Raw genomic sequence first — 41,786 nt, 5'->3', positions numbered from 1 at the left:
GGGAACGGGTTTCTGTCTCATCTTTGCGTCCTTTGATAAAGCTATGATGAGCCGAAAATCCTCTCTTCTTAATTAAACCAGTTTTGTCTCAAAGGCGCTGAGGTCGGACAGTACTTCCACTCGTTGCCGGTCAGATTAGGATGGGAGGCATTTACGACCTCGTATACAGTTCGAGTTTGGGCGATGGATCAGGCGGCTGGTTTCTGCTCAACCCAACCGATCAGCAATATGTTCCTACAGGTGCTGTAATTTGCCTTGCAGCGCCAATAATCCCCAACGGGTATTTGTATTGTAATGGTCAAACTGTCTCACGAACGACCCATGCGGCGCTGTTTTCTGCCATTGGAACGCGATATGGGGCAGGGGATGGATCAACAACATTCGCACTTCCAGATTATCGAGGCGTGTTTATTCGCGGATGGGATGACGGGCGGGGCGTGGATGGGGGTCGAGCATTTGCAAGCTGGCAAGATAATCAAAATCAGTCACACAGTCATTCAGTATCTGGAACGACAGCATCTGGCGGGAATCATCGCCATGAATATCTTGACGCTAATGTGGGCGGGCAGAGCATCGGAACCGGTATCACACACAGCAATGGAACTGCGCGCGCATCTTTAAACGCGCAAACGTCCTACTCTGGCGATCATTCTCATTCGTTCAGTGGCACATCTTCCTCGTCGGGCGGCAATGAATCGCGCCCTGTGAACCTATCCGCATTCTACGCGATTAAGACGTGACACCATGGCTGACACAGTTCTTCCATTCTCGGTATCTGGTTCAGTCGATCCCAGCAAAATCCGCGTTGTTTTGTTTGCCAATAATCGGTTTGTCCATATCGCACTCGCTGATCTCGTCAAGCCTTTGACTGATGAAATAGCGTCTCTCAAAACCCGTATTGAAACGTTGGAGGGCTAAGAATGGCCGTTCCTTATCATACCCATACTTTTGAAATCCCGCAGGCGACCAAAGATGATGTTTTGGCCGGAGTTTCAACGGATAAAGCCGTAGTTCCTGCTGCACTTGGCACGGCATCGACAAAAAACATTGAAGATTTTGCAACCGCCTCTCAGGGTCAAAACGCTGATAATGCAGTACAGCCTAGCGACCTAGCTCCAGTTGCCATTTCCGGGAGCTATCCTGACTTGATCAATCGTCCGACACTTGGAACGGCAGCTGCGCAAGATTCAACGGCATTCGCAACAGCTTTGCAGGGCGGTAAAGCTGATACAGCGGTACAGCCAGCAGATTTAGGCACTGCCGCATATCAAAATTCGACTGCATTTGCCACGGCAGCACAAGGCACAAAATCAGACACCGCTGTTCAATCGGTGAATGGCAAGGCGGGTAATGCTGTCACTCTTGCTAAGACTGATGTAGGGCTAGGCAATGTCGATAACACCTCCGACGCTAACAAGCCTATCAGTTCCGCGACACAGGCCGCGCTAAACGGAAAGGCTACGATCGCACAGGGTGAGAAGGCCGACACAGCCATACAGCCCGGAGATAATCGACTTATGCCATCCGGTGGGGCGGTAGGACAAGTTCTGGTCAAGAAAAGCAACACTGCCTATGATGTTGATTTCGAAACGGTAGCCGCAGCAACTGCTGTTTCTTACGCTCCGCAAACTTTGACAACAGCCCAGAAGGCGCAGGCAATAGCCAATATAGGCGCAGATGCGTTAGCCGGTTTTCGTAACAAACTTATAAACGGAGGATTTGACATTAATCAGCGAGGCGGTAGAGCGCCTTCGGTATCTGCCTCGGGGTATTTTGTTGACAGATGGTATTTCACTAACGCGCAAGCAGTGTCGACGCTGACGCTGCCAGACTTTAGACGTGCTCTTAACGTTAGATTGGGTGGATCGTCAGAGCGCTTATATATGGCCCAATATATTGAGAACTTATCTTCTATTAAAGCTGGCAAAATCACTGTTACATTTGATGTCATGTCATCTATAGCCGGGAGAGTATTAGACGTTTATATTGGTCACAGATACGGGGTAGGCGGGTCCCCGGACTTCAGCTCACCTATTCAATCAGTCGTCTTAACCAAATCTATGGACAGATACAGATTGGTTTTTGATAACCCATCTATCGTCGGAAAAACTCTGGGCGCTTCAAATTCTCTCGCTCTTATTTTTGGCAAACCCGTTGGAGATACTAATTCTCAAGATTTAACCTTCAGCAGAATTTCTCTAGTTGAGGGTGACGCTTCTTTTGAGGAAGACCCTTTCTCACCTCGCCACTACGCTCAAGAGTTGGCGTTGTGCCAAAGATATTTTGAAATAGGTCAAGCTTCATTTAAAGGACAAAGCCAGTACGGTACAGGAGCTTATCAGCCTTTTGTTGTAGAAAAAAGAGTTACACCAAGTATGAGCGTTTCAAGTGTGGTCGTTTCCGGTGTCGTTACTGAGGGATCAGTAAATACAGTTGATAAGAGAGGGATGCGTACAGAAGCAAATTGGGGTGCAACTCCAGGTTATGGAACTTATTCTTTCTACTGGTCAGCCGACGCGGAGATTTAACATGGTCGAAAGTGCGAAATTCACAAGTACAGGTTTGATTCTTGCTATAATCGACGGCCTGGAGATGACCGTTCCTGACGATATGAATAATCGTTTTCGGGTTATGATCGCCGCTTGGGAGGCGGAAGGGAATACAATAAACCCATATGTAGCGCCTCCCATTCCGCTGCCGAACCTTTCAGCAAGGCAGTTGCGACTTGGATTATTGAGCCTCAGCAAACTTGCCGCTGTCGATACAGCGATAAACCAGCTTCCAGAACCCGCCAAAAGTGAAGCAAAAATTGAATGGGAATTCGCCAGCACATTCCGGCGTGACCATCCTCTGATTATTCAACTTATCCCAATCCTTGGTTTGAACGATGGGCAGGTAGATGCCGTGTGGATGGAATATTCCACTGTCTGACACCACCACCAACCCACCCGACCGCACCGCCCTTGAGGCGGTTTTTTATTGCCGAAAGGAAATAAAGAAAAGCCCCGGCAGCACGGGGGTACATACCGAGGCCGCGCTTTGCATGATGCGGGGGCATCAAAGCGCAATCCATCATCTCACAAAAATAGGAAAACACAATGACACGACGCATTAACGCGGCGGGGCTTTCGCTCATCAAACAGTGGGAAGGCCTCAGAACAACGGCTTATCGTGATGTAGCTTCAGTTCTAACGATTGGCTACGGCCACACAAGCGCGGCAGGCGCTCCAAAGGTCACGCCGGGAATGGCAATAGGCGATAAAGAAGCCGAGCGCATTCTGAAAGCCGATCTTGCAAAGTTCGAAGCGCGTGTTGAGCGTCTGGTCAAGGTGCCTCTGACTGACAATCAGTTTGCGGTCCTTGTGTCGTTCGACTTCAACACTGGTGCGCTGCACAAATCCACGCTGCTCAAAAAGCTCAACAAAGGTGATTATGATGCGGTGCCGGGTGAACTGGCAAAGTGGGTTAATGCTGGCGGCAAGAAGGTGCAGGGCCTTGTCAACCGCCGTGCTGCCGAAGCTGGTTTATGGGCTAAGGGTGCTTTCGTATCGTCAAACACGGTCACAGCCACCACAAAGGCGAATAAAACTGATGTGGCGACTATAGGCGGCGCTGGCGCTGCTGGTGCGGCCGCAACCGTTGGCCCTGTCATCCCTGAGATTGTCAGCACCATTTCCAACCAGCAGGACGAGCTATCAAGCGGTCAGTGGGTTCGCGTTGCGATAGCAGCTGTCATCGTTGGTTTAGCTCTCTGGGGCATTTATAGGAAAACCCGGTCATGATCTGGGCCTTAATCCCGAACTGGTTGAAGATGACCGCCGCCGCTGTTCTGGCGGTTTTTTTGTGTCTGGCCGCTGGGTATGTGGCCGGCAAGCGTGACGGCAAGTCAATCACCGAAACCAAAATCGAAAGACAGAACAATGAAGCGACTGAGAAAGCCCTTGGTGCTGTGCTCAATTATGATGAGTGCATTGACGCTGGCGGGGTGTGGACATTCAGGACCGGCAAATGTGAGCGGCGTCCGTAGCGTTCTTGGAACTGATTTGCTCGGCGCGCGCGGCGCAACTGACGCGGATCAGCGAAAGATCGACCGCACAATCGTCCGAGGCTGCGCCGGTGGCGTCTGGTCGAAAGACGAATGCGCAAAGCATGATGCGAAATAAGAGGGGCAAGGGTCAGTGAGTTCACCAATGCCAGAGACAGAAGCAGACCTTCGCGCCCGCGTCGTCGGGCTGGAACAAGCGACACAGACCACTAATCAGCGGCTTGCCACGCTAGAGACTTGGCAGCGTCAGCGAGAGATAGAAAGCGCTCGTAATGATGAAAGATGGGTGGCGATGGAAGCGCGCATTGATACGCGCTTTTCGGGGCTGGAAGGCTCGGTAAAAAGCATCTTGTCTTCGCTATCTCGCATCAACTGGATGATTATTGGCGGACTAGTCGCAGCCTTTGTTGCCTTCGTCGTCGGTGGTGGTTTGAAGTCTTTTTGAATGCAGTCAACAAAAAAAGCCGCCCGAATGGACTGGGCGGCTTCTGATGTTTTTCTAAAAATGTTTAGAACTTGTAGTTCACACCAACACGAATTTCACTAACATCTGTTTTGAACCGGCGTTCACCCGATGCATTCGGAAAGTTCGGGTCAGTAATAGTGACGGTCTTCTTGCCATAGTTGGAATACAGATATTCCGTCTTAAGTGTCCAGTTGTTTGTCACAGCATATTCGACGCCAGCGCCGATGCTATAACCAACCGAAACCTTTGATGACGAATTTTCGAAGTTAGGACGAGCGGTTCCAGAACGGCAAGAAGTGCTACCCGCAGGGAATAGGATCGGGTCTAAACCGTTCTTATCAGAACAGCCGACTGAATGTTTCAGATCAGCCCATGCGACACCACCTGTGACATATGGCAAGAAGCGGTCCGCTGCGTAGCCGAGGCGGGCGCGAACGGTACCGTGCGTACCAATCTTATCCTTGGTGTAATAAGTGCTGTACTGCGCGTTGTCGTACCAGTTTCTTTTAATAGAGCCGAAAGATACATCAGCTTCAGCGCCAAGCACTACGTTGTTATCAAGCTGCCAATTATAGCCAGCCTGAACACCACCAAATCCACCATGCAGTTTCTTTTCAGGCGCTACAGGATTGTAAACATCCTCAGTTTTACCCCAGCCATAACCGGCGTGTGCACCGACGTATACGCCGCTCCAGCTGAAAGTTGGTTCAGCAACGACAACAGCAGCTGGCTCTTCATATACAATAGCATCGGCTGCAAAAGCAGCTGATGAAAGCATTGCGCTGGCTGCAACTGCTAGTATGATACGCATTTTATACCCCTTAGCCTAAATTTTAGTCAGTCTGCAATCAAGCGTTTTAGCCATGAGAATGCTAGTGCAATTGTGCAACACTGGATTGCTAAGGGCGAAAGCGCCGTTGATAGTTAACGAAATGCCACCGGATTACTTTCCACATCATGTACAGAAGTGAAGATTTCCGCGATATCCTTCAAAGGATAGACTCAGGGCAGAAGAAGGGGAGTTGAGGCCCCTTTTTGGTTTACAGCTTGACACGTAACATATTGATTGTTTTAGGCCGTGATATTACGAAAAAGTAAACTGGGTCTGTGTAATTAATTGTTTTTATTTATTTATTTGAAACGCCTACCCGACTGGGGGTCAAGGGGTCGTGGGTTCGAATCCCGCCGCTCCGACCATTTTCCTTTAATAATGCAAGTATGTCTTAGTCTGATCTTCGGTCGGGTTGAATAAAAATGCCCCTGTCGTAACAGGGGCAGTTTAACTTTTATGCAATTGATGAGGATCGTGCAAAGGGGGTGTTTAACGATCCTTTTGATGAAGTATATTTGGCTTTCTTTTTAAAGACTGACTTTAAAAATTTCCTGCTTTTTGAAACAACGTAATTAGAACTTATTTTCATGTGTGTTTCAATCATACTTGTGTGCTCACAATAAAATCGAAAAATGGCGGATGTCATTGATGGCTATCTTGTTATAAAAATTCATCAATTCGCTGTTCAATAAACGGTTTATATGTAAGGCTTCTTAAATGAGCTTATTGGTTGAAATCATAAAATATGTATCGATTGTCGTGATTGGCTTGCTGCCTATTATGAATCCTCTGACGACAATTCCGATATATATGTCGCTGACAAAGCGAATGAGTGCAGAGAATAAGCGAGCGCAAGCACGAAAAGCCTGCATTTATGCATTTTCGATCCTTATCGTGTTCATGCTGCTGGGGAACGGAATTATCTCGCTTTTTAGCATATCTATGCCGGGGATTCGTGTCGCGGGTGGCATTATCATCATGATCCTGGCGCTTCGCATGATTTTTTCAGGCGAGGACACATCATCCGAAGTGGATGCGGCTCCGGTCGATATTAAGAAAGCTGATCTGGATTACTCGTTTTCACCTCTGGCAATGCCGAGCCTTGCAGGTCCGGGCTCAATTGCTGTCGTGATGAGTTTTTCATCTCAGGTTCCGACGGATCATAACGTTCTGGGATACATTATCATCGCCATTGGCATCGCTATTGTCGTTGGCATTGCATATGTCGCCCTCTCATCTGCAAGCTGGATTGAGAAAGCGTTAGGTGAGCATGGGATGCAGGCTGTAACGAAAATTATGGGCTTTCTGCTGACTTGTGTAGCCGTGCAGTTTCTGGCCTCCGGTGTTCGTGATTTCGTTATAGAATTCAGTAAGTTTTCCTGATTTGCCCATGATATAGCGCGCCCACGGCGCCGGTAATAGAGCATTTCCAGCAAAAGTGCGAAGCGGTTTTGCGCGGGATAATGCGTGAAAACAGACAAATAATTAGAGCATTTCCAATGGCTTAATCCAAACAGGAAATGCTCTAATTGCCGCGCTCAATAGGCATTTTCCGTATTGAGAAGTCTGACCGGTGTGAGAAACAGGATTTTCAGATCGAACCAGAGGGACCAGTTTTCGATGTAGTAGAGATCAAATTCTGTGCGCATCCTGATCTTGTCTTCATTGTCGATTTCACCGCGCCAGCCATTGATCTGTGCCCAGCCTGTTACGCCCGGTTTCACACGATGACGGGCGAAATACCCATCGACAACTTCATTAAAAAGCACATTGTGCGAATGCGCTGCGACCGCATGCGGACGCGGGCCGACAAGTGATAGCGAACCGGACAGTGAATTGAAGAACTGCGGTAATTCATCAATGGATGCCTTGCGAATAAATCTACCCACCCGCGTTACGCGCGGATCGTTTCTGCTCACAGCATTGCGTGCAGTCGCATCGGTTTGCTCAGTATACATTGAGCGGAATTTCCAGACATTGATAATTTCATTGTTAAAGCCATGGCGCTTTTGCTTGAAAAGCACGGGGCCTTTGCTGTCCAGCTTGATGGAAATCGCTGTTGCAAGCATGATGGGAGAAAGAAAGATAATGCCAAGCAGGCTGAATACGATATCAAAAATGCGCTTGGCGACCGAATCCCAGTCATTGATCGGCTTGTCGAAAATATCGAGCATCGGCACGGTGCCAATATAGGAATAGGCGCGCGGTCGAAACCGGATGTGACTGTTGAGCGCCGACAAGCGTATATCGACGGGCAGAACCCAGAGCTTGTTCAGGATCGTAAGAATGCGCTCTTCAGCGCTGATAGGCAGCGACACAATAAGCATGTCGATATGAGCTATACGTGCAAATTCGATTAATTCCTTGATATTGCCAAGCTTGGGATAGCCTGCAACCACCGGCGGGGATCGCTTGTCATCGCGGTCATCAAAAATGCCGCAAATACGGATATCATTATCGGCTTGTTGTTCCAGCGAACGGATCAGCGCTTCGGCATTGGGGCCACCACCGACAATGACTGCGCGCCGCTCCATAATGCCGTTGCGCGCCCAGCGGCGAATACGCCATGAGACGAACAGGCGCGAGATCATGAGGATAATCAGCCCACTCAGCGCCCAGATCAGGAACCACGCACGCGAGAAGTCGGAAGAAACCTTGAACAGGAAGCCCGTAACGGCCACAAGCCCCAATATTGTCGCCCATGTCATGAAAACCCGTTTCAGATGGCGGCTTGGACTACGCAGAATATGGATCTGGTATCCATTGTTCATTTCCATAAGCAGCACAAACAGTGCGCCGCTGACGATCATAACGAGGAAATAATAGGCGATATGCGGCGTGCTGAAGCTGACATAGGAAGCAAGACTGACGATACCTGTTATAAGAATGATCGCGAATTCAATAAGACGTATGACACCGCTGAACATGCTCGGAGACAGTGGGTCACGCGCATATTGCTCAGCCATCTGGCGCGCCATAGGATTGAGCTCGACCTGTTCCTGCGACCCGGAACGGTCCTGCTGATCGGGCTTGTTTTTTTCCGGATCAACTGGAGAAGTCATATCAGTATTCCGCAAAGTTTTGCTCCCACGGTCCCAAGCGCCTGCGCATATTTAGCCGTAAATCCTAAGGAAATACTGATTAAAAATGCACGATCGCTCTGAGAGTGTCAGGATCGTGCCAGACGGTAAACCAATTCTATAGAATGGGCGACCACATGGCGATGCCAGCAATTTTTCGATTAAAAACGCAGCTGGGCTACGGCGTTTTTTGTCGAAGTGCAGGCGACCGCCTAGCGGTGAATGGATACGGGCTACGCGAGACTTAAAAACCCGTAGAGCTGAGCCGGACAGGCAGGTAAAAACGCCGCCTTGGGCGCCTCGTCCGTGCAGGGTGTCCGACTGCAATTTCTTGATGATGCGATGGGCTTTGTCGGCGGCTCTAACGTCACCGATGCCGATATATTGCTGTTTGTCGATGAGATCGCAGCCACGGCGGAGCAAGCGACCCGCGGATTTGCGAAAACAGTGGGTGATCGGCAAACGTGCGTCATCAGACATTGATCGCCATCAGAACAGACGCTCGCGCACATAAATTGTGTCGCCGGGCAGGACCGGATCAGTGATCAACACGCGCCCCGTAATAACCTTTTCGTTGATTGTGCGGGTGATATCGACATTTTCCTGATTGGCGCGTGGCGAAAAACCGCCCGCCGCCGCAATTGCCTTTTGCACCGTCATCCCCGGGACGTAGGAATATTGGCCCGAGCCGCCCACTTCACCCATGATGAAGATCGGACGATAGCGGTCAACTTCAACGCTCACATCAGGATCGCGCAAATAACCACCGCGCAGTTTTGACGCGATAATTCCTTCAAGCTGCTTGACGGTCTTGCCGCTCGCCGGAATGCTGCCAACAAGCGGAAATGCGATATAACCGGACTGATCGACACTGTAATTATTGGTCAGGCTTGCTTGTTCAAACACTGTAATGCGCACACGATCACCGGCATTGAGCAGATAGGGTTCGGTTAGCGCGGCATGAAAGGCGGGCGGGGCAGGGCGATAGCTTGAACATGCGGAAAGCATCATTGCCGCAAGGCCGAGCGCAACAAGAGCCATTTGGCCTCCGCGCTTTCTATGAGTTTTCTGCATCGTCATTTTCGCCTCGGTTTCTTCCGAAAAGCATTGCCCCATCACAGATTCGGGTCAAAAGATCCAAATGCTGTGAATGATGTTATCGATTGATTAGGGTTAATGGCTGGTAAAGAACCTCACTTGTGGTGAAAAAAACTTGTCGTAAGCAGGGGGAATTCCAAAGCATAACTGCCAAAAACGGGAGCCGGTTTCAGATTAAGGACATGCCTACAAACAGAGACCACTAACCTCGCGGTTTAACGCTCTGGTTACCTTGTTCGTTTACTTTTAGAAAAGAAATAGGCCTCATTCCTGTGAATAGGCGAGGATGATTGCGCGATACTGCAAAGACGGGTATCGGGCGGAGTACCGAAATGTCCCTGATTGATGGCCTGTCGAAACATATAGACATTGATATTGGTGCGCTTTTTGCGAGCTTGCGCCGCAATTGGCTGTTGATTTTTGGTGGTGCGATCGCTCTTGCCATTCTGGCGTGGATTGTTTGCTTTCTCATTGTGCCTGACTACCGCGCTCAAGCCCGTATCCTGATTGAATCACGCGAGCCGGGGGTTGCGCGTCTTAATGGTGAAACAACGACCAAGCGGCCGCTCATGGATTCGGAAGGGATGAAAACTCAGGTCGAGGTTCTCACTTCCGGTGCCTTGCTCAAACAGGTCTCTGACAGGCTCAATCTTGCTGAAGAAGCGGCATTTACCGCAACAAATATAAAGCCTTGGACACGCGTGTTGATTCTTCTTGGCATGCACGATGATCCGGCTGACCAGTTGCCGGACGAACGTGTTTTGCAAAAGCTGCGTCAGAACTTGCAGGTTTTCAGCGATACCGGATCAAGTGCGATCATTGTGCAATATGCGTCTTCAAATGCAAACAAAGCCGCAGAGATCGCCAACGCTGTAGCTGAGGCATATATCGCGCTGCATGATACAGCAAGGCTCGAATCCTATGATGACGCAAGGGGTTGGCTTGCGCAGGAGATTGAGGGCTTGCGCGGCAAGGTCCACGCTTCAGAAGCAAAGATTGCGGCTTATCGGACTGCAAAAATGCCGCTGGCAGCGCAGGCCAACAGTTCGATTGCGCCCGAGAAAATCGTAGAAGTGAGAAGCCAACTCACACGTTTGCGCGCTGATCGCGCGGCATTGGAAGCACGCGCCGAGGCTGTGCGTCAGGCGATTGCGTCCGGGGTTGATGGTGATGCTTTGCCTGTTGATGTTACGTCGGGCACGATGCAACGACTGGCAGAACGTCGTATTGAACTCAATTCACAGATTGCTGATCTCTCTTTGACGCTGCTCGAGGAGCATCCACGTATTAAAGCCCTGAGATCGCAGCTTGTTGATGTTGAGCATCAGATCAAGGCGGAAGAACGCAAACTGCTTGCAAGCCTCAACGATGAGATAAATGCCGCAAAACTGCATGAAGATGAACTCACAGCTACGTTAAATCGGCTTAGGGCGCAGGAAACGCAAGCCGGGACGCAGAAAGTGGAACGTCGCGCTCTTGAGCTTGAAGCGGCCACCCAGCGTCAGCTTCTTGAAACCTATCAGACGCGCTATCGCGAAGCCGCGTCACACGCGCGCAGCAATGGTGCCTCGCCATATGCTCGGATATTAGCCCGCGCTGATGTGCCTGCCGCGCCTTACACTCCCAAAACCTTACCGATTGTCAGCGTAACCTTTGTTGCGGGGCTGCTTTTGCTCTCGGCCTTCGTTCTGTTTCGTGAAGTGTTGAACGCCCGTGCTCGGGTGAGCGCCGATGAGCGTCGTTTTGCAACGGTCGAAGAAGTTGCCATGCCGGTGATTGCGGTTGCAACCGGCATGGCGTTTGCTCCTGCTTCGGAGGATCAGCCAGTGCAGCGATGGACTTCGCCTCTCATGTCAGGCACTTCGGTTATCGCGGATGAAAATCCACATAGTGTGAAATTCGTTGCCGATCGCCTTATGGCAGGCACGTTGAAGCGTGTTATCGCTGTTTCACCCGAAGGTGACAATGCATCGGCTGCAACGGTGAAACTTGTGCGAGAAATTGCGGATCGCGGCAAACGCGCGATTCTGATCGATATGACCGCCCATGGCACGCTTGGTCTGGTTATGCTTGATGGCAACAATCGCGCTGGAATTACCGAGCTTCTTGCCGGTGAGTGCCGCTTCAACGATGTCATCCATGCGGATCATTATTCTCAGGCGCATATCATGCCGCTTGGCAGGGTCAGGCCGGAAAACGCCATGCGGTCCGCAGATCGGCTGCCATATATTCTGGACGCACTCGAAACGGTCTATGATTTTGTGGTGATTGAATGTGGCCCATCCACATCACACCAGATACGCCGCATAGCCGATGGTCCGGCAGTGGTCATCATGAATGTTGTCGAACCGGACGATAACAGCGTGATTATCGCAGCCCTTGATATGGATCAGGATGGCTATGAGGATGTGATTATTATGATGGATAATTCTCGTCAGGCAGTCGGCTCAGATATTGGGATGCGGCCTCCCGAACCTGATTTCACGCCAAGATCGCATTATTCCTTCGTATAGCCGCATTTTCGGTGCCGAAGGCTGCTTTTTCGTCCCGGTTATCAATCAATGGCGCTTTGGCCGTGGGGGCTGCGCCATCCACCAGATGATCCCCATGGCAGGCACCACCCAGAGAACGCCTGTGAACAGGAAATAGAGCAGATGAACCCACGCGGGTGACTCTGCGAGCTGCGCGACGGCGATGATTGTTGCAAAAACTGCATAGACGATCACAAGGGCGACCAGCAGAAACGTGCCTATGAGTTTTTTCAGCCGAACGGGCATGTCATTCTCCTCTTTATTTGTCATCACTAGCTCGTGAGCAGGTGCAAAGGAAGCGAAAACGCGTCGGCATGTCGCGAGAACTTGTCTTGTAACGCTATCGCCTATGCGGCATGTATCCCTGATCTGAAATTTAAGGATGAGATGGCATGACGGCAGTTTCCGTTCGACAAAGCGATGAGAACAATCGCAGGCTGATCCGTTATTGGCTTTATGCGGTTTTCGTCGTGCTGATTGCGATTGTCATGGTTGGCGGTGCAACCCGCATGACTGGCTCGGGTCTGTCGATCACCGAATGGAAACCCATTCATGGCGTTATTCCACCGCTCAATCATGCAGAATGGCTGGAGGAATTCGATAAATATCGCCAGATTCCGCAATATCAGCAGATCAACAAGGGCATGTCACTGGAAGCCTTTCAGTCCATTTTCTGGTGGGAATGGGCACATCGTATGCTTGCGCGCTTCGTGGGCTTTCTGGTTGCCATTCCACTCGCATTTTTCTGGCTGACTGGACGCCTTAATACCACGCTGAAATATCGTATGCTCGGTCTACTCGCATTGGGCGGCTTTCAGGGCGCGATTGGCTGGTGGATGGTGGCATCGGGCTTAAGCGAGCGCACCAGTGTGAGCCAGTATCGCCTTGCAATCCATCTGACAACCGCCTGTATCATCATCACAGCCGTGTTTTATATCGCGCGCGGTCTGGCAAAATATACCGAACGCCCGGCCAAGCGGGCGATCCAGTGCTTTGCCGGATGGCTTGTCTTTGCCGTCTTGGTGCAGATTTATCTGGGCGGTCTGGTTGCTGGCCTCCATGCCGGTCTGACCTACAACACATGGCCATTGATGGATGGTTCGATCATTCCGTCAGACTTGTTTATTCAGTCACCATGGTGGATCAATCTGTTTGAAAATCCAAAGACCGTCCAGTTTGTGCATCGTATGTTTGCATATACGGTTGTGGTCCTTGCCATTCTGCACTTGGTTCAAGTCTGGAAAAATGCAGCCGGAACCACGCATGCCCGCCGCGCAATCGTTTTGCTGGGCCTCATTCTGGTGCAGGCCGCGATTGGTATTGTAACGCTTCTGATGAGTGTCCCGCTTGATCTGGGGCTGACGCACCAGTTCGTCGCACTTATGGTATTGGCCTTTGCTGTTGCTCATTGGCGCGCAACCAAGGGTGCGTATCAGGAATAAAAAAAGCCCGGCTTAAATTAAAGCCGGGCTTTTCATTTCATGTTCGGATTATTTGCCGAGCATCAGGTTCATGTTCTGAACGGCTGCACCCGATGCACCCTTGCCAAGATTGTCAAGCAGTGCCACGAGATTGACCTGATTGTCGCCTTCGGTGCCGAACACGAACAGCTTCATACCGTCCTGGCCCGCAAGCTCTTCCGCATCGATACGTGAAAGCCTGCTGCTTTCTTCAAGCGAAACCACGTCCACAATATCCTGACCGGCATAATGTGCGCTCAAAGCCGCATGAATATCCTTAAGCGATGGCTTGCCTTCAAGCTCTGTCACGAACAGTGGAACCTGAACGATCATACCCTGCGGAAAACGGCCAACGCTTGGGCTGAAAATCGGACGACGATCCAGACGACTATGCAACTGAAGTTCCGGCACATGCTTGTGGTGCAAGGATAAGCCATAAAGGAAGTTATTGGCCGTCAGATGCTCTGGATGGCTCTTGTCTTCCATCTGCGCGATCATCTGTTTGCCGCCGCCCGTATAGCCGGAAACCGCGTTGACGCTGATCGGGTAGTCGGCCGCCAGCAGACCCGCATCGCGCAATGGACGCACCAGCGCAATTGCACCGGTTGGATAGCAGCCGGGATTGGCGACAAGACGGGCTTCTGCAATGCGTTCACGCTGTCCTTTTGCAAGCTCTGCAAAGCCATAGGCCCAGTCGGCATGGATACGATGCGCAGTCGAGGTATCAATGACACGCGTCGAGTTATGACCTTCAAGCAGCGCAACAGCTTCTTTTGAAGCATCATCCGGCAGGCAGAGGATCGCAATATCGGCAGCACGCAGATAGTCGGCGCGCAAATCCTTGTTGCGTCGCTCGGCTTCCGGGATGGAAATCACTTCAAGATCGTCGCGTTCGGCAAGGCGGCTGCGGATTTGCAGGCCGGTTGTGCCGTGTTCGCCGTCGATGAAGATTTTCGGTTTCATGCGCTTTGCCTTTAGATTTCAGTAAGTTACGCCAATATTCGGAATCGATTTTAGAGCTTCTTGAATCAGTTTCTGAGCTTTGTTTATCGTTGTCGTGCCTTTTGTTCAGCCAGAAGCCCAAGATAATACATTGCAATGGTCGCTCCTGCGATTGCCGTTATATCAGCATGATCATAAGCCGGTGCAACCTCAACAACATCTGCACCCACAAAATCAAGTGCCGTGAGCTTGCGAAGTACGGAAAGCATCTTTGCCGAAGACGGGCCACCCGCAACAGGTGTGCCGGTTCCGGGCGCAAAGGCCGGATCAAGACAATCAATGTCGAAAGTCAGATAAGTCTTCTTGCCAGCGGTGCGCTTGAGAATTTCATCGGCAATAGCCTGCGCCGACATATCCTCGACTTCGTGGCCATAGATGATCTTGATACCGCAATCTTCTGGCGCATGTGTGCGTATGCCGATTTGGATCGAAAGGTCCGGATCGATAATTCCGTCACGAACGGCACGCGCGACGAAAGAGCCGTGATCGATGCGTTTGCCATCGTCAAACCACGTATCTTGATGCGCATCGAACTGAACGAGCGCCAGCGGACCATATTTTGCTGCATGGGCCTTGAGTAGCGGCCAGGTGATAAAATGATCACCGCCAAGGGTGAGCAAAAACGCATCGGATTTGAGGATTTTCGCGGCTTCCCGCTCAATCGTTGCGGGTGTTTTGTAATGATTGCCGTAATCGAGCAGGCAGTCGCCATAGTCGATAACAGCAAGATTTTCGAACAGGTCGCGTTCAAAAGGATGTTGCGGATCATTGTCGAAAATCGCTGACGCACGCCGGATGGCCTGCGGACCAAAGCGCGCACCGGGGCGATTGGAGACCGCCGCATCGAAGGGAATGCCCCAGACAACAGCTTCGGCACCTTTTAGCGACTTGCTGTAAAGACGCCGCATAAACGACAGCACACCCGCATGGGTGGGGTCGGTGGCAGCGCTTGTCAGGCTGCGAGCGGTAAAAGCATGGTCAATCGTTTTAGAGGGCATAGCCGGCTCCCGTATGGCATCTCAACTCTCTTAGCGCTTCACGAGGCAAAAGGGGAGATTGCTTTATGCGGTTTTCGCTTCAAACCCGTAAGCACGTTCTACACGGGCAATACGAACGCAATAAGTTTCGTACCACTTCTGACGGCCCAGCTTTTGCGCCACAAGATGATCGACGTCGCGTTTCCATGCGCGGATGCTGTCATCATCAGCCCAGAATGAGTTGGTGATGCCAAAGCCTTCCATATCGCGCGCACTTTCAATACCCAGATATCCGGACTGCTGTGCGGCAAGCTCGACCATGCGGTCGGCCATTTCGCCGTAACCATCATCATCGCGAAAACGCTGCGACGAGAATGAAACAACGAAGTAGGGAGGTTGGGGTGTGTTGGCGAAGCGCTGCGAAGACATTGACTGATTCCAGTTTTATATTCGGGCGACCAATAGCAAAAAAGCGGACCCGAAGGCCCGCTTTTCTGTAATTCCAAAGCGATAAATATTAACGCTTCGAGAACTGGAAGCTACGGCGAGCCTTAGCCTTACCGTACTTCTTACGTTCAACAACGCGGCTGTCACGGGTAAGGAAGCCACCCTTCTTGAGAACCGTGCGAAGGCCTGGTTCGTAGTAGGTGAGTGCCTTGGAAATGCCGTGACGAACAGCACCGGCCTGACCGGAAAGACCACCACCAACAACGGTAGCGATGACATCGAACTGACCAGCGCGGTTTGACGCAACGATTGGCTGCTGCAAAATCATCTGCAGAACCGGACGTGCGAAATATGCGGCGAATTCTTTGCCATTGACTGTGATCTTGCCAGAGCCTGGCTTGACCCAGACGCGAGCGATCGCGTCTTTACGCTTGCCGGTAGCATAAGCGCGGCCCTGAGCGTCGATCTTCTGGACGTGAACCGGAGCGGCTTCTGCAGATGCAGATGCGATGCTGCCGAGTTCTTCGAGCGAGTTGAGCTGCTCAGCCATGATTATGCATTCCCTTTGTTCTTGCGGTTCAGCGCTGCGACGTCGAGGACTTCGGGCTGCTGAGCTTCATGCTGATGTTCTGCACCTGCATAAACGCGCAGGTTCTTCATCTGGCGACGGCCGAGCGGACCACGTGGGATCATGCGCTCGATAGCCTTTTCAAGAACGCGTTCCGGGAAACGGCCTTCGAGAATCTGGCGAGCAGTACGCTCCTTGATGCCACCTGGGTGACCAGTGTGCCAGTAGTAAACCTTGTCGGTGTACTTCTTGCCGGTCAGAACAACCTTGTCGGCATTGATGATGATGACATTGTCGCCATCGTCAACGTGCGGGGTGAAAGTTGCTTTGTGCTTACCGCGCAGGCGATTGGCGACGAGCGATGCGAGACGACCGACGACGAGACCTTCTGCGTCGATCAGAATCCACTTCTTCACCACTTCGGCTGGCTTCTGAGAAAAAGTTGCCATTGAAGTCTTCCTTGACTTAATCCCTGATCTTGCGATCCGGGCTTTTCTTGTTGCTTGTGTTGGTCTTACCAGTCGTAATGACCGTCAACCGTAACAGCATATGAAAGTAGACTCCCATATGTGCTGGGCGGGTCGATACACAGGTTTTAGCTGGCCGTCAAGAGCTTCTTTTGCGTGGCTTTCGTAAAAATCAATTAAAATCAATGACTTATGCATTAGGTATTATAATACCCTATCTTTTTACCGTGGTGGAATGGAATAAGTTGCCGTTGCATGGGCAATGAGGTCATTTGTTTCACCGCTTGTAAGGCTTACATCCAGAACAGCCAAACGCTTGCCGAGCTTCAGAATTCGCGCCACGGCTTGCACAGTGCCCGGATCGGCTTTGCGCAGAAAATTGATGTTAAGGTTTGTGGTCACTGCCAGCGCTACAGGTCCGATATGCGCCAATATCGCTGCATAAGCCGCCACATCTGCGAGAGCAAAGAGAGAGGGGCCGGAAACAGTGCCGCCGGGACGCAAGTGCTGATCATTGGCGTGCAGGTGCATGGTCGCAGCACCCTCATTGACCGCGAAGATCTTAAAACTTTCATCAAGCTGCGGAAATTCGCGCTTCATGAAAGCCTGTAAATCTTCAATGCTCATGACGGGACTGAAGTCCGTTTGGTATGTGGTGGTGTCGCTCATCTTCTCTCCCTTATAATAATGAATAGGGGGAGTGTGGCTGCTCTTGCAAGCCTGTGTTTCTGTATGCTTACAATAAACGCCGGAATGATATTGGAGGCGCGCTATGCAGATATCTTCAGATAACGAAATTCGTGATATTCTTCAGTCCGTCAAAACGATTGCGTTGCTGGGTGCGTCCCCAAAGCCCGAGCGGCCAAGCAATGGCGTCATGAAGTTTCTGCTGAACCGTGGCTATCACGTCATTCCGGTTAATCCGGGGCAGGTGGGGAAAACCATCCACGGGCAGCAAGTCGTAGCAGAGCTTGCCGACATCAACGAACCGGTTGACATGGTGGATGTGTTTCGCGCGTCGGAAGCGCTCCCCGGTATTGTGGATGAAATGATGTCTCTGAAGCATCGGCCAACCGTTCTTTGGACGCAGCTTGATGTGGTGCATGAAGAAGCAGCAAAGAAGGCTCAGGCTGCTGGTATAAAAGTCGTCATGGATCGCTGCCCTGCGATCGAATATCCGCGCCTCATTGGTTAATCCTAAACCACGGAATTAATTTCTGTATTTGTGTCGCTTAGCGCAAATTCTTCCTTTGCTTTCTTTCAAGCAAAGCCTAACGTCCGGTCATATTATTTGGCATAGGCTGTCAGGAGGAACTCATGTCTAAGCGCTCACCCGGTATTGAAACACTCGCCGTTCATGCAGGTGCAAAGCCTGATCCAACCACCGGTGCGCGTGCCACGCCGATCTATCAAACAACGTCCTTTGTGTTCGATGATGCCGATCATGCAGCATCTTTGTTTGGTCTTCAGGCGTTTGGCAATATTTACACGCGCATCACAAACCCGACCACAGCGGTTCTGGAAGAGCGAATTGCAGCGCTTGAAGGCGGCACAGCGGCAGTTGCAACCGCTTCGGGACATGCTGCGCAGCTATTAGTGTTTCACACCCTGCTTCAGCCGGGTGACAATTTTGTTGCCGCGCGCCAACTTTACGGTGGCTCAATCAATCAGTTTGGCCAATCATTTAAGTCATTCGGCTGGCAGGTTCGCTGGGCTGACGCAACCAATCCTGCCGATTTCGCAAAGCAGATTGATGATCGCACGCGTGCAATCTTTATTGAAAGCTTCGCCAATCCGGGTGGTATCGTCGTTGACATTGAAGCGATTGCGGAAATCGCCCACAAGCATGGTCTGCCACTGATTGTCGATAATACGCTGGCTTCACCTTATCTTGTGCGCCCGATTGAACATGGCGCAGATATTGTCGTGCATTCGCTGACCAAGTTCATTGGCGGCCATGGCAATTCGATGGGCGGTATTCTGGTGGATGCCGGTACATTCGATTGGGCCAAGTCGGGCAATTATCCGCTTCTGACCGAACCGCGTCCCGATTATGCAGGTCTTGAATTGCATAAGACCTTTGGCAATATCTCTTTTGCGATTGCCGCGCGCGTTCTGGGTCTGCGCGATTTCGGCCCGGCCATTTCTCCATTCAATGCCTTCCAGATCCTGACAGGCGTTGAAACGCTGCCACTGCGTATGCAGCGTCATTCGGATAATGCATTGAAGGTCGCTACATGGCTGCATGGCCATGACAAAGTGTCCTGGGTGAATTATGCAGGACTCCCGCATGACAAGTATCACGCACTTGCACAAAAATATTCGCCGAAGGGCGCGGGTTCTGTTTTTACCTTTGGCCTCAAGAGCGGTTATGAAGCTGGCGTCAAGTTTGTCGATAGTCTGGAGCTGTTTTCACTTCTGGCCAATATTGGCGACACACGTTCGCTGGTTATTCACCCGGCTTCCACAACGCACCGTCAGTTGACGGACGAGCAGAAAGTGGCCGCCGGTGCTGGCCCGGATGTTGTTCGTCTGTCGATTGGTATTGAAGACGCCGATGATATTATCGCTGATATCGAACAGGCGCTTGCCAAGGTCTGATGCGATGAGCCGGTTCCTCAGCTTTGATATTGATGGTGTGGAACCAGAAGAAAGCGCTCCGTTGCCGGAGCGCGTTCTTTTGGGCGATCCGCGATTTCTGACGTGGAATTTCGAGGAAAGTGCCGATGGTAAACTCTTTGCCGGCATATGGGAAAGCTCGCCGGGAAAATGGCGCATCGAATATGATGAGTGGGAATATTGCTATATCCTGTCTGGCCGCTCGATTGTCACAGAAGAGGGCGGGGAGAGCCGCGAAGTCATCGCTGGCGACCTCTTCGTTATCCGTCCGGGCTTCAAAGGGACATGGGAAGTGATTGAAACAACGCGTAAGGACTATGTGATCAGACTTTAAATGCTGAAAAGCGCTCAATTGCGCCCGCGTTCCCGTAAAGTTTGAGAAACAGCTCGACGCCGTGTGACACCCTTAGACTGATCTCTTCCTTACTCAACGGTTCACGCACTCCGAGCTTGATCTCGAGGTTGACAAATCCCAGCCACAGACCTGCCAAATTGTCCGCAGCGACTGCAGGTTCTATGGCTAATAGTTCATTTCGGGAGCACGCTTTTGCTATAATGTTTGTAAGCAGTTCCTGCCCACGCCCCGGACCAATATCAAAAAACCTGCGAGGAAGTTCAGGATGGGCGGCCGATGCAGAGGCAATCAACCTGTCCCATCCATAAAGCTCGCGTCCGTTGATGAAATTGACATAGCGCAATCCGAAGGCAAGCAAAGCTTCCTTGATCGGAAGGTTTTGGGCAGCTCGGAATTCCTCATCTGTGATGGTACGGTCCGACTCTCGTCGGATTACGGCCTCGATGAGGTCTTCCTTGCTCGCCACGTGAGAATAAATGGTTGCCTTTGATACATTCGCAAGCCCAGCTATTTCGTCAAGCGTAACATCAAGGCCCTTTGCCAGAAACAAATCACGCGCAGCATTCAACAAAGCCGTGAGCTTCGTCTGGTCTTTTGGACGACCTCTTTGCCTGTTGGGCTTGCTCATACTGCGTTTCATTTCCAGCTTTTATCCCGTTAATAGGAGAGTATCGCGGCCATCAGCAAACCGCCCACAACGGTCACATGCTCAAGTGCGATCTGGAACTCATGCGTCTTTTTGGGCTCCTCGAACTTCCAGAATGGATGTCCGAGAGGAATTGACAATAGCGTGAAGACACCCAGCGCACCGGCTCCAAGCCATCCTAGACCATAGACATTTGTGATAATCAAGGCTGATCCGAGCAATTGGCAGATGATCATCGCGACTGCGCAGGTCCTTGGAAACCTAAGCCCCGCGTCTTCCATCTCCTTTAGCACCAGGGGGAAGTTAAACATCCCGAATAACCCAGCCATCCAGAAGAGAAGCGTTAGAAGAATTCTGGCGACAATCAATGTGACGGGATTTTCCAGAATGAGCACTATTATGTCAGGCATGGCGTCCTCAAAAAATTAACATACTCACCAGTATAGAAATTATTAACTAAACCGTCGAGTATGAAATATTGAACGCTGTGTTTCTATTTAAGCGCTATAAATCGTCAGAAAGTGCTGTATCCTCGCTGATCGCTACCAATTTAAAAGGAAATCCAATGTCGAAGGTTTTGGTTCTTTATTATTCCGCATATGGCCATATTGAAACGATGGCTTACGCAGTAGCTGAGGGTATTCGCTCGGCAGGTTCAGAAGCTGTTGTGAAGAGAGTTCCGGAGCTCGTTCCTGATGACGTGGCAAAAGCCTCTCATTTCAAACTTGACCAGGAAGCCCCGATCGCATCCGTCCAGGAACTGGTTGAGTACGACGCCATCATCGTTGGCGCGGGTACGCGCTTTGGAACAGTCGCCTCGCAGATGCGTAATTTCTGGGACCAGACTGGTGGTCTATGGGCGCAAGGTAAGCTCGTTGGTAAAGTAGGCTCGGTATTTACATCTTCCGGGACCCAACACGGCGGACAGGAATCGACCATACTCAGCTTCATACCAACGCTGCTTCACCATGGTATGGTGGTTGTAGGCTTGCCATACGCGTTTCAGGGGCAAATGGGTGTCGAAGAGGTGAAGGGTGGATCTCCTTATGGAGCTTCGACGATCACCGATGGCGACGGATCGCGCATGCCGTCTCAGGTTGAACTGGAAGCCGCTAGGTTCCAGGGCGCTCATGTGGCGAAAATCGCCGCCAAACTTGCATAACTCAACGGGGTTGATGGCAAGTTCATCTTAATTCGGAAATCGAGGAACAAGTCTCTGTGATAAGCAGGGGCTTTGTCCTCTATGCATATCTGCGTGGGAACCGCCCACGCAGAACTCAAGGTCAAAGACAGTGTCAGCTTTATTTTCTGCATTTCAACTAAAAGACGTCAGCCTGCGCAATCGTATCGCCGTTGCTCCTATGTGTCAGTATCAGGCACGCGATGGCTTTGTGAACGACTGGCATTTTGCACATTATGCGAGTCTTGCTCGTGGTGGGGCCGGTCTCGTCATCGTCGAGGCAACTGCCGTATCGCCTGAAGGGCGCATCACGCCCGGCTGCACCGGACTTTGGAAAGACGAGCAGACCGAAGGCATGGCAAAGGTCGCGGCTCTGGTCAAGGCAGCAGGCGCTGTTCCTGGGATACAGATCGGACATGCGGGTCGCAAGGCAAGCGCCAACCTTCCATGGGAAGGTGACGATCATATTCCAACAGACGATCCTCGTGGCTGGGAGACAATCGCACCATCTCCTATCGCCTTCGGTGGTGGTCTCTCCAAAGTGCCGAAAGAGATGTCAATTTCGGATATTGAACGCGTTAAAGCGGATTTTGTATCTGCTGCAAGGCGTGCGAAGGAGGCGGGTTTTGAATGGCTCGAACTTCACTTCGCGCACGGCTATCTGGCCTCCAGTTTCTACTCGGCCTATTCAAACCAGCGGACAGATGCCTATGGTGGAGATCAGGCCGGAAGAAATCGTTTCCTTATTGAGACATTAGCAGCCGTTCGCGATGTCTGGCCCGAAAACCTGCCACTTACCGTGCGTTTCGGTATCGTGGAATTTGATGGTCATGACGAGGAAATGCTCGCTCAGTCAATCAGCCTTATAAAGCAGTTTAAGCAGGGCGGTCTCGATCTTCTAAGCACGAGCATGGGCTTCTCTGCTCCGGTGGGCAAGGTGCCGTGGGGACCGGCATTTCTGGTTCCGTTCGCTTCGCGTATACGCTCCGAAGCAGGTATTGCTGTCGGCTCGGCTTGGGTTCTAGATGCGCCGGGCGATGCCGAAAAAGCAATAGCGGACGATCAAATTGATGTGGTCATGATGGCCCGCGCTATGCTTGCGAACCCTCACTACCCCTATCAACTCGCGATGGCGCTAGGAGAAGAAAACCCCGCCTGGACGTTGCCCGCCCCGTATGCTCACTGGCTCGCGCGTTATCGGTCGAACAAAGGTGCTCTTTGAGAGCTTCGCTTTCGACCAATTTCTTTCCACCGACGGCGCGTTCGCTTTTACGCGTCTAACGCCGACCCTAGGCCAAAAGGTGATGAATGACCTCTCGTCCAGTTGCTCGCCATCCGCATCCTCACCTCTTGGCTGCTTCGCTTCCGAGGAAAATTCCGGACGCCCGGATCCGTTATGGAGAAGCAAGCCCGGTGCAGTTTGCTGACCTCCGACTGCCAAAAAAAACACCCCCAGCTGGCGGCTTTCCAGTTGTAATCTTTGTGCACGGCGGCGGATGGCTGGCAGATTGGAGCAAGGATTACGCAACGCCTTTCGTCGAGGCGCTGACTGAAACTGGAGTTGCCACTTGGGACATCGAGTTCCGGCGCCTCGGCAACCGGAATGGTGGATATCCGGGAACATTCCAAGATGTCGGCTTGGCTGCCGACCACCTGCGAAATCTCGCACTTAAATACGCCTTGAACATCAATAAGGTTATTGCTGTAGGCCATTCCACCGGTGGTCATCTTGCTCTGTGGTTGGCGGGGAGGGGCAATTTACCATTAAATTCACTGACTTTTTCTGCTGATCCAATAGCTCTAAAAGGGGTTGTCTCACTCGGCGGTGTGAATGACCTTGAACATTCTCTCACGAGGGGAAGCAGAACGGATATCCATGATTTGCTCGGAATTCATTCTAGCCAGGTTGCTGAGCTTTTCACAGAAACGTCCCCTGCATGTCTCTTGCCGTTTAAAATCCCGCAAATATTGATCGCAGGAACACTGGAAGACGATTGGCGACGGGAAATGACCCGAGTCTACGCTGAGAAAGCGCGCGCTTGCGGAGACATCATCCGTTTAATGGAACCTGCGGACATTGATCATTTTGATCTGGTAGACCCACTTGGGCCGGCTTTATCGTTAGTTGCTGACGCGATTAAAACACTTATCGACCTTTAAGCTATGAGAATGAGCTCAAACAAAAAAACCATGATTAACGTGGTTGAGGCGGTTTGTCTGGGCTAGAAGGAACTGGTCTGCCCTTTAATTACGCCTCCTTGTCAAATATGTGCTGCATCCTTGCCGGGGCATGGTCCTTTTAAGGTCAATGCCTCATGAGAATGTTCGGGTCGCGTGAACTTTGAACGCTTTTGAAAGCTTGGGACGGCTGCACGGGTTTGCTGGGAAATGCTTTTATTAGAGGCGTGTCCCGGAAGGAGAATGACGGCTTTTCAGCCGATAAATAAAAAGCGGTCAATAAACGGTTGGTTTGACTTCGATTTCAATGGTTCATTCTAATCTCGATACCATATTAGAAATGCACTGCCAGCCCAAGTATCGGCCCTTTTTGAATCACATCATAAACGAAACTATCTTGACTATAGTCGACACCGAGCGCGCGATAACCTGCAACGGCAGATAGATTGTCCTTGAACTGGTATCCGAGTGTTCCAGCAAAATCCCAATCCATTTTTGCCTGCCCCGCACCCACGACACCCCAGCACTGAAGTAAAGATCGTCTGTCAGAAGTATTTACCTTGCATTCCGGCGACAGCATCAACCCATGCAGCGCTGTCGCGGCCGCTGTGCGGATCGAATAGCTACACATTTTGAGAATAGACGATTGGGAACGCGTGTCATATTGATACAGCCATTATCACTTACTGGCTGCTTTATGGGCTTCGAACGCCCCTGCTTTCTTAGACAAAAGTTTAGCCTGCCTGTTAATATCCCGGATGCGTCTTGACATGTTGGGGGAAATTGCGCATCCGGCATCATATTATTCTGGTTGCAACGTTGTTGTTTTGCGTGTGGGGCGCGAGAAACATCTGACAATTCGGCAACCAACGTATGCATAGTTCAATCGGGGGCGTATTGAAATGCAATTTGGTATGAATTGGGCTCCCTTGGGTGGCGCTGTAGTAATTTTAATATCGAGCTTCGTTCCCGCACAGGCGCAGGAAGCAGCTGACTCCATGGATAAAAAGGAAGCGCCTGCCATTGAGTCAAAGCGTTTTGATGGCAGGTTTTATCGTTTCGCTGAAGTCAAAGCCGCTGACGGGAAAGCTCTCACACTGGCTATTGCGAAGACCGCATCCGAAGCCGGCAAGAAGCGTTCCGGCAATGAGCTGTTATTGACCGCACTTGTGCCGTTGAATGCTGTGCTGCCAATTGGTTTCGGTTTTGCTGCTAATGGCAAAAATGTCGTCACGATCCCTTACCGCAATTGCAATCATGCTGGATGCTGGGCGCAGCAAACGCTTGATCAGAAAATGCTGAGTGATTTGCAAAAAGGGTCTGCAGGTGAGGCGCGGCTGCGCCTGATGAACGGCCAGAACATCAATCTCAAATTTTCGTTGAAGGGCGTCACCAAGGCTCTCGCGGAATGGCAACTAACGGTCTCTTCACCCGCAATGAGATCACATGGCGCACGTTGCCTTGGAAGGGCAGTGAACTCCTGACCAAGCGGCTCAGCGAATTGCGGCCCTATGCGAGCGTTGATTATGACCATGTTTTGAACAGGCGCGATTTAGAATTGAAGGTGGCGATGGTTCTGGTTGGACTGTGGCAACGCGTCTGGCGGATGGCAATATTAATGCCGATATCGGCTATTCACCCATCATCAAGAGTACGGCCGATACCAACGGCAAGGATTTGTTTTTCGTCAGCACATCGCAGCAGTGGTGATGTGTGAACAGGGGGGACTATGGCAAATTTTGAGGCAATTACGATTAATAAACTTAAACGGCTTTTTGTTGCGACCATGACTGTGGTCGCATTGAGCATTGTTGTTGCTGGGTGTGTCACGACAAAGCGTGATCCGCAATTGATAGCTGCTTTGCAAGGTATCCGCGTATCGGAAGTACAAGTGCAGCTTGAACCCAAAGTCGTCAGTACGGTGCCTCTTATGAATGGACTGACGGTTGATCGGCAGGCAGAGATGGTACGGGCCGCTCTTATTTCAGAACTGAAGCGAGAGCTTATCGGCTATCCAGGTGGAACTCGCCCGGCTCGATTGATCGTCACTGTCACCCATCTTGATCTTGCGTCCGAGCAAGGGCGCGTACTTAGGTCTACAGATAGCACTGTTGAAGCAGAAGTCAGGTTGGAAGATGCACGCACGCGCCAACTGATAGCGTTTAATCCCAAAAGTCGTGGTGCAGATATTGGCTACAAGGGAGGTGGTTTGGCTATTCCTATTGCCATGGCTGTGAATGCAGCGACCACAAAGAGCCAGCAGCATCTTGTGGAGAAGCTAGCTGCTTACTTCACGCAGGGAGTAAAAGTCTGGCTGACGCCTCAGTGACGTATCAGCCAGCAAATTTATTAATCAATAAAATTATATGCTAGATCAGGAAGTCCAAAATGAAACGTGCTGTGTTATTTGCATTGCTTGGAACATCTGTCGTCCTTGCAGGCTGTGGTGGTCGAGAAGCAAAACCTATAGCAATAACCAATCCGACCGATAGCGCTTTTGATTGTGCGGGGATTTCCCGCGAGTTTGCTGCAAATGAGCGGCAGATAACGGTTACGCTGAAAGAACGCAGTCAGGCGCAGGGCAAGAATATCGTTCTGGGAGCCGCAGGCGTATTCTTCCTTCCCGCATTGTTTTTCATGGATCCGAAGTCACCTGAGAAGGTGGAGATTGATGCGCTGCGCAATCGCAACAAGGTTCTCGAAGACATTGCTCGCACCAAGAAATGTGCGGCACCAAAATCCCAACTGACCGAAGTTTACAAAAAACTCGACAATCCCGGCAGCGGGCAGTCCGTAAAATCCAGGGATTAAAAGGTGATGTTTGAGAGTTTAATCATGCAATGTTTCTTCAATATCTTCGAGATCACAAGAGGATGCGAAAAATGAAAAATATATTAAAAAAATATACTTTAATTCTTCAGAAGTTTTTCCAATTTACATTGGTTGCACTCATTGCTTCTAGTCTAACGGGGTGCAATTCAGTTGGTTCTTCGGGCGCGCCAGCAAATGTATCTCAAAAGGAAGAGCTTCAGGATTATGCCGGACTAAAAGCTTTCAAAGCGATATGTCTGGATACTGCCCCCTCATTCTCCAACGCTGTGGCAGTTGCTAGGCGTTTTGGTGTTCAGGATTTTATTGAGCTTGGCGAAGGCAAAGCGGGAATGTCTGCAGACAATTCCCTTTCTGCTCAGATAAAGCCCAACCACGAATGTGCCGTGACGACAGCCAAATACTCTGGAAACAGATTGGCTTTGCGTAAGGCCTTTATTGCGACTGTCTCATCGGTTACAGGAAAAGGCATGTCCGGAAGCAAGGTTCCTTTTACAGCAGAAATTCAAGGAGTTCCTTTGATTTTTATGCATGACCCAAATGGCGGAGAAGCATTTGTCATTCTTAGAGCCAAGTAGATTAATTTCAATCATCTAATTGTTATTATTAGGCAGGGTCGGCCACGAGGAATTTTGCATGCCGCCAATATTTCTCGCATGTATCCGCTTTTCCCAAGGGAACCAAGTGGATACATCGCTGGTTTGATCCTGCCGCATTTGCCAGCAAAGGCGTTGGCAGCCTACTTAGCGGGTTGTTGGTCTTTCAGCCTGTCTTACCGCAATCACGGCAACTAACACCTGATGTCAATGCACCGATTGGCAATCAGTCCGGCATAGGAGCTGCACCAAGCGGTGTTCCACTCGTTGATATTGTGACGCCCAGCGGATAGGGACTGTCGTATAATAAATAGGGCAACTTTAATGCCGGCACGCCCGGTCTGATCCTCAACAGTCACAATGGCGAGCTTGGTACATCGAAACTCGTTGGCGTGGCACCGGGTAATGCCAATCTGAAGAACAGCGGCCTGCGAGTGTCATTCTCAATGAAGTGACAAGCGGTAAACGAACTGTTCGACACGAATGGCTCGACCAGCACATCATTGAAAGTATAAAAGAGGCTCAGGACTTCGCAACACAATGGCTCGGGACAACGTTGTTCAGAGCGCGTCTTACGCCGGGGCGCAGTCGGCCCGACTATAGGGGCTTCACTGATCCAAAACGTAACACAGCCACGCTGTCGAAGACCTGCTTCATATTCTGTCCAGCTTGTAACCTTAAACTTTTGCTTCGATATCCAGTGACGACGAGCGGATTTGTGTTTGAAAGGCTGCGGCTTGTCCCAAATTCGCAGCAAGTCACAACACTACAAGCCAATGCTGCGGAACTCTGAAACAGAAATGGTCTTCATGCACCGAACGCCCACAGGGACAAACGCCCCATTCCAGCGACGCGGTCAGCTTACAAACCACAAACAATCTATAGCTGTTATCGCCAAGGCGAGGGGTACGATGCTTGTCAAATTAAGGCATCCCCCGTTTTCAAACATAACGCCCTCCCAGATTGATTAAAGACGACGTCCTAAGGTGATTATATAGTCACCACCTGGCTGCCTAGGCCGTATAACATCATTTCCAGTAATGCTCCGGCCCGTTTGAATTGATTCCCAACCTGCCCCGTTATTTCCAAGCCCACGTCTAATATATCTCCATCTGTCCCATCTATATGGATCCCCACCAACTTGTACGGAAAAATCTCTGTCTTTATAAACATAATATCTAGTTCCACGGCGAACGACGGGAACTTCAATAATTCTGTCATGCGTTTCATCTGCGGTCACTGACATATTATAGTTATAATCTTTCGCAACATCAATTAATGTCGAATTACTGTCCCGTTCTTCTACTCTTTGTCGTATATCTTCTGGCACAGGGTTCAACCTTGGCGGACCATAGTTCAGAGCTTCAGGAACGCGAGGCGCGACTGGCCCTGGGCGGGCGTAAGGCTCTACTCTGCGCTGATGTGGGAATGCGGCTTGTCGCGGGGCCCGCCCAGCACCTTCATGAACCGGCGAGGGCTCACGCATGCGTGCGTGAACACCGTCCTGTAGAACGGCCGAGGCTCTGTCAATGGCAATATGTGCCTGGGGTCGGGCTGCCTGGTCGCGCGCATGAAAATTAGCCACGTCTCTGTCAATGATTTCCGATGCACGAGCCATCTCAGGATCAAATGGAGCCTCAGCATCTCGCAGAATATTGAATAGTTCTTCGTCCATTAAACTACCTTTAAAAAAACAAGCAGCTTAAATTTGGCAACAAGACGTTTTGCTCGGATTGAATATGCAGATTGCATTCCTTGCCTCGCATACCACCCTGTCCGTTCGTCTCGTCTCATAAATGGAAACACAATAACACCGCGGCATAAACTGTCATAAGTTGTAGGTGAAAACGGATGAGGTGAGCTGATTGCGGGTTGCTTTGCAATTTCAGGCATGCCAGTGCGCAGGTCCACATCACTGCGCGGCGTTGGTTCATGAATGCCATTTCTGTTTCAGAGCACCTACAGTATCGGCTTGTAATGTCGTGACTTGCTGCGAATTTGGGGCAAGCCGCAGCCTTTCAAACACAATTCCGCTCGTCGTCACTGGATAACGAAGCAAAAGTTTAAGGTTACAAGCTGGACAGAGTATGAAGCAGGTCTTCGACAGCGTGTCCGTGGCGTGACATGCACGAACGCTATGGCAAATGGAAGTCGGTTTCGTGAGTCCTTTTTTATGCCGACTGCACAATGATGTGCTCGGACCACGGTGCTATTGATCGTGTCAGGGTGACGTCTTGCTCGACCATTTCCGCCAGCGTCTCCAGCATCACCTCGAACACACCTGTCGAAACCCAGCGCCGGTAGTGCTAGAACACGCTGTCCCATTTGCCATACTCGTCGGGCAGGTGACGCCACTGTGATCCAGTTCGTGCGATCCACATCATGCCCTGAAATACAGCCGGTTGTTCTGCACTGTATGGCATCCGCGCGCCCTTTCAGGTGGCAGAAATTCTCCGATGATCGCCCAATGCCGCCTTTGAAAGATAGCCATGAATCAACAGCTGAGCCCCATGTCAACCTTTGTCCACGAAACCTAGCAACTGTTGCTAGCTTTATTGCTTCTCACTCACGAATTTCGTGAATAGGATATTCGGGAAAATTGCGGGATCCGCGGATAATAAAAACATCGAATACGATTCGACCGTTTTCACTAACTAAATGCTTCGCCAAGTGATTTGGGTCGAAAATCCGGGATAAATAAGGAAGTCGAGCTTTGCAGGATGCAGACACGGACGTGTCGCTAGCTTTTGTGTAGTTGCTAGCCTGTTGCTAGGTGAAAAACACAAAAAAGAGCCGCGAGGCTCTTGGTGAATTCAATCAATATTTTCAAGGAGGTAAGTGGTGGGCGATGAGAGACTCGAACTCCCGACATCTTCGGTGTAAACGAAGCGCTCTACCAACTGAGCTAATCGCCCGACTGACTTGTCAGCCGCTGTGAGAGCCGTTTAGGCTGTTCGTTTGAAGAGTGCAAGCGTAAAAATTACAAAAATGCATTTTTTTATTTGTTCGGCTAAAAACGTCGGGCTCGCTGGGGATAACTCACATAGGCCCTCTCTATCGAACTGCATGTGGACGTGAGATTCATTCGTTTGAGCTCGTCGTGTGATTCCATTTTCCATTTAATTTGAATGCTTTCCGGTGAAATATGCAGAAGGGTGGATAAAAGCAGATCACTATAAAGGCCCGCAAAAGGGCGGCTTTTAAAATAAATTTGAAATTCTTGTTTTTTCTTCAGATCACTCGCTTGACAGTGGTGAGAGAACCCCTTAAACGACCGCTCACACCGAACGGAAACGTTGGTGACTGACCAGCCAAATGGCTGAAAATGAAATGCGCGGGTGTAGCTCAGTTGGTTAGAGTGCCGGCCTGTCACGCCGGAGGTCGCGGGTTCGAGCCCCGTCACTCGCGCCATTTTCATTCAAGAATTAATCATTAAATCTTGTGAAAATGGCGCTCTTCGCGTTTCGCCTTGTTTCCCCAGAATATCATTAATTTAAGATGCACTCTTGAGTTTGTTGATGCAAATCATTGCGGTGCTCATTGCGCGCATGAACCAGCTTATCGACATCATTAATGGTTTTGGGCTGAACTATTTCGCTTTGCGCTTCCAGGACAGATAGGCGACAGAGAAAATCCCGGCCAAAATGACCAGGACGTCGCCGCTCGTGAGCAAATATGCGCTCAAACCCCCATCCTTTCCTTGTGCCTCACTTTTATGTCGAGGGGTGAGGTGTTTTGCGCTACCGCTCTGTTGAACTCAGATCCCGGTTGGCGGTGCGCACTGCGATTGCGTTCAAGAGGAATTCTAAAAGCCGGTAACGGATTGCTGAAGGCAAGCAGGACTACAGATCAAAGTGCCACTGCTTTTTCATTTTACGAATCGCCCTTCTGGCGATGCGAAATTTCTATCAGCCGCGACATGTCACCAGAAGGAAAGGGAAGGGGTGTTTTGCACTTTATATATAGGTGCAATTTCTGAGCTCTCTATATCCAGCAAGGTCAGCCGGCTTGCTGAGTGGTTGAGAGGCGATTCTGAGCGCAATCCAAGCTCGGTCTTGATCGAACGAAGTCCAGCTTCGATTCTGGCTGCCGCATCTGGATCAATTGATTCTGCGGGTTTAATAATGGCGAAAGATAGGTCCGCAGCTTTTGCTCACGAAATTATGATATTTTCATGCTATATAGGGTTTGGGTGCGTATTCAGGCTTGATGCTGTCGCTTATTAAGCGTCTGGAACACACTATACCCGTCTGTTCGCGTTGGAGGGGTTGCGCTTGCGTGCATGCTGCGCTAACCGTCCGGCCAAATACTTAAGTTCGCACGGCATGCCCTTTGAAGCTGCTTGAGGCGACGAGGTCGCAAGAGATGCAATGTGTCGCATGGTGGTAAGCTCTAAAAAGCTTATTACAGGCGGCGCAGCCTCGTATTCAAGCCGGATAAGGATCATGAACGAGCTTTTAAGTTCCTATTTGCCGATTGTCATCTTTCTCGGCATTGCAATGGTAATCGGTGTAGCCCTTCTGGTTGCGCCGTTTCTAGTCGCGTACAGACAGCCCGACCCGGAAAAGCTTTCAGCTTACGAGTGCGGGTTTAATTCCTTTGATGACGCTCGCATGAAATTCGACATCCGTTTCTATCTGGTGTCGATTCTCTTCATTATCTTCGACCTTGAAGTCGCTTTCCTGTTCCCGTGGGCTGTGTCCTTCGGTACAATTGGATGGTTTGGTTTCCTGTCGATGATGCTCTTCCTTGGTGTTTTGACCATCGGCTTCATCTATGAATGGAAGAAGGGAGCGCTGGAATGGGATTGACCGGCACAAACCAGGCATCGGGTTCGACGCTCATTGCCCCGCAGCCAAAGGGTATTCTCGACCCGCGCACGGGCAAGCCTGTTGGCTCCGACGATGCGTTTTTCAATGATCTGAACAGCGAACTGTCCGACAAGGGCTTCATCGTCACATCTGCTGACGCTCTGATCACCTGGGCGCGTACAGGTTCGCTGATGTGGATGACCTTTGGTCTCGCATGCTGTGCTGTGGAAATGATGCATATTTCCATGCCGCGCTATGATGCCGAGCGTTTTGGTATCGCGCCGCGCGCATCTCCGCGTCAGTCAGACGTGATGATCGTTGCTGGTACGCTGACCAATAAGATGGCTCCGGCTCTGCGCAAGGTCTACGATCAGATGCCTGAGCCGCGCTATGTTATTTCGATGGGTTCATGCGCGAATGGCGGCGGCTATTACCACTACTCTTATTCTGTAGTGCGTGGCTGTGACCGCGTTGTTCCGGTCGATATTTATGTTCCCGGTTGCCCGCCAACCGCTGAGGCTCTGCTTTACGGCATTCTCATGCTGCAAAAGAAGATCCGCCGCACGGGTACGATCGAGCGCTGATCGGGCCTTTCCGGTTCGAGCAGTGCAAGAGGTTTATTGGAGCCCGGTCTGTTTTCCCAAGGGTGGACAGGGTTCTGAAAGAGGAAGTTAGAGATATGAGCGAAGAAGCTCTTAATGAACTTTCCGGCTATATCAAGGAACGTCTCGGCGATGCGATCGAAGAGGCGAAGCTGGCCTATGGTGAGCTGACGCTTGCTGTTCCGGTCAAGAGCCTGATCAGCGTTCTGACGTTCCTGCGCGATGACGTGCAGTGCCAGTTTGTGAACCTGACGGATATTTCCGGTGTAGACTATCCGCAGCGCGCACAGCGCTTCGATGTTGTCTATCAGCTCATGTCTCCACGCCAGAACCTTCGTATTCGCGTCAAGGTTCAGGCCGATGAAGACACGCTGGTTCCGTCTGCTGTCGGCGTTTATGTCGGTGCTGAGTGGTTCGAACGTGAAACCTACGACATGTATGGAGTTCTGTTCTCCGGCCATCCTGATCTGCGCCGTCTTCTGACTGACTACGGTTTTGAGGGTCATCCGCTGCGCAAGGATTTCCCGACGACTGGTTTTGTTGAGGTTCGCTACAGCGACGAAGCAAAGCGCGTTATCTATGAGCCTGTTGTGCTGCGACAGGAATTCCGCAATTTCGACTTTCTCTCGCCATGGGAAGGGACCGATTACGTCCTGCCGGGCGATGAGAAAGCCAAGACGAACTGAGCGACAGGAAGCTGAACATGGCTGAGACTCAGGTCCGCAATTTTAATATTAACTTTGGTCCGCAGCATCCCGCTGCGCACGGTGTTTTGCGTCTTGTTCTTGAACTCGACGGCGAAGTCGTGGAACGCGTCGATCCGCATATCGGTCTGCTGCATCGCGGCACCGAAAAGCTGATGGAAACGAAGACCTATCTTCAGGCTGTGCCTTATCTCGACCGCCTCGACTACGTGGCGCCGATGAATCAGGAACATGCCTATGCTCTGGCTGTTGAGCGTCTGCTTGGCATTACAGTGCCGAAGCGTGGCCAGCTGATCCGCGTGCTTTTCTCGGAAATCGGCCGTATCCTCAACCACCTTCTCAACGTGACCACACAGGCTATGGACGTTGGCGCGCTGACGCCGCCGCTCTGGGGCTTTGAAGAACGCGAAAAGCTGATGGTGTTCTACGAACGCGCTTGCGGCGCTCGTATGCACGCAGCTTATTTCCGTCCAGGTGGCGTTCATCAGGATCTGCCGGATCAGCTGATTGAAGACATTGGCAAATGGATCGATCCGTTCCTGACGACAACACTCAAGAACCTCGATGATCTGATCACACCAAACCGTATTTTCAAGCAGCGTAACGTCGATATTGGTGTTGTTTCACTTGAAGATGCATGGGCATGGGGCTTCTCCGGCGTCATGGTTCGCGGTTCGGGTGCAGCATGGGATCTGCGCAAGTCGCAGCCTTATGAATGCTACAACGAAATGGAATTCGATATTCCAATCGGCAAGAACGGTGACTGCTATGACCGTTACCTGATCCGTATGGAAGAAATGCGCCAGTCGGCTCGCATCATGCGCCAGTGCGTTGATCTTCTGCTTGGCAAGGAACGTGTCGGTCCTGTTTCAAGCACTGATAACAAGATCGTGCCGCCAAAGCGCGGCGAGATGAAGCGCTCAATGGAAGCGCTCATCCATCACTTCAAGCTTTACACGGAAGGCTACCATGTGCCTGCCGGTGAAGTTTACGCAGCCGTTGAAGCGCCGAAGGGTGAATTTGGCGTCTTCCTCGTATCGGATGGCTCCAACAAGCCTTACCGCTGCAAGCTGCGCGCGCCGGGCTTTGCCCATCTTCAGGCTATGGATTTCCTGTGCCGCGGCCACATGCTGGCTGACGTGTCGGCAATTCTTGGCTCGCTCGATATCGTGTTTGGTGAGGTTGACCGCTGATGTCCGTTCGCCGTCTCGCAGATGATGCCGTCCAGCCGGCTGGTTTCGCTTTCAACGCGGAAAATCAGGCCTGGGCGCACAAGACGATCGCAAAATATCCGGAAGGCCGTCAGCAGTCGGCTGTTATTCCGTTGCTCATGCGCGCGCAGGAGCAGGAAGGCTGGGTCACAAAGGCAGCTATTGAGCATGTCGCTGATATGCTTGAAATGCCGCTGATCCGTGTTCTGGAAGTAGCAACCTTCTATACGCAGTTCCAGCTCAAGCCAGTTGGCACGCGCGCGCATATTCAGGTTTGCGGCACCACGCCATGCATGTTGCGTGGCTCGGAAGCATTGATGGATGTCTGCCGTCATAAGATCCACCACGATCCTTTCGAGCTCAATGCCAATGGTACACTGTCGTGGGAAGAAGTTGAATGTCAGGGTGCTTGCGTCAATGCGCCGATGGTCATGATCTTCAAGGATGCCTATGAAGACCTGACGCCGGAACGTCTTGCTGAAATCATCGATGCATTTGAAGCAGGCAAGGGCGACACTGTTAAGCCGGGTCCACAGGATGGCCGTATCACGTCTGAACCTATGGGCGGACTGACGGCTCTGACCGAAGATCTGGACTACAAAAAAGTTGGTCTGGAAACCCGTAAGGCATCGGACGCAGCCGTTGCCAAAGCCAAGGCAGAAGCTGAAGCCAAGGCAAAGGCCGAAGCTGAAGCTGCAACCAAAGACGGAAGCAGGTGAGACATGCTGGCTGATAAAGATCGCATCTTCACCAATATCTATGGCTTCAAAGATATGTCGCTCAAGGGCGCCATGTCGCGCGGCCATTGGGATAATACCAAGGGCTTCATCGAGAAGGGCCGTGACTGGATCATCAACGAAATGAAGGCGTCCGGCCTTCGTGGACGTGGTGGCGCGGGCTTCCCGACTGGCCTGAAATGGTCGTTTATGCCGAAGGAAGTGACGGATCGTCCGCATTACCTCGTCGTGAATGCCGATGAATCAGAGCCGGGCACCTGTAAGGACCGCGAAATTCTGCGCCACGATCCGCATACGTTGATCGAAGGCTGTGTGATCGCCGGTTGTGCCATGAACGCCCACACCGCATACATCTATCTGCGCGGCGAATTCATGCGTGAGCGTGAAGCGCTACAGGCAGCGATTGATGAGTGCTATGACGCTGGCCTTCTCGGCAAGAACAATAAGTGCGGCTGGGATATGGATATTTTCCTCCATCACGGTGCCGGTGCTTATATCTGCGGCGAAGAAACCGCTCTGCTTGAAAGCCTGGAAGGTAAGAAGGGTCAGCCACGTCTGAAGCCGCCTTTCCCTGCAAATATGGGTCTTTATGGCTGCCCGACGACGGTTAACAACGTTGAATCGATTGCGGTCGCCCCGACGATCCTCCGTCGCGGTGGTGCATGGTTCTCCTCGATTGGTCGCCCAAACAATGTCGGCACCAAGCTGTTCCAGATTTCTGGTCACGTGAACACCCCTTGCACCGTTGAAGAAAGCCTCGGCATCACCTTCCGCGAGCTGATCGAAAAGCACGCTGGCGGCATTCGCGGTGGCTGGGATAATCTGCTTGCAGTTATTCCCGGCGGTGCATCGTGCCCTGTCGTTAAGGGTGAAGACATGATGGATGCCATCATGGACTTCGATGGTATGCGCGAGCTCAAATCTTCTTTCGGCACGGGTGGCGTGATCGTCATGGACAAGTCCACTGACATCATCAAGGCAATTGCCCGTCTTTCAGCTTTCTTCAAGCATGAAAGCTGCGGCCAGTGCACGCCTTGCCGTGAAGGTACGGGCTGGATGTGGCGTGTCATGGAGCGCATGGTCAAGGGTAACGCGCAGAAGCGCGAAATCGACATGCTTCTCGACGTAACCAAGCAGATTGAAGGTCATACGATCTGTGCGCTTGGTGATGCCGCTGCATGGCCTATTCAGGGTCTGATCCGCAATTTCCGTCCGGAAATTGAAAAGCGCATTGACGATTATACACGCAACGCTGTTCAGAGCCGCAACATCCGCCTCGAAGCGGCTGAGTAAGCGGAAGAATACGTTGTATGTCCGCCCGGGAAGGGCGGACTTTAGAGTTTGACATCTGGAAGATGCGGCAAGAGCCGCAGGTTTGGATAAGCGATGGCAAATATTAAGGTTGACGGCACAGAGATCGAAGTACCCGATCACTATACGCTCCTTCAGGCTGCCGAAGCCGCGGGGGCTGAAGTCCCGCGTTTTTGTTTCCACGAACGGCTTTCCATCGCCGGAAACTGCCGCATGTGCCTTGTTGAAGTGAAGGGTGGACCGCCAAAGCCGGCAGCGTCCTGCGCTATGGGCGTGCGCGATCTGCGTCCTGGCCCGAATGGCGAAGCACCGGAAATTTTCACCAACACGCCTATGGTCAAAAAGGCCCGCGAAGGCGTGATGGAATTCTTGCTCATCAACCATCCGCTCGATTGCCCGATTTGCGATCAGGCAGGTGAGTGCGATCTGCAGGATCAGGCAATGGCGTTTGGTACCGATGGCTCGCGCTATCGCGAAAACAAGCGTGCGGTTGAGAACAAATATATTGGACCGCTTGTCAAGACCGTGATGACGCGCTGCATTCACTGCACGCGCTGCGTCCGCTTCACGACCGAAGTGGCTGGCATTTCTGAACTCGGCCTGATCGGTCGTGGTGAAGATGCTGAAATTACCACCTATCTTGAACGCGCCATGACTTCTGAGCTTCAGGGCAATGTTATTGACCTTTGCCCGGTTGGTGCTCTGACCTCGCGTCCATATGAATTCCAGGCTCGTCCGTGGGAACTCAACAAGACTGAAACCATCGATGTGATGGATGCGGTCGGTTCGAACATCCGCGTTGACACGCGTGGCCGTGAAGTGATGCGCATCATGCCGCGCGTGAATGAAGCGGTGAACGAAGAGTGGATTTCCGACAAGACCCGCTTCATTTGGGATGGTCTGCGCACCCAGCGCCTTGATCGCCCCTATGTTCGCAAGGATGGCCGTCTGGTTGCAGCATCGTGGCCTGAAGCTTTCGCGGCAATCGCTGCAAAGGTTTCGGCAACATCCGCTGACAAGATTGGTGCAGTTGCAGGCGATCTGGCTTCGGTTGAAGAACTCTATGCTCTCAAAAGCCTCATCGCATCGCTCGGCTCGAACAATATCGACAGCCGTCAGGATGGCGCAGCGCTTGATCCAGCTTTGGGTCGTTCAAGCTATCTCTTTAACACAACGATCGAAGGCATTGAAAATGCTGACGCTCTTCTGATCATCGGCTCCAACCCACGTGTTGAAGCTGCTGTTCTGAATGCGCGCATTCGCAAGCGCCAGCGTATGGGCCATTTCCCGATCGCTCTGATCGGCGAACAGGCTGAACTGCGTTACGATTATGAATATCTGGGCGCAGGCGCAGACACACTTTCCGCAGTTGCCTCCGGCAAAAACGCATTCCGTGACGTGCTGGTAAAGGCTGAACGCCCGCTGATCATCATCGGTCAGGGCGCGCTTACCGGCGAAAACGGTGCTGCTGTTCTGGCAGCCGCTGCGAAGCTTGCGCAGGATGTTGGTGCAATCAGCGCTGAGTGGAACGGCTTCTCTGTTCTTCATACTGCCGCTTCGCGCGTTGGTGCTCTTGATCTCGGTATTGTTCCGGGTGAGGGCGGCAAGGCAGCAACTGATATGCTCGGCAATCTTGATGTTGTGTTCCTGCTTGGTGCAGACGAACTCGACATGACGGCTAAGGGCTCGAGCTTCATCGTTTATATTGGTACACATGGGGATGCCGGTGCACATGCTGCTGACGTTATCCTTCCCGGTGCAGCCTATACCGAAAAATCGGGTACATGGCTCAACACCGAAGGCCGCGTGCAGCTTGGCAATCGTGCAGGTTTTGCTCCGGGCGAAGCCAAGGAAGACTGGGCAATTCTGCGCGCTCTTTCCGACACGCTCGGCAAGCGTCTGCCATTTGACAGCCTCGCACAGCTTCGCGCCAAGCTCTATGCAGACTTCCCGCATATGATGGCAATCGACACGATTGCTCCTGCGAACGCAGACGACCTGTCGGCACTTGCAGCAAAAGCAACTACCCTTTCTGGCGGCGCTGCTTTTGTTTCGCCGATCAAGGATTTCTATCTGACGAACCCAATCGCGCGCGCTTCCGCCGTCATGGCCGAGTGCTCGGCGCTTGCGGCCGGCAGCTTCCAACAGGCAGCTGAGTAAGCGAGAGAGAGACGGAATAATGGACGGAATTTTTGCAGCTTACGTCTTGCCCGCGCTGATTATAGCGCTGAAGTCGGTCGTTCTGCTTGTCGTATTGCTGATCGTCGTGGCTTACCTGCTTTATGCAGACCGTAAGATCTGGGCAGCTGTACAGCTTCGCCGTGGTCCAAACGTTGTTGGTCCATGGGGTCTGTTTCAGGCTTTCGCCGATCTTTTGAAGTTCGTCTTCAAGGAACCGATCATTCCTTCGGGCGCAAACAAGGGTGTGTTTCTTCTTGCACCGTTTGTTTCTGCGGTTCTGGCAATGGCAACCTGGGCGGTCATCCCGGTCAATGAAGGCTGGGCGATTGCTAACATCAATGTCGGCATTCTCTATATCTTCGCCATTTCTTCGCTTGAAGTTTATGGTGTGATCATGGGCGGCTGGGCCTCCAACTCGAAGTACCCTTTTTTGGGCGCGCTTCGTTCGGCAGCTCAGATGGTCTCTTATGAAGTGTCGATCGGTTTCGTAATTGTTACTGTTCTTCTGACGGCTGGCTCGCTTAACCTGACGGATATCGTGCTGTCGCAGAATACGGGTCTGGGTACGTCGCTCGGTCTGCCTGCTTCGTTCCTGGACTGGAACTGGCTGGTCCTGTTCCCGATGTTCGTGATCTTCTTTATTTCAGCGCTTGCTGAAACGAACCGCCCGCCATTCGATCTTGTCGAAGCTGAATCCGAACTCGTGGCCGGTCACATGATCGAATATTCGTCCACGCCGTTCCTTCTGTTCTTCCTGGGCGAGTATGTGGCAATCACGCTGATGTGCGCCCTGATGACCACACTCTTCCTCGGTGGCTGGTTGCCTCCGGTTGACGTATGGTTCCTCAACTGGGTTCCGGGCATCATCTGGTTCATGCTCAAGCTCTGCTTCTGCTTCTTCATGTTCGCCATGGTGAAGGCTTTCGTACCGCGTTACCGCTACGACCAGCTGATGCGTCTGGGCTGGAAAGTGTTCCTGCCGATTTCGCTGGCAATGGTTGTGCTGACCGCGACCGTCATCAAAGTCTTCGGTCTGGTGTAAGGAGAAAGACAAATGGCTTCATTCGCACAGGCCGCGAAATCCCTCCTTCTCAAGGAGTTCGTCGGTGCTTTCTTCCTCTCCATGCGTCAGTTCTTTGCGCCGAAGGCAACACTGAACTACCCGCATGAAAAAGGTCCTGTTTCGCCGCGTTTTCGCGGCGAGCATGCGCTGCGCCGTTATCCCAACGGCGAAGAACGCTGCATTGCCTGCAAGCTCTGCGAAGCGATCTGCCCGGCGCAGGCAATCACCATTGAAGCGGGTCCGCGCCGCAATGACGGCACGCGCCGCACAGTGCGTTACGACATCGACATGGTGAAGTGTATCTATTGCGGCTTCTGTCAGGAAGCTTGTCCGGTGGATGCAATCGTTGAAGGTCCGAACTTCGAGTTTGCGACCGAAACCCGCGAAGAGCTTTACTATGACAAGGACAAGCTCCTTGCCAACGGCGATCGCTGGGAACGCGAAATTGCGCGCAACATTGCGATGGATGCGCCATATCGCTGATTGGTTTTGCTGAAACCGTTGTTTCAGCATCCGGTTTGGAAAGCGGCAACAGGAAGGGGCGGCCCGTCTTGTTGCTGGAATTTAAGTTTCGCGATTATTCGCGGCAAACAAAGACTAAAGCGGATGAAGCAATAGGGCTTTGTCCACGGAAAGGTGTTGGGGGATCCCCATGCTGACAGGTATTGCGGCAGCGTTCTTCTATCTGTTCGCCTTTATCATGATCGCAAGTGCGTTCATGGTGATTGCGGCACGCAACCCCGTGCATTCGGTGCTGTTTCTGATCCTCGCTTTCTTCAATGCGGCGGCGCTGTTCCTGCTGACGGGGGCCGAGTTCCTCGCCATGATCCTGCTCGTCGTTTATGTCGGTGCTGTGGCGGTTCTCTTCCTCTTCGTCGTCATGATGCTGGATGTTGACTTCTCCGAATTGAAGCGCGGCGCACTGCAATATGCGCCGGTTGGCGCTCTGGTCGGTCTCATTTTGCTGGGCGAGCTGATTGTTGTATTTGCGGGTTCGGTGTTCTCACCAAAGCTGGGTCAGGGCGCTGTGCCGATCCCGGATATTGCTGAACGCACCAACACAGCAGCCCTCGGTGACATTCTTTACACCGACTACGTTTTCAACTTCCAGATTGCAGGATTGGTCCTTCTCGTCGCCATGATCGGTGCGATCGTTCTGACGCTGCGGCATAAGCCGAATGTTAAGCGCCAGTCGATCCCGGATCAGGTTGCTCGTACGCCTGAGACGGCGATCGAGATCAAGAAGGTCGAACCGGGCAAGGGCATCTGAGGAAAAGAATATGGAAATCGGTATTGCTCATTATCTGACCGTTTCGGCCATCCTGTTCACCCTTGGCGTTTTCGGTATTTTCTTAAACCGCAAGAACGTCATCGTTATCCTGATGTCTGTCGAATTGATCCTTCTTTCGGTCAATCTCAACTTCGTGGCGTTTTCATCTGTACTAGGCGATATGGTCGGACAGGTTTTCGCGCTTTTCGTTCTGACTGTTGCGGCTGCTGAAGCAGCTATCGGTCTGGCAATCCTCGTTGTTTTCTTCCGTAATCGCGGTTCTATCGCGGTGGAAGACGTCAATGTTATGAAAGGTTGACGGGCAAATGCTCTATAACGCGATCGTCTTCCTTCCGCTTATTGGCTTTCTTGTTGCTGGTCTCTTCGGCAACAAGATTGGTGCCAAAGCGAGTGAATACATTACTTCCGGCCTGATGGTGATCGTTGCGATCCTGTCTTGGGTCGTCTTTTTCAAGATCCCGCTCGGCGTCGATGCCGAAACGGTGCGTATCCCGGTTCT

General features: G+C 51.6%; 49 protein-coding genes, 2 tRNA genes and 2 pseudogenes (1 of these 53 only partly in view). 36 read left to right on the top strand and 17 right to left on the bottom strand.

Annotated elements, in window-relative coordinates; genetic code table 11:
* Window positions 1–140 precede the first annotated feature (140 nt).
* The 9 genes and pseudogenes from ABE530_RS08465 to ABE530_RS08425 all read left to right on the top strand — a co-directional run.
* Window positions 141–353 (top strand): annotated as a pseudogene (locus ABE530_RS08465) (phage tail protein); the annotation flags it as partial.
* A 1-nt stretch (window position 354) separates the two neighbouring features.
* Window positions 355–621, top strand: a complete 267-nt coding sequence (locus ABE530_RS08460) for a hypothetical protein (protein ID WP_499694247.1) — start codon at window positions 355–357, stop codon at window positions 619–621.
* Window positions 622–744: 123 nt separating this feature from the next.
* On the top strand, window positions 745–918 hold the full coding sequence (locus ABE530_RS08455; protein WP_499694234.1) for a hypothetical protein: 174 nt from the start codon (window positions 745–747) through the stop codon (window positions 916–918).
* Window positions 919–920: 2 nt separating this feature from the next.
* A complete protein-coding gene (locus tag ABE530_RS08450) occupies window positions 921–2,528 on the top strand; it encodes a hypothetical protein (protein WP_499694233.1) in 1,608 nt (535 codons plus the stop codon).
* A 1-nt stretch (window position 2,529) separates the two neighbouring features.
* Window positions 2,530–2,931 (top strand): hypothetical protein, encoded by a 402-nt coding sequence (locus ABE530_RS08445; RefSeq protein ID WP_499694232.1) that lies wholly within the window; start codon window positions 2,530–2,532, stop codon window positions 2,929–2,931.
* A gap of 167 nt (window positions 2,932–3,098) precedes the next feature.
* On the top strand, window positions 3,099–3,782 hold the full coding sequence (locus ABE530_RS08440; protein ID WP_499694231.1) for a lysozyme: 684 nt from the start codon (window positions 3,099–3,101) through the stop codon (window positions 3,780–3,782).
* The gene (locus tag ABE530_RS08435) at window positions 3,779–4,027 is read left to right on the top strand and encodes a hypothetical protein (RefSeq protein WP_499694230.1); all 249 of its coding nucleotides are present in this window, start codon (window positions 3,779–3,781) and stop codon (window positions 4,025–4,027) included. Before ABE530_RS08440 ends, ABE530_RS08435 begins: the two co-directional genes overlap by 4 nt.
* A complete protein-coding gene (locus ABE530_RS08430) occupies window positions 3,921–4,163 on the top strand; it encodes a lipoprotein (protein ID WP_499694246.1) in 243 nt (80 codons plus the stop codon). The genes ABE530_RS08435 and ABE530_RS08430 overlap by 107 nt, the downstream gene beginning before the upstream one ends.
* A 27-nt stretch (window positions 4,164–4,190) precedes the next feature.
* Window positions 4,191–4,490 carry a hypothetical protein gene (locus ABE530_RS08425; protein WP_499694229.1) on the top strand — a complete coding sequence of 100 codons (300 nt, stop codon included), beginning with the start codon at window positions 4,191–4,193 and terminating at the stop codon, window positions 4,488–4,490.
* Window positions 4,491–4,554: 64 nt separating this feature from the next.
* Here ABE530_RS08425 and ABE530_RS08420 read toward each other — a convergent pair whose 3' ends face one another.
* Window positions 4,555–5,322, bottom strand: coding sequence for an outer membrane protein (locus ABE530_RS08420; protein ID WP_499694228.1), 768 nt, complete (start codon window positions 5,320–5,322; stop codon window positions 4,555–4,557).
* Between the two features lie 738 nt (window positions 5,323–6,060).
* On the opposite strand from ABE530_RS08420, the gene ABE530_RS08415 reads away from it, so the two are divergent.
* Complete coding sequence (locus ABE530_RS08415; RefSeq protein WP_265983443.1) at window positions 6,061–6,726, top strand: MarC family NAAT transporter; 666 nt, start codon at window positions 6,061–6,063, stop codon at window positions 6,724–6,726.
* Between the two features lie 155 nt (window positions 6,727–6,881).
* Here the strand turns inward: ABE530_RS08415 and ABE530_RS08410 are convergent, their stop codons facing one another.
* From ABE530_RS08410 to ABE530_RS08400, 3 genes are read right to left on the bottom strand one after another with little or no spacing between them, the layout of a single operon-like run.
* Window positions 6,882–8,405: an undecaprenyl-phosphate glucose phosphotransferase gene (locus ABE530_RS08410; protein WP_499694227.1), complete on the bottom strand. Its 1,524-nt coding sequence runs from the start codon at window positions 8,403–8,405 to the stop codon at window positions 6,882–6,884.
* Window positions 8,406–8,456: 51 nt separating this feature from the next.
* On the bottom strand, window positions 8,457–8,903 hold the full coding sequence (locus tag ABE530_RS08405) for a hypothetical protein (RefSeq protein ID WP_396996943.1): 447 nt from the start codon (window positions 8,901–8,903) through the stop codon (window positions 8,457–8,459).
* Window positions 8,904–8,912: 9 nt separating this feature from the next.
* Complete coding sequence (locus tag ABE530_RS08400) at window positions 8,913–9,497, bottom strand: polysaccharide biosynthesis/export family protein (RefSeq protein WP_499694226.1); 585 nt, start codon at window positions 9,495–9,497, stop codon at window positions 8,913–8,915.
* Window positions 9,498–9,853: 356 nt separating this feature from the next.
* Between ABE530_RS08400 and ABE530_RS08395 the strand changes: the two genes are divergently transcribed.
* Window positions 9,854–12,034, top strand: coding sequence for a GumC family protein (locus ABE530_RS08395; RefSeq protein ID WP_499694225.1), 2,181 nt, complete (start codon window positions 9,854–9,856; stop codon window positions 12,032–12,034).
* 45 nt (window positions 12,035–12,079) lie between these two features.
* On the opposite strand, the gene ABE530_RS08390 is transcribed toward ABE530_RS08395, so the two are convergent.
* Window positions 12,080–12,298, bottom strand: coding sequence for a DUF2842 domain-containing protein (locus ABE530_RS08390; protein ID WP_499694224.1), 219 nt, complete (start codon window positions 12,296–12,298; stop codon window positions 12,080–12,082).
* 146 nt (window positions 12,299–12,444) lie between these two features.
* On the opposite strand from ABE530_RS08390, the gene ABE530_RS08385 reads away from it, so the two are divergent.
* Window positions 12,445–13,494 carry a COX15/CtaA family protein gene (locus tag ABE530_RS08385; protein ID WP_499694223.1) on the top strand — a complete coding sequence of 350 codons (1,050 nt, stop codon included), beginning with the start codon at window positions 12,445–12,447 and terminating at the stop codon, window positions 13,492–13,494.
* Window positions 13,495–13,542: 48 nt separating this feature from the next.
* On the opposite strand, the gene argC is transcribed toward ABE530_RS08385, so the two are convergent.
* The 6 genes from argC to ABE530_RS08355 form a co-directional block, all read right to left on the bottom strand.
* Window positions 13,543–14,475, bottom strand: a complete 933-nt coding sequence (gene argC, locus ABE530_RS08380) for an N-acetyl-gamma-glutamyl-phosphate reductase (RefSeq protein WP_499694222.1) — start codon at window positions 14,473–14,475, stop codon at window positions 13,543–13,545.
* Window positions 14,476–14,558: 83 nt separating this feature from the next.
* Entirely contained in the window at window positions 14,559–15,512 is a 954-nt protein-coding gene (gene speB / locus ABE530_RS08375; protein ID WP_499694221.1) for an agmatinase, read from the bottom strand.
* A 63-nt stretch (window positions 15,513–15,575) separates the two neighbouring features.
* On the bottom strand, window positions 15,576–15,920 hold the full coding sequence (locus tag ABE530_RS08370; RefSeq protein ID WP_499694220.1) for an antibiotic biosynthesis monooxygenase family protein: 345 nt from the start codon (window positions 15,918–15,920) through the stop codon (window positions 15,576–15,578).
* A gap of 88 nt (window positions 15,921–16,008) precedes the next feature.
* Complete coding sequence (gene rpsI / locus ABE530_RS08365) at window positions 16,009–16,488, bottom strand: 30S ribosomal protein S9 (protein ID WP_094506946.1); 480 nt, start codon at window positions 16,486–16,488, stop codon at window positions 16,009–16,011.
* A 2-nt stretch (window positions 16,489–16,490) separates the two neighbouring features.
* Window positions 16,491–16,955 (bottom strand): 50S ribosomal protein L13, encoded by a 465-nt coding sequence (gene rplM, locus ABE530_RS08360; protein ID WP_007874511.1) that lies wholly within the window; start codon window positions 16,953–16,955, stop codon window positions 16,491–16,493.
* Between the two features lie 240 nt (window positions 16,956–17,195).
* Window positions 17,196–17,642, bottom strand: coding sequence for a PaaI family thioesterase (locus tag ABE530_RS08355; RefSeq protein ID WP_265983460.1), 447 nt, complete (start codon window positions 17,640–17,642; stop codon window positions 17,196–17,198).
* Window positions 17,643–17,745: 103 nt separating this feature from the next.
* Here ABE530_RS08355 and ABE530_RS08350 point away from each other — a divergent pair, with 103 nt between their 5' ends.
* From ABE530_RS08350 to ABE530_RS08340, 3 genes are all read left to right on the top strand, one after another.
* Window positions 17,746–18,168, top strand: a complete 423-nt coding sequence (locus ABE530_RS08350; protein WP_265983461.1) for a CoA-binding protein — start codon at window positions 17,746–17,748, stop codon at window positions 18,166–18,168.
* A gap of 122 nt (window positions 18,169–18,290) precedes the next feature.
* Window positions 18,291–19,574 (top strand): O-acetylhomoserine aminocarboxypropyltransferase, encoded by a 1,284-nt coding sequence (locus ABE530_RS08345; RefSeq protein WP_499694219.1) that lies wholly within the window; start codon window positions 18,291–18,293, stop codon window positions 19,572–19,574.
* A gap of 4 nt (window positions 19,575–19,578) precedes the next feature.
* The gene (locus ABE530_RS08340; RefSeq protein WP_499694218.1) at window positions 19,579–19,926 is read left to right on the top strand and encodes a cupin domain-containing protein; all 348 of its coding nucleotides are present in this window, start codon (window positions 19,579–19,581) and stop codon (window positions 19,924–19,926) included.
* Here ABE530_RS08340 and ABE530_RS08335 read toward each other — a convergent pair.
* Window positions 19,916–20,575 (bottom strand): TetR/AcrR family transcriptional regulator, encoded by a 660-nt coding sequence (locus ABE530_RS08335; protein WP_499694217.1) that lies wholly within the window; start codon window positions 20,573–20,575, stop codon window positions 19,916–19,918. The two genes, ABE530_RS08340 and ABE530_RS08335, sit on opposite strands and share 11 nt — an antisense overlap.
* A gap of 29 nt (window positions 20,576–20,604) precedes the next feature.
* Window positions 20,605–21,003 (bottom strand): DoxX family protein, encoded by a 399-nt coding sequence (locus ABE530_RS08330; RefSeq protein WP_499694216.1) that lies wholly within the window; start codon window positions 21,001–21,003, stop codon window positions 20,605–20,607.
* A gap of 155 nt (window positions 21,004–21,158) precedes the next feature.
* Here ABE530_RS08330 and wrbA point away from each other — a divergent pair, with 155 nt between their 5' ends.
* The 3 genes from wrbA (at window position 21,159) to ABE530_RS08315 (ending at window position 23,933) form a co-directional block, all read left to right on the top strand.
* Window positions 21,159–21,755, top strand: coding sequence for an NAD(P)H:quinone oxidoreductase type IV (gene wrbA / locus ABE530_RS08325; protein ID WP_499694215.1), 597 nt, complete (start codon window positions 21,159–21,161; stop codon window positions 21,753–21,755).
* 130 nt (window positions 21,756–21,885) lie between these two features.
* Window positions 21,886–22,995, top strand: coding sequence for an NADH:flavin oxidoreductase/NADH oxidase (locus ABE530_RS08320; protein ID WP_499694214.1), 1,110 nt, complete (start codon window positions 21,886–21,888; stop codon window positions 22,993–22,995).
* 86 nt (window positions 22,996–23,081) lie between these two features.
* Window positions 23,082–23,933 carry an alpha/beta hydrolase gene (locus ABE530_RS08315; protein ID WP_265983469.1) on the top strand — a complete coding sequence of 284 codons (852 nt, stop codon included), beginning with the start codon at window positions 23,082–23,084 and terminating at the stop codon, window positions 23,931–23,933.
* Window positions 23,934–24,285: 352 nt separating this feature from the next.
* Here the strand turns inward: ABE530_RS08315 and ABE530_RS08310 are convergent, their stop codons facing one another.
* Window positions 24,286–24,531, bottom strand: coding sequence for a hypothetical protein (locus ABE530_RS08310; RefSeq protein WP_499694213.1), 246 nt, complete (start codon window positions 24,529–24,531; stop codon window positions 24,286–24,288).
* Window positions 24,532–24,949: 418 nt separating this feature from the next.
* Between ABE530_RS08310 and ABE530_RS08305 the strand changes: the two genes are divergently transcribed.
* From ABE530_RS08305 to ABE530_RS08285, 5 genes are all read left to right on the top strand, one after another.
* Complete coding sequence (locus tag ABE530_RS08305) at window positions 24,950–25,435, top strand: invasion associated locus B family protein (protein ID WP_499694212.1); 486 nt, start codon at window positions 24,950–24,952, stop codon at window positions 25,433–25,435.
* 103 nt (window positions 25,436–25,538) lie between these two features.
* Window positions 25,539–25,661, top strand: coding sequence for a hypothetical protein (locus ABE530_RS08300; protein ID WP_265983471.1), 123 nt, complete (start codon window positions 25,539–25,541; stop codon window positions 25,659–25,661).
* Between the two features lie 19 nt (window positions 25,662–25,680).
* Window positions 25,681–26,280 carry a hypothetical protein gene (locus ABE530_RS08295; RefSeq protein WP_265983472.1) on the top strand — a complete coding sequence of 200 codons (600 nt, stop codon included), beginning with the start codon at window positions 25,681–25,683 and terminating at the stop codon, window positions 26,278–26,280.
* A 59-nt stretch (window positions 26,281–26,339) separates the two neighbouring features.
* A complete protein-coding gene (locus ABE530_RS08290; RefSeq protein ID WP_265983473.1) occupies window positions 26,340–26,762 on the top strand; it encodes a hypothetical protein in 423 nt (140 codons plus the stop codon).
* Window positions 26,763–26,833: 71 nt separating this feature from the next.
* Window positions 26,834–27,358 (top strand): hypothetical protein, encoded by a 525-nt coding sequence (locus tag ABE530_RS08285; protein WP_499694211.1) that lies wholly within the window; start codon window positions 26,834–26,836, stop codon window positions 27,356–27,358.
* Between the two features lie 574 nt (window positions 27,359–27,932).
* On the opposite strand, the pseudogene ABE530_RS08280 reads toward ABE530_RS08285, so the two are convergent.
* The 3 genes and pseudogenes from ABE530_RS08280 to ABE530_RS08270 all read right to left on the bottom strand — a co-directional run.
* Window positions 27,933–28,124, bottom strand: a pseudogene (locus ABE530_RS08280) (IS5/IS1182 family transposase); the annotation flags it as partial.
* A 1,558-nt stretch (window positions 28,125–29,682) separates the two neighbouring features.
* Window positions 29,683–29,799 (bottom strand): transposase, encoded by a 117-nt coding sequence (locus ABE530_RS08275; RefSeq protein WP_499694210.1) that lies wholly within the window; start codon window positions 29,797–29,799, stop codon window positions 29,683–29,685.
* 416 nt (window positions 29,800–30,215) lie between these two features.
* Window positions 30,216–30,291, bottom strand: a tRNA-Val gene (locus ABE530_RS08270).
* 419 nt (window positions 30,292–30,710) lie between these two features.
* On the opposite strand from ABE530_RS08270, the gene ABE530_RS08265 reads away from it, so the two are divergent.
* The 13 genes from ABE530_RS08265 to nuoL all read left to right on the top strand — a co-directional run.
* Window positions 30,711–30,787, top strand: a tRNA-Asp gene (locus ABE530_RS08265).
* Window positions 30,788–31,821: 1,034 nt separating this feature from the next.
* Window positions 31,822–32,187, top strand: coding sequence for an NADH-quinone oxidoreductase subunit A (locus ABE530_RS08260; protein ID WP_499694209.1), 366 nt, complete (start codon window positions 31,822–31,824; stop codon window positions 32,185–32,187).
* Window positions 32,178–32,771 carry a NuoB/complex I 20 kDa subunit family protein gene (locus tag ABE530_RS08255; RefSeq protein WP_024897475.1) on the top strand — a complete coding sequence of 198 codons (594 nt, stop codon included), beginning with the start codon at window positions 32,178–32,180 and terminating at the stop codon, window positions 32,769–32,771. Before ABE530_RS08260 ends, ABE530_RS08255 begins: the two co-directional genes overlap by 10 nt.
* Window positions 32,772–32,866: 95 nt before the next feature.
* A complete protein-coding gene (locus ABE530_RS08250; protein ID WP_499694208.1) occupies window positions 32,867–33,475 on the top strand; it encodes an NADH-quinone oxidoreductase subunit C in 609 nt (202 codons plus the stop codon).
* Between the two features lie 17 nt (window positions 33,476–33,492).
* Window positions 33,493–34,686, top strand: coding sequence for an NADH-quinone oxidoreductase subunit D (locus tag ABE530_RS08245; RefSeq protein WP_265983543.1), 1,194 nt, complete (start codon window positions 33,493–33,495; stop codon window positions 34,684–34,686).
* A complete protein-coding gene (gene nuoE, locus ABE530_RS08240; RefSeq protein ID WP_499694207.1) occupies window positions 34,686–35,423 on the top strand; it encodes an NADH-quinone oxidoreductase subunit NuoE in 738 nt (245 codons plus the stop codon). Before ABE530_RS08245 ends, nuoE begins: the two co-directional genes overlap by 1 nt.
* Before the next feature lie 3 nt (window positions 35,424–35,426).
* Complete coding sequence (gene nuoF, locus ABE530_RS08235) at window positions 35,427–36,734, top strand: NADH-quinone oxidoreductase subunit NuoF (RefSeq protein ID WP_265983545.1); 1,308 nt, start codon at window positions 35,427–35,429, stop codon at window positions 36,732–36,734.
* A gap of 93 nt (window positions 36,735–36,827) precedes the next feature.
* Window positions 36,828–38,912 (top strand): NADH-quinone oxidoreductase subunit NuoG, encoded by a 2,085-nt coding sequence (gene nuoG / locus ABE530_RS08230; protein WP_499694206.1) that lies wholly within the window; start codon window positions 36,828–36,830, stop codon window positions 38,910–38,912.
* Window positions 38,913–38,931: 19 nt separating this feature from the next.
* Window positions 38,932–39,975, top strand: coding sequence for an NADH-quinone oxidoreductase subunit NuoH (gene nuoH, locus ABE530_RS08225; protein WP_265983548.1), 1,044 nt, complete (start codon window positions 38,932–38,934; stop codon window positions 39,973–39,975).
* Window positions 39,976–39,987: 12 nt separating this feature from the next.
* Entirely contained in the window at window positions 39,988–40,479 is a 492-nt protein-coding gene (nuoI, locus tag ABE530_RS08220; protein ID WP_007874549.1) for an NADH-quinone oxidoreductase subunit NuoI, read from the top strand.
* Window positions 40,480–40,648: 169 nt separating this feature from the next.
* Window positions 40,649–41,266, top strand: a complete 618-nt coding sequence (locus tag ABE530_RS08215) for an NADH-quinone oxidoreductase subunit J (protein WP_265983549.1) — start codon at window positions 40,649–40,651, stop codon at window positions 41,264–41,266.
* 10 nt (window positions 41,267–41,276) lie between these two features.
* Complete coding sequence (gene nuoK, locus ABE530_RS08210; protein ID WP_140905091.1) at window positions 41,277–41,585, top strand: NADH-quinone oxidoreductase subunit NuoK; 309 nt, start codon at window positions 41,277–41,279, stop codon at window positions 41,583–41,585.
* 7 nt (window positions 41,586–41,592) lie between these two features.
* Window positions 41,593–41,786, top strand: the 5' portion of a protein-coding gene (gene nuoL / locus ABE530_RS08205; protein WP_499694205.1) for an NADH-quinone oxidoreductase subunit L. It continues 1,801 nt past the right edge of the window; the window shows 194 of its 1,995 coding nt (coding positions 1–194); the start codon lies at window positions 41,593–41,595; its stop codon lies beyond the right edge, outside the window.

Origin of the sequence: Brucella sp. TWI559, from assembly GCF_039674265.1 — a bacterium.
In the GTDB taxonomy this organism is placed as follows: Bacteria; Pseudomonadota; Alphaproteobacteria; order Rhizobiales; family Rhizobiaceae; genus Brucella; species Brucella chromiisoli.
This window is presented reverse-complemented; position numbering and strand designations above follow the sequence as displayed.

What these genes read in the sequence shown, in the direction of transcription:
- speB (WP_499694221.1), bottom strand. Translation starts at nt 15,512, where the DNA reads ATGCCCTCTAAAACGATTGACCATGCTTTTACCGCTCGCAGCCTGACA.
- ABE530_RS08430 (WP_499694246.1), top strand. Translation starts at nt 3,921, where the DNA reads ATGAAGCGACTGAGAAAGCCCTTGGTGCTGTGCTCAATTATGATGAGT.
- ABE530_RS08310 (WP_499694213.1), bottom strand. Translation starts at nt 24,531, where the DNA reads ATGCTGTCGCCGGAATGCAAGGTAAATACTTCTGACAGACGATCTTTA.
- ABE530_RS08355 (WP_265983460.1), bottom strand. Translation starts at nt 17,642, where the DNA reads ATGAGCGACACCACCACATACCAAACGGACTTCAGTCCCGTCATGAGC.
- ABE530_RS08450 (WP_499694233.1), top strand. Translation starts at nt 921, where the DNA reads ATGGCCGTTCCTTATCATACCCATACTTTTGAAATCCCGCAGGCGACC.
- ABE530_RS08215 (WP_265983549.1), top strand. Translation starts at nt 40,649, where the DNA reads ATGCTGACAGGTATTGCGGCAGCGTTCTTCTATCTGTTCGCCTTTATC.
- ABE530_RS08460 (WP_499694247.1), top strand. Translation starts at nt 355, where the DNA reads ATGGGGCAGGGGATGGATCAACAACATTCGCACTTCCAGATTATCGAG.
- ABE530_RS08335 (WP_499694217.1), bottom strand. Translation starts at nt 20,575, where the DNA reads ATGAGCAAGCCCAACAGGCAAAGAGGTCGTCCAAAAGACCAGACGAAG.
- ABE530_RS08275 (WP_499694210.1), bottom strand. Translation starts at nt 29,799, where the DNA reads ATGCCATACAGTGCAGAACAACCGGCTGTATTTCAGGGCATGATGTGG.
- argC (WP_499694222.1), bottom strand. Translation starts at nt 14,475, where the DNA reads ATGAAACCGAAAATCTTCATCGACGGCGAACACGGCACAACCGGCCTG.
- ABE530_RS08425 (WP_499694229.1), top strand. Translation starts at nt 4,191, where the DNA reads ATGCCAGAGACAGAAGCAGACCTTCGCGCCCGCGTCGTCGGGCTGGAA.
- nuoG (WP_499694206.1), top strand. Translation starts at nt 36,828, where the DNA reads ATGGCAAATATTAAGGTTGACGGCACAGAGATCGAAGTACCCGATCAC.
- ABE530_RS08435 (WP_499694230.1), top strand. Translation starts at nt 3,779, where the DNA reads ATGATCTGGGCCTTAATCCCGAACTGGTTGAAGATGACCGCCGCCGCT.
- ABE530_RS08390 (WP_499694224.1), bottom strand. Translation starts at nt 12,298, where the DNA reads ATGCCCGTTCGGCTGAAAAAACTCATAGGCACGTTTCTGCTGGTCGCC.
- ABE530_RS08395 (WP_499694225.1), top strand. Translation starts at nt 9,854, where the DNA reads ATGTCCCTGATTGATGGCCTGTCGAAACATATAGACATTGATATTGGT.
- ABE530_RS08290 (WP_265983473.1), top strand. Translation starts at nt 26,340, where the DNA reads ATGAAACGTGCTGTGTTATTTGCATTGCTTGGAACATCTGTCGTCCTT.
- ABE530_RS08410 (WP_499694227.1), bottom strand. Translation starts at nt 8,405, where the DNA reads ATGACTTCTCCAGTTGATCCGGAAAAAAACAAGCCCGATCAGCAGGAC.
- rpsI (WP_094506946.1), bottom strand. Translation starts at nt 16,488, where the DNA reads ATGGCTGAGCAGCTCAACTCGCTCGAAGAACTCGGCAGCATCGCATCT.
- ABE530_RS08370 (WP_499694220.1), bottom strand. Translation starts at nt 15,920, where the DNA reads ATGTCTTCGCAGCGCTTCGCCAACACACCCCAACCTCCCTACTTCGTT.
- ABE530_RS08245 (WP_265983543.1), top strand. Translation starts at nt 33,493, where the DNA reads ATGGCTGAGACTCAGGTCCGCAATTTTAATATTAACTTTGGTCCGCAG.
- ABE530_RS08255 (WP_024897475.1), top strand. Translation starts at nt 32,178, where the DNA reads ATGGGATTGACCGGCACAAACCAGGCATCGGGTTCGACGCTCATTGCC.
- ABE530_RS08440 (WP_499694231.1), top strand. Translation starts at nt 3,099, where the DNA reads ATGACACGACGCATTAACGCGGCGGGGCTTTCGCTCATCAAACAGTGG.
- ABE530_RS08285 (WP_499694211.1), top strand. Translation starts at nt 26,834, where the DNA reads ATGAAAAATATATTAAAAAAATATACTTTAATTCTTCAGAAGTTTTTC.
- nuoK (WP_140905091.1), top strand. Translation starts at nt 41,277, where the DNA reads ATGGAAATCGGTATTGCTCATTATCTGACCGTTTCGGCCATCCTGTTC.
- ABE530_RS08445 (WP_499694232.1), top strand. Translation starts at nt 2,530, where the DNA reads ATGGTCGAAAGTGCGAAATTCACAAGTACAGGTTTGATTCTTGCTATA.
- ABE530_RS08260 (WP_499694209.1), top strand. Translation starts at nt 31,822, where the DNA reads ATGAACGAGCTTTTAAGTTCCTATTTGCCGATTGTCATCTTTCTCGGC.
- ABE530_RS08305 (WP_499694212.1), top strand. Translation starts at nt 24,950, where the DNA reads ATGGATAAAAAGGAAGCGCCTGCCATTGAGTCAAAGCGTTTTGATGGC.
- ABE530_RS08250 (WP_499694208.1), top strand. Translation starts at nt 32,867, where the DNA reads ATGAGCGAAGAAGCTCTTAATGAACTTTCCGGCTATATCAAGGAACGT.
- nuoH (WP_265983548.1), top strand. Translation starts at nt 38,932, where the DNA reads ATGGACGGAATTTTTGCAGCTTACGTCTTGCCCGCGCTGATTATAGCG.
- ABE530_RS08340 (WP_499694218.1), top strand. Translation starts at nt 19,579, where the DNA reads ATGAGCCGGTTCCTCAGCTTTGATATTGATGGTGTGGAACCAGAAGAA.
- ABE530_RS08345 (WP_499694219.1), top strand. Translation starts at nt 18,291, where the DNA reads ATGTCTAAGCGCTCACCCGGTATTGAAACACTCGCCGTTCATGCAGGT.
- rplM (WP_007874511.1), bottom strand. Translation starts at nt 16,955, where the DNA reads ATGGCAACTTTTTCTCAGAAGCCAGCCGAAGTGGTGAAGAAGTGGATT.
- ABE530_RS08405 (WP_396996943.1), bottom strand. Translation starts at nt 8,903, where the DNA reads ATGTCTGATGACGCACGTTTGCCGATCACCCACTGTTTTCGCAAATCC.
- ABE530_RS08455 (WP_499694234.1), top strand. Translation starts at nt 745, where the DNA reads ATGGCTGACACAGTTCTTCCATTCTCGGTATCTGGTTCAGTCGATCCC.
- ABE530_RS08400 (WP_499694226.1), bottom strand. Translation starts at nt 9,497, where the DNA reads ATGCAGAAAACTCATAGAAAGCGCGGAGGCCAAATGGCTCTTGTTGCG.
- wrbA (WP_499694215.1), top strand. Translation starts at nt 21,159, where the DNA reads ATGTCGAAGGTTTTGGTTCTTTATTATTCCGCATATGGCCATATTGAA.
- ABE530_RS08295 (WP_265983472.1), top strand. Translation starts at nt 25,681, where the DNA reads ATGGCAAATTTTGAGGCAATTACGATTAATAAACTTAAACGGCTTTTT.
- ABE530_RS08385 (WP_499694223.1), top strand. Translation starts at nt 12,445, where the DNA reads ATGACGGCAGTTTCCGTTCGACAAAGCGATGAGAACAATCGCAGGCTG.
- ABE530_RS08350 (WP_265983461.1), top strand. Translation starts at nt 17,746, where the DNA reads ATGCAGATATCTTCAGATAACGAAATTCGTGATATTCTTCAGTCCGTC.
- ABE530_RS08330 (WP_499694216.1), bottom strand. Translation starts at nt 21,003, where the DNA reads ATGCCTGACATAATAGTGCTCATTCTGGAAAATCCCGTCACATTGATT.
- ABE530_RS08415 (WP_265983443.1), top strand. Translation starts at nt 6,061, where the DNA reads ATGAGCTTATTGGTTGAAATCATAAAATATGTATCGATTGTCGTGATT.
- nuoF (WP_265983545.1), top strand. Translation starts at nt 35,427, where the DNA reads ATGCTGGCTGATAAAGATCGCATCTTCACCAATATCTATGGCTTCAAA.
- ABE530_RS08315 (WP_265983469.1), top strand. Translation starts at nt 23,082, where the DNA reads ATGACCTCTCGTCCAGTTGCTCGCCATCCGCATCCTCACCTCTTGGCT.
- nuoI (WP_007874549.1), top strand. Translation starts at nt 39,988, where the DNA reads ATGGCTTCATTCGCACAGGCCGCGAAATCCCTCCTTCTCAAGGAGTTC.
- ABE530_RS08420 (WP_499694228.1), bottom strand. Translation starts at nt 5,322, where the DNA reads ATGCGTATCATACTAGCAGTTGCAGCCAGCGCAATGCTTTCATCAGCT.
- nuoE (WP_499694207.1), top strand. Translation starts at nt 34,686, where the DNA reads ATGTCCGTTCGCCGTCTCGCAGATGATGCCGTCCAGCCGGCTGGTTTC.